This window comes from Raoultella sp. (genome assembly GCF_039594335.1).
In the GTDB taxonomy this organism is placed as follows: Bacteria; Pseudomonadota; Gammaproteobacteria; order Enterobacterales; family Enterobacteriaceae; genus Klebsiella.
The window spans coordinates 1-45272 of record NZ_JBCNNS010000026.1 but is presented as its reverse complement, the minus strand read 5'-3'; the positions used below and the strand labels follow the sequence as shown (position 1 = coordinate 45272).

Below are 45272 nucleotides of genomic sequence, written 5' to 3'. Positions count from 1 at the left end.
ATGATGACCAGCTTTATCTGGCAATAAATGATATCGACCACACGAAGACCAAAGCGATGTCGCCGCAGACGAACGGCATCTGCGAACGGTTCCACCGGACGATATTGCAGGAGTTTTATCAGGTAGCATTCCGCAAAAAACTGTATGGCGAACTTGATACATTACAGTCGGCTCTTGATGAATGGCTGGTTCACTATAATAATGAGCGAACCCATCAGGGGAAAATGTGCTGTGGCCGGACGCCAGTGGAAACGTTACTTGATGGAAAACACATCTGGGCTGAGAAAAATTTAAGCCAGATGTAATCTGACAGACACCTGTATAAATAACCGGTAACTGTCAGATCAGGTCTGAGCTAATACAACTACTGCTCCACGCCAGCGCGTGCTCTGGTGGGTTAAGACGCTAGCGAAAGCTCAGACTTTCCTGCGTGCTGCGCCAGCCATTTGCCGATCTGCGCCTGCTGCTGCTCATTCAGCCACATCCCCTGTTTTGTCCGGCGCCAGATGGCATCCTCAAGAGTGCGTACCCACTCATGTTCCACCAGGTATTTCAGCTCTGCTTCATAGAACTCATGGCCAAAATGTTCACCCAGATCCGCTATCGATGCCGCCTCGGCGAGGATCAGCTCACTGTTGCTGCCGTAGGTACGGGCATAGTGACGCGCCATCGATTCGCTGATATATGAGAACCGGCGGCGCAGTTTAGCCGCGTAATCGTCGCGGTCACCATCGATATCACCGCCGGGTAGCACGGCCGTTTTGGTCCAGGCCGGGCCGATGCCTTTGTAGTAGGGCGTCAGTTTTTCCAGCGCGTGCTCGGCCAGTTTGCGATAGGTCGTCAGCTTGCCGCCAAATACCGACAACAGCGGCGCCTGACCCTGTTCGTCATGGATATCCAGGGTGTAGTCGCGGGTAATCGCCTGCGGTGAATCGGACTCGTCGTCGCACAGCGGACGGACGCCGGAGTAGGTCCAGACGATATCGTCGCGGGACAGTGTCTTTTTAAAGTGCGCGTTATAAGCGTTCAGCAGGTAGCTGATCTCGTTGTCATCGATCTTCACTTTCTGCGGATCGCCGTTGTACTCAACATCAGTGGTGCCAATGATCGAGAACTCATCCATCCACGGGATCACGAACACAATACGTTTGTCTTCATTTTGCAGAATGTAGGCCTGTTTCTGAGTGTGGACGCGCGGCACCACAATGTGGCTGCCTTTAATCAGGCGAATGCCGTACGGCGAGCGCAGATGTATCCCCTCGTCAAAGAAGTGTTTGACCCACGGGCCGGTAGCATTGACCAGACCACGGGCCTGCCAGATGAATTTCTCGCCGCTATCGATATCTTCTGCCTCGACAATCCACAGGCCGTTTTCGCGTTTCGCCGAAATAGCCCGGGTACGGGTCCGGACTTCGCCACCTTTGCGGACCACCATCTGTGCGTTAGCCAATACCAGACGTGCATCGTCAACCCAGCAGTCAGAATATTCGAAACCGCGCACTATTTCAGGTTTTAATACCGATTCTGCGCCAAATCGCAAACTGGTCGAGCCGGGTAAGCTGGTGCGTTTCCCCAGATGATCGTACATAAACAGACCGATACGGATCATCCAGGCCGGGCGCAGGTGCGGGCGATGTGGCAAGCGAAAACGCATGGGAAAAGCGAGGTGCGGCGCCATTTTTAACAGCACTTCGCGTTCGGCCAGCGCTTCGCTGACCAGGCGGAATTCATAGTGTTCAAGGTAGCGCAGCCCGCCGTGAATCAGCTTCGAACTGGCGCTGGAAGTGGCACAGGCGAGATCGCGTGCTTCCAGCATCAGTACGGATAAACCACGCCCGGCGGCGTCTGCCGCGATACCGGCACCATTGATGCCTCCCCCTATCACAATCAGATCTTTGGTTTCCACGTTCGCTACCTCTGGCACTTTCGTTTAAGCTCATAAATGTTCGTTATCGATCAATATAGCAAACAAACGCGCCATTGGTAACATCAAAAAAACATTTCAGAGTGATGCGTGTAACATATTGGCGTTTATTTCCCGTCTGACGGTAAACTAGACAGTAGAATCATGGCCGGTTATCTGCCAGCAATATCATTTCGCTATATAGAGAAAGAGCACATGGACCACTTTGAATGTATCAATGTTGAAGAAGCGCACCAGAAACTGCATCAGGCAAAGGCGGTGCTGGTGGATATCCGCGATCCGCAGAGTTTTGCGATGGGGCATACGCCGGGTGCGTTTCATCTGACCAACGATACGCTGGGCGCGTTCATGCGCGATAACGACGTTGACACCGCGGTGATGGTGATGTGCTACCACGGCAATAGCAGTAAAGGTGCCGCGCAGTACCTGTTACAACAGGGCTATGACAAGGTTTACAGCGTGGATGGTGGGTTCGATGCGTGGCATCGTCATTTCCCTGCGGAAGTAGAACATGGTGCGCTTTAAGCGTAAGCACGCCATTCCGTTATTTCAGTCCTGCTTCGGATGTCATGGCTGCGGATGCGTTGTTCAGGGATGCCCAGGGCGCGCCACTCCTGCAACTCGTATATACTAGCCCCTTTGTGTGGAATAAGCGATCCGTTGTATGTTAATGATTACTTCTTTTGCTAACCCGCGTGTGGCCCAGGCGTTTGTCGACTACATGGCGACGCAGGGCATTATCCTGACCATTCAGCAGCATGATCAGAGCGATGTCTGGCTGGCCGATGAGAGTCAGGCCGGACGGGTGCAGGCTGAACTGGTTCGCTTTCTGGAAAACCCCGCCGATCCGCGTTATCTGGCGGCCAGCTGGCAATCCGGGCACACCAACAGCGGTTTGCGCTATCAGCGTTTCCCTTTCTTTGCCACCCTGCGTCACAACGCCGGGCCGTTTACGTGGGCCATTTTATGTGCCTGCATCCTGGTCTTTGTGCTGCAAAATATCCTCGGCGATCAGCCGGTCATGCTGCTGCTGGCCTGGCCTTATGATCCGTCACTGAAATTTGAAGTCTGGCGCTACTTTAGTCATGCATTCATGCACTTCTCGCTGATGCATATCCTGTTTAACCTGCTATGGTGGTGGTACCTCGGTGGGGCGGTGGAGAAACGCATCGGCACGGGTAAGCTGGTGGTCATTACCGTCATTAGCGCCTTGTTTAGCGGGTTTATCCAGCACCAGTTTAGCGGCCCCTGGTTTGGGGGATTATCCGGCGTTGTATATGCGCTGATGGGCTATGTCTGGCTGCGCGGAGAGCGGGATCCGCAAAGCGGCATCTATTTGCAGCGTGGCTTGATACTCTTTTCTTTGGTGTGGTTAATTGCTGGATGGTTTGATGTTTTTGGCATGTCGATTGCGAACGGTGCGCATGTGGCAGGTCTCGTGACCGGGCTGGCGATGGCGTTTGTCGATACGCAACATGCGCGAAAGCAAACATAGGGCCGCCTGACCCGGCTCTCTACAACGGTAGCGCCTTTATGCGAGTCTTATAATCCCAGGGATATTTCATGAAACAAACACAACGTCATGACGCCATTATCGAGCTGGTAAAAAAACAGGGATATGTCAGCACGGAAGAGCTGGTTGAGCAGTTTGCTGTCAGCCCGCAGACCATCCGTCGTGACCTGAACGATCTCGCCGAACAAAAAATGATCCTGCGCCACCACGGCGGAGCCGCGCTGCCTTCCAGTTCGGTCAATACCTCCTGGCACGACAGAAAGGCCACCCAGACGCAGGAAAAAGAGCGAATTGCCCGCAAGGTGGCCAGCCAGATCCCGGATGGCGCAACGTTGTTTATCGATATCGGCACTACGCCGGAAGCGGTTGCACATGCGCTGCTGGAACATAACGATCTGCGTATCGTCACCAACAACCTGAACGTGGCCACCACGCTGATGGTGAAAGAGGATTTCCGCATTATTCTGGCGGGCGGCGAGTTGCGCAGCCGGGATGGCGGCATTATCGGCGAAGCGACGCTGGACTTTATCTCCCAGTTTCGTCTTGATTTCGGCATTCTCGGTATCAGCGGCGTAGACAGCGATGGTTCGCTGCTGGAGTTTGATTACCATGAAGTGCGCACCAAACGCGCGATTATTGAAAACTCTCGCCACGTGATGTTGGTGGTGGATCACTCAAAATTTGGCCGTAATGCGATGGTGAATATGGGCAGCATCAGCATGGTCGATGCGGTCTACACTGATGTGATGCCGCCGGCAGGCATACTGAAGGTGATTACGGACAACAACCTTCAGCTGGAACTGTGCTAAACGGCGTTAAACGCCGTATCCCATCATTTTAAGCAACCGCTGGGCGTGCTGTACTGCATCCTGGCGGTGTGCGACTCCCAACTTCTGATACAGATTACGAATGTGGGTTTTAATGGTCGTGGCCGCCACGTCCAGCTCGCCGGCAATCTGTTCGTTGCTGTAACCGGAATAGATCAGCCCCAGTACCTGCCATTCACGCTGGGTCAGCGGGCTGGTGCGAATCAGCTCCGGGACTTCCGGATGACTCAGAAGCCGTTCGACAAAGCCCTCATCGAAGTGGGCAAACTTATGGCGATGGTGCTGGTTAATATCGCGCAGGATGCGCTGGGCGCGATGCTGTTCTAGCTCCGGTAGCGTATTGAGCTGAATAAGCTGTCGCAGCTGCTGCGCCATGGCTTCGCCTTCAATCACAAAGTGGCTGATAAACCCAGTGCGGTTGGCGAGTGCGAGCGCCTCCAGCAGGACTTTCTGTGCTTCGCTTTTGCGTCCCGCCTGCCAGTAAAGTTGGTTGAGCAGCAGCAGGTTGCGGTTAATATCGCTCATCAGGCGCAGCGAGCGGGCATTGTCGTTTAACTCTTCCAGCACCATTTCCGCCGAGTCAAAATCACCCAGCAGAATTTGCGCCCGGGCAATGTTGCGCCACTGGCTTTGCAGGAAGTGATTATTGGCGAATTCCGGTTTCGGCGTCAGACGCAACCAGTTGGTGGCCGCGGTTTTATCGCCGACCATCTGCCAGTAGAGCACCCGGACTTTATCGGCATTCGATACCCAGTCGCTATGATAGTGACCGTTGCCGAGCAGGTTTTCCAGGCGATTGAGGTGGCTGCGCGCGTTATCCAGATCGCCGCGTGCCAGCGAGCACTGTACCATCAAGGCCAGGCACTGAAGCTGCTGCTGCGGCTGATAGCTTGACAGGACATCCATACCATTACGTGCGGACGCTTCCGCCTCGTCCAGACGCGCCCAGGCCCATAGCAGCTGTGAACGAATACGTAGCAGGAATTCATGCATCGGCAGTTGCTCAAGATGCTGCTCGCGGATAAGCTGGAACGCTTTCTCCTGAACTTCCCAGGCGGCCTGCAGGAAGCCCTGAGCAAAGAGAATTTCGCTTTGCTGGATCATGCTCCACAGCGCGTAGTGCCAGATGTCATGGCGGCGGGACATCTGCTCTGTCTGCTGCATGACCGCCAGAGATTTACTTAACTGACCTTTACAATGCAGCACTTCACCGTGGACCGATGTGGCAACAATTCGGCTGTAATAGCTGGCCAATGGCAGCTCTTCTAATGCGACCATCGCCAGACGCTCGGCCTCTTCCTGATCGCCCGCGTTAATGGCGACCTGTGCACGCAGGGCGTTGAAATCGCCATGCATCGCGGTATCCATTTTCATGTTCATCTCCTGCTCGGCGCGAGCCAGCAGGGTGTTGACTTCGCTGTAACGGTGCTGGCTTTGCATCAGCCAGGCCTGCAGCAGAATCAGACGCGGATTTTCCAGCAGGTTTGTCCACGGCAGCGCCGCCAGCGATTGTTCGAGCAGCCCCAGTTCACTGTGATTAAACATGCCCCAGGCGTGATTCAATAAAATATCACGCAGCATTTTCGCATCACTGGCCGCCAGCGCATGATGAATGGCTTCGCTCGGGAAGTCCAGCGCCATCCAGCCTTCGGCGGCAGAGCGGTGAATTTCAGGTAATTCAGTTGCCAGTTCCCACTGGCAGCGCTGGCGCAGAAAATTGCCAAACAGGGGGTGATAGCGGAACCATTCGCCTGAGTCGTCCATCCGCTGTATGAACAGGCCCTGACGTTCAATCTCTTCTAACTGCATTTGCCCATTTTCTTCCCCGGTCACGCGAACGATGAGCGCATCGTTCATTGAGCGCAGCAGGGCGCTTTTCAGCAAAACATTACGCGTACGCGCGTCGACATTATCCAGTACCTCATCCACCAGATAATCAGAGAGATGACTGGCATTAATACCGGCAAGACGACGGGCGGAGTGGTGGGCGGAGGAGTTATTCTGGCGGGCTGAAAGAGCAATAAGCTGAAGCGCTGTGGCCCAGCCAGCAACGTCGTCGCACAGCCTGCTGCTGTCTTCAGCTTCAATCGGCGAGGCCAGACGGCAGTCGAAAAAGAGTTTTGCTTCCTGATGGGTAAACGCCAGTTGCTGGCTGCCAATTTCCAGCAGTTGATCGCGCACGCGCAGGTTAGCAATGCCGAGTTGCGGCAGGTTGCGCGAGAGCACCACCAGAGTCATATTCTCCGGCTGATGACGGAGGAAGAAGCGCATCGCATCGTGAATCATCGGATTGTTGATCAGATGATAATCATCAATCACCAGATACAGCGGGCGATGCCAGCCGGCGAGCTCAATAAACAGCTGCGCAAAAAGCGAGGGCAGGCTGGCATACTGGCGCTTCTGTACCAGCGTTTCGCTGGCCACACAGTGGCCGCCGGTAGCCTGCTGAACAGACGCGATCAGATAGCTGGCAAAACGCTCCTGTTGGTTGTCGCCTTCATCCAGCGAAAACCAGCCAAGTTCATTTTTCCCCGCTGCCCACTGAGAGATGAGCGTTGTCTTGCCGTACCCAGCGGGGCTGGTGACCAACACGAGACGGTAATTGTTCGCGCCGGAAAGTTTAGCCAGCAATCGCTCGCGAACCACGGTGTGTTCAAGACGGACTGGGCGACTTAATTTAGACGGAATCAACATAGTTAATCATTTCGCTGTGCAAGGGAGGATTTGCGATTTTTTTTGCGCTTCGTAATTAATGACTATTAAGGTCGACGATAATGAAAATTATTGCAAGTTATGTCCGGGGTTTATGCTCTTGAATTTGCACCAGGTCACAAATTCCCAATTAAAATCCTGCCGTTGTAAAACCGGTACCAGCGTGCGTGGTTGCTGGGTTTTCTCCGATCCAGGTACAGATAAAATAGCATCCGTTCCATTTTTTGTAGTTGTATGTTTTTATTCAATTAACTTCAGGTCGATCTTATAAATAATCATTTTGTCGGATTTGTGTGATGAGACGGGATTATTTTTTACACAATGCTTATTTTTATTTTGTGATAATTGCGGAATGGTGTTTTATCGAACGTTTTGTCTCGGCCTGTAACAAAATTTCTTCTGATGGTGAAGAACAACATAGTGTTCCTGTACGGTGAATTTTTCAGCATATTTCTGACGGAGAGCTACCGTTATAGTGGCCACGATCACACTTTTTGCTCATCCCTGCTGCTCCTCCCTGCCTAATCCCTGTCGGGATGAGGACGTTGCTTCAGGAGGTCGGCACACTAACGCTAACGTTTTAGTAAAGGACCCGGATTTCTTATGTCACAGACTTCTTTTAATAAAGATCAGTTTCAGGCTGCACTGACCCGTCAGTGGCAGCACTTTGGCTTACAGTCCGCTTCTGAGATGACTCAGCGTCAGTGGTGGCACGCCGTAAGCGGTGCGCTTGCCGAGCTGTTAGCCGCTCAACCGGTGGCGAAACCCGTCAAAGGGCAGCGTCACGTCAACTACATCTCTATGGAGTTTTTGATCGGTCGTCTGACCGGCAATAACCTGTTGAATCTGGGTTGGTATCAAGGGGTAAGCGATGAGCTGAAAGCCCATGATATTCATCTGACCGATCTGCTGGAAGAAGAGATCGATCCGGGCCTCGGCAACGGCGGCCTGGGCCGTCTGGCAGCATGTTTCCTCGACTCCATGGCGACCGTTGACCAGTCGGCGACCGGCTATGGTCTGAATTATCAGTACGGCCTGTTCCGCCAGTCTTTCGAAGATGGCCAGCAGATCGAAGCGCCGGATGACTGGGGGCGTAGCCGCTATCCGTGGTTCCGTCATAACGAACAGCTGGATGTGCAGGTTGGGATCGGCGGTAAGGTCAGCAAAAGCGGCGCCTGGGAACCGGCGTTGGTGATTACCGGTCAGGCCTGGGATCTGCCGGTGCTGGGGTATCGCAATAACGTGGCGCAGCCGCTGCGTCTGTGGCAGGCGACTCATGCTCATCCGTTTAACCTGACCAAATTTAACAATGGCGATTTCCTACGCGCAGAGCAACAGGGCATCGATGCGGAAAAACTGACTAAAGTGCTTTACCCGAACGATAACCATCAGGCAGGGAAAAAGCTGCGCTTAATGCAGCAATACTTCCAGTGCGCTTGTTCGGTTGCCGATATTCTGCGTCGCCACCATCTTGCGGGTCGTAAGCTGGCGGAACTGGCGGATTACGAAGTGATCCAGCTCAATGACACCCACCCGACCATCGCGATTCCTGAGCTGCTGCGCGTACTGATCGATGAACACCAACTGAGCTGGGATGACGCCTGGGCCATTACCAGCAAAACCTTCGCCTATACCAACCACACGCTGATGCCTGAAGCGCTGGAGTGCTGGGACGAGAAACTGGTGAAAGCGCTGCTGCCACGTCATATGCAGATAATCAAAGAGATTAACGACAGGTTTAAAACGTTGGTCGAGAAAACCTGGCCTGGCGATAAGTTGGTGTGGGCGAAGCTGGCGGTGGTGCATGACAAGCAGGTACGGATGGCGAACATGTGCGTGGTCAGCGGCTTTGCGGTCAACGGCGTTGCCGCGCTGCACTCCGATCTGGTGGTCAAGGATCTGTTCCCGGAATATCACCAGCTGTGGCCGAATAAATTCCATAACGTCACCAACGGTATTACCCCACGCCGCTGGATTAAACAGTGCAACCCGGAACTGGCCGCACTGCTGGATAAGACGCTGAAGAGAGAGTGGGTTAACGACCTCGATCAACTGATCCATCTGGAGAAATACGCTGACGATGCGGCGTTCCGCCAGACCTGGCGTGAAATTAAGCTGGCTAACAAAGTTCGCCTGGCGGCGTTTGTTCAGGCGCGTACCGGCATCGAGATCAACCCGCAGGCGATTTTCGATATCCAGATTAAGCGTCTGCACGAGTACAAGCGTCAGCATCTCAATCTGCTGAACATTCTGGCGCAGTACAAAGAGATCCGCGAAAACCCGCAGGCGGACCGCGTACCGCGCGTGTTCTTGTTCGGGGCGAAAGCCGCACCGGGCTACTACCTGGCGAAAAATATCATTTTTGCTATCAACAAGGTGGCGCAAGCGGTGAATCACGATCCGCTGGTAGGCGACAAGCTGAAAGTGGTCTTCCTGCCGGATTACTGCGTCTCTGCGGCGGAAATGCTGATTCCAGCGGCGGATGTCTCGGAACAGATCTCCACCGCGGGGAAAGAAGCCTCCGGTACCGGCAATATGAAGCTGGCGCTGAACGGTGCGCTGACCGTCGGGACCCTGGACGGAGCGAACGTTGAAATCGCCGAACAGGTCGGTGAAGAGAATATCTTTATCTTCGGTAACACCGTTGAAGAAGTTAAGGCGCTGAAAGCGAAAGGGTACGACCCGCTGAAATGGCGTAAAAAGGACAAGCTGCTGGATGCAGTCCTGAAAGAGCTGGAAAGCGGCAAGTATAGTGACGGCGACAAGCATGCTTTCGACCAGATGCTGCACAGCTTGCTGAAAGGTGGCGACCCGTATCTGGTGTTGGCGGACTTCGACGCGTATGTGGCTGCGCAAAAGCGGGTGGATGAGTTGTACCGTGACCAGGACGCCTGGACCCGCGCGGCGATTCTGAATAGCGCGCGCTGCGGCATGTTCAGCTCCGATCGCTCAATTCGCGACTATCAACAACGTATCTGGCAGGCAAAACGCTAAGGACAGGCCTATGGAGACTAAACGCCTTGATAACGCCGCGCTGGCGGCGGGAATAAGTCCTGACTACATCAATGCGCACGGTAAGCCGCAGTCGATTGCTGCGGCGACTAAACAACGCCTGCTGGATGCGATGCATCGTACAACAACCGCCACGAAAGTGGCGGTTGACCCGCTGCCGCCGGTGCAGGTTTTCACACACGGCAAGAAAATGTCGCTGCCGGTCGCCGGTCGCGGGGAATACCAGTGGATCCTCACCACCGAAGTGGGCAAACAGTATCAAGGCAAAGTGCGTGGAGGGGAGACCCTTCCGCTGCCGGCCAGACTGCCGGAAGGGTATCATTCGCTGACCCTGACTCAGGATGGCGAGCGCTGGCATTGTCGGGCGATTGTGACCCCGATACGTTGCTATGAACCACAAGCTCTGAAAGAGGGTAAAAAACTGTGGGGCGCCTGCGTACAGCTTTATACGCTGCGCTCGGAGAACAACTGGGGAATCGGTGATTTTGGCGATTTACGTGCGATGTTGCCGGAAATTTCCCGGCGCGGCGGCGCCTTTATCGGCCTTAACCCGATTCATGCACTCTATCCGGCAAATCCGGAGAGTGCCAGTCCCTACAGCCCATCCTCACGGCGCTGGCTGAACGTTATCTATATCGACGTTAACGCGGTCGATGATTTTCGTCAGAGCAAAGAGGCGCAGGCCTGGTGGCAATCGCCGGAGACACAGCGGGCATTACAGGCCGCACGTCAAACCGACAATGTGGATTATTGTGCCGTGACCACGTTGAAAATGACCGCGCTGCGCATGGCCTGGAAGCGATTTTCCGCCCGCCACGATGACGCGATGACGGCGTTTCGTCAGTTCGTGCTTCGGGAAGGCGAAAGTCTGTACTGGCAGGCGACGTATGATGCCCTGCACGCCTGGCAGATACAGCAAGATCCGCTCCGTTGGGGCTGGCCTGCCTGGCCAAAAGCGTATCAGGATATCAACAGCCCGGAAGTGAAAGCGTTCTGTACCGGACAGGCCGATGAGGTGAGTTTCTACCTCTGGCTGCAGTGGCTGGCGTATTCCCAGTTCGCAGAATGCTGGCACACCAGCCAGCACGACGCGATGCCGATTGGCCTGTACCGCGATCTGGCGGTGGGCGTGGCGGAAGGCGGCGCGGAAACCTGGTGTGACCGCGAGCTGTATTGTCTGAAAGCCTCCGTTGGGGCGCCGCCGGACATTCTTGGCCCGCTGGGGCAAAACTGGGGCTTGCCGCCGATGGATCCGCATATCATCGTTGCCCGTGCCTATGAGCCGTTCATTGCGCTGCTGCGCGCCAACATGCAAAACTGCGGTGCATTGCGCATCGACCACGTGATGTCGGTTCTGCGTTTGTGGTGGATTCCGTATGGTGAAACCGCCGACCACGGCGCCTATGTGCAGTATCCGGTTGATGATCTGCTGTCGATTATGGCGTTGGAGAGTCAGCGTCACCGCTGTATGGTGATTGGCGAAGATCTGGGTACCGTACCGGTGGAGATAGTCGGCAAGTTGCGTAAGAGCGGCGTCTATTCCTACAAAGTGCTCTATTTCGAAAACGACCATGAGAAGACGTTCCGCGCACCGCAGACGTATCCGCAACAATCAATGGCAGTGGCGACGACGCATGATCTGCCGACGCTACGTGGCTACTGGGAAAGCGGAGACCTGACGCTGGGTAAATCGCTAGGTCTGTACCCTGATGAAGGGGTTTTGCGTGGCCTGTATCAGGATCGTGAATTGGCGAAACAGGGGCTGCTGGATGCGCTGCATCAGTATGGCTGCCTGCCAAAGCGCGCCGGGCATAATGCCTCGCTGATGGCGATGACGTCGACCCTCAATCGCGGTATGCAGCGTTACATTGCGGACAGCAACAGCGCATTGTTGGGGCTACAGCCGGAAGACTGGCTGGACATGGCCACCCCGGTCAATATCCCGGGAACCAGCACCGAATATCCGAACTGGCGGCGTAAGCTGTCCACAACCCTTGAGCAGATGTTTGCTAATGAGCGGGTGAATAAGCTGATTAAGGATCTGGATAAGCGGCGCAAAGCTGTCGCTAAGAAGAAGTAGTTCCACCGCGTCCCCGGTGACGCGATGTAAAAAGGTTAACAAAAAGGCCGGGTCGCAGCGGACCCGGCCTTTCTTATGCAGATGTCTGGCTTACACCACCATCCCCAGCAGCAGACAGCCAACCAGGCCGCACACTGAGATAATGGTTTCCAGCACCGACCACGACTTAATGGTTTCTCCGATGGTCAGGTTGAAGTATTCCTTAAACAGCCAGAAGCCCGGATCGTTAACGTGAGAGAAAATAACGCTGCCGGAGCCGACGGCAATAACCATCAGTTCCGGGCTGACGCCGGTGGTGGCAATCAGCGGTGCGGCAATCCCGCCAGCGGTGATGGCGGCAACGGTCGCGGAGCCGAGCGCAATACGCAGTACCGCCGCGATAGACCAGGCCATAAACAGCGGAGACATGTTGGATTCGTGCATGATCGAGGCGATGTATTTATCCATGCCGCTATCGACCAGCACCTGCTTGAAGGCGCCACCGCCGCCGATGATCAACAGCATCATGGCGATAATTTTGATAGACGAAGTCAGCGTGTCGTTGATCTGTTCCATCGAACGCCCACGGTTCAGGCCGAAGGTGAACAGAGCGATGAGGACCGCAATCAGGGTCGCCATGACCGGGTCGCCGAAGAACTCGGCAATTGGCAGGAAGGCGTGGCCTTTCGGCAGGATCATCTCGGCAATGGCACGCATCGCCATCAGGATCACCGGTACCAGTGAGGTCCAGACGCTGACGCCAAAGCCCGGCATCTCTTCTTCGGTAAAGGTTTTCGGGTTGTGCAGTCCTTCCGGAATCGGCTTATCGATGCCTTTCAGGAAGCGAGCAAAAACCGGACCGGCAAGGATAACCGTCGGGATAGCCAGAATCGTACCGTACAGCAGGGTTTTGCCCATATCGGCGTGGAAGATAGTGGCAATCGCCGTTGGGCCCGGGTGCGGAGGTAGAAAACCGTGAGTCACAGAGAGCGCGGCCGCCATGGGAACGCCGACGTACAGCAGCGGGATGCGGGCAGATGCGGCAATGGTGAACACCAACGGTAGCATCAGCACAAAGCCCACTTCGTAGAACAGCGCGAAGCCGACGGTAAAACCGGTCAGCACGACTGCCCACTGGATGTGTTTTTTACCGAACTTAGCAATTAAGGTCGTGGCAATTCGCTGAGCGCCGCCGCAATCCGCCAGCAGCTTACCGAGCATAGCGCCAAAGCCCATGATTAGTGCGAGACTGCCGAGAGTTCCCCCAACGCCGTTTTTAATGGATACGATGACTTTATCCAGAGGCATACCTTGCATAAGTCCGACGGCGAGTGCCACCAGAACCAGAGCGATGAAGCCGTTCATTTTGAAACGGATCATCAGCAGCAATAACAGGGCAACCCCGATAGCAACGATGACTAATGGCATAATTTACCTGGCCTTTCATTTGTTATGGGTAACGTCAAATTTCAGTTTATTCCGTTTGCTCCGCCTCGGCCGGCAAACGTTACGGCGCCATAAAATCGACTATCACTCCTGTAAGAAAGGATAGCTGGCTATTTTTATAGCAGCGGTGCCTGAAAGAGATGATACGGGTAACATATGCGGATTGAAAATCACCCGACGAGGTAAAATTTTAAATATGAGACTTAAGTCATACTCTTTCCCGGGTTTTTGCCGGGCGGGCAGGGGGAAATGTTGTGCGGTAACATCGGCAGGGGCAGCCCGGCAGGGGAAATGCCACCGGGCTTAACATCGGGAAGATGAAGCGTGCTTAGTAGTAAGAGTGTTCGCCACGCTGGTGCTCGGTCAAATCGCGCACGCCTTTCAGCTCAGGGAATTCGTTCAGCAACTGTTTCTCGATCCCTTCTTTCAGGGTGACATCGACCATCGAGCAGCCGTTACAGCCGCCGCCGAACTGCAGGATAGCCAGGCCGTCTTCGGTGATTTCCATCAGCGTGACGCGTCCGCCATGGCCGGCCAGCTGCGGGTTAATCTGTGATTGCAGCAAGTATTCAACGCGTTCCATCAGCGGAGCATCGTCGGAAACTTTGCGCATCTTGGCGTTCGGTGCTTTCAGCGTCAGCTGAGAGCCAAGCTGATCGGTGACGAAGTCAATCTCAGCGTCTTCCAGATACGGCGCACTGAGTTCGTCGACATACGCCGTCAGCTGCTCAAACTTCAGCGCCGTGTCGGTGTCTTCCACCGCATCCGGTGGGCAGTAGGAAACGCCGCACTCAGCGTTTGGGGTGCCGGGATTGATCACAAATACACGAATTTGTGTCCCTTCTTCCTGATTTACCAGCAATTTGGCAAAGTGCGCTTGTGCAGCATCGGAAATACGGATCATAGCGTTGGCCTAATAGTTGACTATTTTACTGGGTTATAATACGCCCATCAGCAAGGGTCTACAAGGTACGGCATATACACCATACCTGAACTGTCGCGGCGCCGTTTCGCAAAAGCAGGCGGGATATTTCAGCGACGGTGCTTCCGGTGGTGACGACATCATCCACAATGGCGATATGGAGGCCGTGCACCGATATTTCAAGCTGAAAGGCATTTTTCAGGTTCTGTTTGCGCAAGCGGGCAGAGAGGTGGTGTTGGGTCGCAGTACGTCGGTTACGACGTAAAGCATCATGGTGCCAGGCGCACTGCAGCCAGTGCGCCAACGGTCGGCATAGCAGGTCACTTTGATTGAAGCCTCGTCGCCACTGGCGCCGCTGCCACAGCGGGACACTGACGAGACGGTCTGGTTGGGGAAATCCTTCTCTCTGGCGAACGCGTAACAGCAGTAGACGCGCCAGCGCTGGCGCCAGTTCCGGGCGATGAGAAAACTTAAGTTGATGTATCAAACCGCTCAGCGGCGGCCGGTAATCATTGACCGTGACCAGCCGGTGCCACGGCGGCGGATTCTGCAGGCAGCGACCGCAGGGGAGTTTGCTGGCCGCTGCAGGCAGGCCGCACCGCGGGCAAAGCGAATGGGGAAGTGCCAGAGAGGTGGCGCAGCGGGAGCAGATTCCCCAGCTGGCGATCGCCACCGGCATTTGGCATAGCCAGCATAAGCTGTGTACTGTTAGCATATTTCACCTCGTAATGGTGGAGAGAGAACAGTAACTGATGAACGACATCTGGTGGCAAACCGTGGGGGAAGGAAATTGTCATCTTGTGCTCCTGCACGGATGGGGACTGAATGCCGGGGTATGGGATTGCGTGACGCCGGAACTGGCCTCGCACTTTACGCTGCATCTGGTTGACCTGCCGGGCTATGGTCGTAGCAGCGGCTTTGGCGCCCTGTCGTTGGAAGAGATGGCGCAGCAGGTACTGAGCCAGGCCCCGGAACAGGCTATCTGGCTGGGCTGGAGCCTGGGTGGGTTGGTGGCCAGTCAGATTGCTTTGTGTCATCCCGAGCGTGTCCAGGCGCTGGTCACCGTGGCTTCTTCACCCTGTTTTGGCGCCGATGGCGACTGGCCCGGAATCAAAGCAGAGGTGCTGAGTGGATTTCAGCAGCAGTTGAGTGAAGATTTCCAGCGTACCGTAGAGCGGTTTCTGGCGCTGCAAACGATGGGGACGGAAAGCGCTCGCCAGGATGCCCGGGCGTTGAAAAGTACCGTGCTGTCGTTGCCGATGCCGTCCTCAGAAGTGTTGAACGGCGGGCTGGAGATCCTGAAAACGGCCGATTTACGCCAACCGCTGACTGCATTCGCGCAGCCATTCCTGCGGCTGTATGGCCGACTGGATGGTCTGGTACCGCGGAAAATTGTCCCGGTTCTGGATGCATTATGGCCGCAGAGTGAATCTGTGGTCTTTGAAAAAGCGGCCCATGCACCGTTTATCTCGCACCCGCAGGCGTTCTGTGAGCCACTGGTGGCGTTGAAAAATCGTCTGCACAATTATTTTTAGCAGGCTGTGGCAAAAATCCCGACCATAGCAATACTTAGGTTGTCACGGGGGGGAAGGCCTTTTTGTCGCCCCCGGGGCCTATAAAAACAACCTTATGGAGAGTTGAGGCTATGAAAATAATTACAGGTATTGTTGCATCTCTGGTGATTGGCTCCCTGTCTTTTGGCGCGTTTGCAGCGAAAGAGATTCAAAAAGATGAAGTGGCATCAATGAAGCTGACGAAAATCGGCAGCATTACGACTTCAAAAACGACTTCACCGATGGATGCAAAGCGCGATCTGTCGAAGAAGGCGGATGAGCTGGGCGGCAAGTATTTTGTAGTGATTGCCGGTTCGAAAAATGAGAAAACCGTTCACGCTAACGCCGACGTCTACAAATAAGCAAAAGCGGGTCTCAGGACCCGCTTTGGTTTTAGTGCTCAAGGGGCTTAGCCCTGGAGTTATCAGCGCAGTGCCCACCACTCCCGCAAGCAGGCTTTCCCCTCAGGGCAATTTTTGCAGCTACCGGACAAACAGCCGTCCGCGTCTTCCTTCATGCGCACGGCTTTCCCCATGTCTTCCAGACGACTCAGCATGGCATCGACCAGCGCCTGCGGAGCATGCAGGCGAGCGCTGAGCTGTGCCGCCTCCATCCGTCCCTGCAGGGCCAGCATATTGCGTACTTCAATCAACGACACCATGATAACTCCTTAGTGACAGTCACCTGCTGGACTCTGGCAGCAGGATGACGGCGTTTTACGCGTGGCCAGCAGGGAGACGTCGACCCGGCTACGGGATCGGCGTAACAGGCCAAAGACCAAGACGTTGAACAGCACTACCGACAGGATACACACCAGACTGTAGCGCGGATGCTGGCTGAAACTCACAGTCTGGTAGTACAGCGTGGAGAGCGAGTAGGCGATGTTCAGCCCCCACAGGATGGAGAATGACATCCAGCCACGGCTAGATTCGCGAGCGATAGCCCCCATTACCGAGATGCACGGGATATAGAGCAGAACGAAAATCAGGTAGCTGTAGGCGGCCGCTGCGCTGCCGAATTTGCTGCCCATAACGCCCATGGCGCCGGTTTCCATTTCACCATCGCCTTTGCTGGCTTCGATAGGGTTAGCCAGGACGCTCAGGCTGAAGGTGTTTTTCAGGCTCTGCCAGGTTTCATCCAGTGCGGCCAGCAGTTCGTCGCCGAGGTGGAATTCCTGCGGATTAAAGGCTTTATTCTGAATATCTTCGGCAGTGTAGAGCGTGTTTAGCGTCCCGACGACCACCTCTTTCGCCATGGCGCCGGTAAACAGTCCGACGGTGGCCTGCCAGTTATCTCCATGCACGCCAATCGGTTTAAAAATCGGCGTAATAATACGGCTGACGGAGGCCAGCGCCGAATCGTTAATGTTATCCACCAGCTTGCCGTTGAGCGAGAAGCTGTTCAGGGCGCTAAGGAAAATACTGACGATGACGATAACTTTACCCGCGCGCAGCACAAAGCCTTTCAGTCTCTGCCAGGTCTGGAGGACCAGACTTTTGATATGCGGGACGTGGTAGACCGGCAGTTCCATCACGAACGGCGATGCTTCGCCGCGCATAATGGTGTGTTTGAGCATCAGGCCGGTCAGGATAGCCATCACGATACCGAGCAGATACAGCGAGAAGACCGCCAGCGCGCCATTCTGACCAAAGAACGCGGCGGCGAAAACCGCGAAGATCGCCAGGCGCGCGCCGCAGGACATAAACGGCGCCATCATGATGGTCATCAGACGTTCGCGCGGCGCATCCAGTGTGCGCGCGCCCATGACCGACGGCACGTTGCAGCCGAAGCCGACAATCAGCGGAACAAAAGATTTCCCTGGTAGCCCCAGCGCCTGCATCAAGCGGTCCATGACGAAGGCCGCTCGCGCCATATAGCCGGAATCTTCAAGGAAGGAGAGGAACAGATACATCATGCCTATTTGCGGTACCAGCGGCAGCACGGTGTTGATACCGCCGCCCAGCCCTTGGGCAAGGAAAACGGTTAGCCAGTCCGGGAAATGCAGGGTATAACCCAGCCACTGAATACCGTGAATAAAGATAGCCACGGAGCCGGCGTCAAAGATGGGTTGTAACGCGCCGCCGATGTTGATCGCCAGCAGAAACATCAGGTACATGACAAATAAGAAGATGGGCAGCCCCAGCACGCGGCTCAGGATGATTTTGTCCATCGCGGTGGTGAAACGACTTGGCTCAGCGGTGAGCGTGTTGCTGACGGCATCGCAGATGGCGGCAATGCTCTGATAGCGGGCATCCGCGATATGCAGTGCCGGATCGTCAATTTCCGCGCTCAGATTCGCCAGGGCATCGTTGAGCTTATGCGCAGCGTTCCCGGCGTACTCGCGGCTGTAAATATCACCCTCCAGCATCTGCAAACCCAGCCAACAGCGTTGACGCTGCGGGATCTCCGGCACCATCTCCTGAGCCAGTTTTTCGGCTTCGCGCAGCAGCGGCTGCGGGTAATGCACCAGTTCAAGCGACGTATTTTGCTGGCGGCGATCGACGGCCATTTTTAACGCTTCGATGCCGCGCCCGCGAGTAGAGACCAGCGGAATCACCGGGCAACCCAGTCTGGCCGCCAACGCGTCAACGTCAATACGGATTTTTTGCTTCTCGGCAATATCCAGCATATTCAACGCAACGATGCAGGGGATGCCCAGCTCCAGTAATTGCAGCGTCAGATAGAGGTTGCGTTCCAGATTTGAGGCGTCGACCACGTTAATCAGCATGTCGGCGTCGCCGCTGAGGATATAGTGGCAGGCGATCTGCTCATCTAAAGAGGTCTGTGAAGAGATCGTCGTTAACGAATAGGTGCCGGGGAGGTCCACCAGGGTGACCTGGTAGTCAGTGGTGGTAAAGGCCCCTTCTTTGCGCTCGACGGTGACCCCGGCCCAGTTGCCGACGCGCTGACGAGCACCGGTAAGCTGATTAAATAATGTTGTCTTGCCGGAGTTCGGATTACCAATTAAACCAAGAGTTAGCTTTTTCATATTTCAGACTCTGAGTACCGGACCAGGTGTTATCGTGCAACCGCTTCCAGTTCTATTAAATCGAGATCTTTTTTGCGTAATACCAGGTTTACGCGCCGGGTTTCGATATGCACCGGATCGCCAAGTGGTGCGACGCGGACCACATTAAAAGAGGATCCTGGCAGCATTCCAAGGGATAACAGTTTCTGACGATAAGCCGGACTAATATCGCGAGAGAAACCCGTGATTTTCCACGCACTATCAGGAGTGAATTGCATAAGGCCTACCTGTAATCGCTAACTGAACGAGAGTTTACCGTGTGCGGTCATCGCACAGCACCTGGGGCATAGCCAACGGAGAAAAATAAAGACCTACTGAAAATGATGATAATGATAATAGTTTTTATCATCAATACATAAAGGGTTTAATAATTGACATTTGCCGGAAATATGCTGCTTTTTTGATATGGCGCAAGGTCTGCACTGTAGCGATAAATAACGGTAATATTTATTTTGTCATTGAATGTTCAATTAAGGTTTCATTGGTTAACAAAATGAAACTTTAATAGATAACTTATTTACTCGCCTTTATTCGCCGTCGTGAATCAAGTTGCGCAGTATACCGATATTGGGTCAGAGAACAGGGCGGAAAAACGGCCCCTGCAATGAGGGGCCGGGAAGGATTAGCGTTTTTTACCCATGGCTGCAGCCAGCGCGTCCATCATGGCGCTGTTGCCACCTGACTGCACTTCACGGCCGCGCGGTTTTGCCGCCTTTGCCGCCGGGCGATTGCCCTGCGCACGATCGTTACCGCCGCCGCGTCGGGCGTTACTCTCGCCCGGCTGCTCGTCCAGACGCATGGTCAGCGCGATACGTTTACGCTGTAGGTCGACCTCCATCACTTTAACCTGCACGATGTCGCCAGCTTTGACTACGGTATGCGGATCGTCGACGAATTTATTCGACAGCGACGAAATATGCACCAGGCCATCCTGGTGAACGCCGATGTCGACAAAGGCGCCAAAATTAGTGACGTTGGTGACCGCACCTTCAAGGACCATGCCTGGCAGCAGGTCGTTCATGGTTTCCACGCCATCGGCGAACTTCGCGGTTTTAAATTCCGGACGCGGGTCGCGACCGGGCTTTTCCAGCTCTTTGATAATGTCGGTGACGGTTGGCACACCGAATTTCTCATCGGTGAAGTCGGCCGCTTTCAGACTGCGTAATTCGCTGCTGTTGCCCATCAGATCGTTTAACGCCTGCCGGGTCGCGGCCAGAATACGCTCAACGATCGGGTAGGCTTCCGGGTGAACGGTGGAGGCATCCAGCGGGTTGTCGCCGTGGTTAATACGCAGGAACCCGGCGCACTGCTCGAAGGCTTTGGGACCGAGGCGGCTGACTTTCAGCAGTTGCTGACGGTTCTGGAACTGGCCGTTTTCATCACGCCAGGCGACGATATTCTGCGCCATCATCCGCGTCAGGCCCGCCACGCGGGTGAGCAGCGGCACGGAAGCGGTGTTCAGATCCACGCCGACGGCGTTAACACAGTCTTCGACCACCGCATCCAGCTTACGTGCCAGCTGTGACTGGCTGACGTCGTGCTGGTACTGGCCCACACCGATGGATTTCGGATCGATTTTAACCAGTTCGGCCAGCGGATCCTGCAGACGGCGGGCGATTGACACGGCGCCGCGCAGAGAAACATCGAGGTCCGGGAACTCCAGAGCTGCCAGTTCGGAAGCCGAATAGACGGAAGCCCCGGCTTCGCTGACGATCACTTTCTGCGCGGTGACTTTCGGAAACTGTTGCTGGACATCGAGGAAGAAGCGCTCGGTTTCACGGGAGGCGGTGCCGTTCCCGATAGCGACCAGCTCAACGTTGTGCTTTTCACACAGTGCGGCGACGACTATCGCCGCTTTGGCGGCCTGTCCGGTGTGTGGATAGATGGTGTCCGTGGCGACCAGTTTACCGGTGCCATCTACCACGGCGACTTTTACACCGGTGCGCAGACCCGGATCGAGGCCCATGGTGGCGCGCAATCCGGCGGGGGCGGCCATCAGCAAATCGTGCAGGTTACGGGCAAACACGTTGATGGCTTCATCTTCGGCGCGTTCGCGCACGGTGCCCATCAGCTCGGTTTCCAGATGCATCAGCACCTTAATGCGCCACGTCCAGCTGACAACCCCTTTGCGCCAGCTGTCGGCGGCGGCGTTGTTCAGCCGTAAACCGAGATGGTCGCTAATAATCTGTTCGCAGTGGCTCTCTTTCGGCGGCTCGTCAAACTGCGGGTCGGCATTCAGGGCCAACTGCAGGATGCCTTCGTTACGGCCGCGGAACATGGCGAGTGCGCGATGCGAAGGGACGGTAGCGACAGGTTCATGGTGATCGAAGTAGTCGCGGAATTTTGCCCCTTCCTCTTCTTTCCCGCTCACCACCGTGGCAACCAGGTGCGCATTCTTCCACAGGTAGTCGCGCACCTTCGCCAGCAGCGCGGCGTCTTCAGCAAAACGCTCCATCAGGATATAACGCGCGCCATCCAGTGCGGCTTTGGTATCGGCGACGCCTTTATCGGCATCAACAAACTTCGCGGCTTCTGTTTCCGGGTCGTGGGACGGCTCGTTCCAGAGCAGGTCCGCCAGCGGCTGCAACCCGGCTTCAATGGCGATTTGCCCACGGGTGCGGCGCTTCGGTTTATAGGGCAGATAAAGGTCTTCGAGCTCGGTTTTGCTCAGCGTGGTGGTAATCGCTTTTTCCAGCGCATCGGTCAGCTTGCCCTGTTCGCCGATCGATTTGAGGATGGATTGACGGCGGTCTTCCAGTTCACGCAGATAACCGAGCCGGGTTTCCAGATTACGCAGCTGCGTGTCATCCAGACCGCCGGTGACTTCTTTACGATAGCGTGCGATAAACGGCACGGTGTTCCCTTCATCAAGCAGGCGAACGGCAGCTTCTACCTGTTCAGACCTGGCCTGAAGTTCACCCGCAATAATGCGGCAGAGCGAATCATTCATCATGTCTTTTTCATCTTGTGGATCGAAAATCAAGGGATAGTTATACGGACTGACACAGCAAAATGCCAGTCGCGGTACCCGGCTCTCAGATTGTTCCGGGCGCGTTATTTCACATATTCGATATTGTTTACGTACCAACTGGCTTCGCCGGCGGGCGTGTTAACCACCGCCAGGTCGCCGACCTCTTTTTTCAGCAGCGCGCGGGCCATCGGCGAGTCGATAGAGATGTAGTCTTTACGTCCGAAAATTTCATCATAACCGACGATGCGAAAGCGTTTGATGTCGCCATCATCGTTTTCGATTTCAACCCACGCGCCGAAAAACACTTTGCCCTCTTGCTGCGGGGAGTAATCGACGATCTTCAGATTTTCCAGAGATTTGGTCAGATAGCGTACCCGGCGGTCGATTTCGCGCAGACGCTTTTTGTTGTACTGGTAATCGGCATTTTCGCTACGGTCACCGAGGCTGGCCGCCCAGGTCACTTTTTTGGTGACCTCAGGACGCTCTTCACGCCACAAATAGTCCATTTCTTTTTTAAGTTTTTCATACCCTTCACGGGTGATCAGCGGCGTCTTCATTTATCGTTCTACCTTCTGATTGTCGGACACTGTGCGCAACGATGTGCGGTTGCGCACAATTCGCAGCACGTAATAATACCGACAGGATAAATAATGTGTCTTATGATTAAATGTATACTTAAGCTGCTGTTAAATATGCTTTGTAACAATTTAGCCTGGAATATATACCAGATTTAGCTGGTCGGCGACCCGGGCTTTTTTGAGAATACGCACTGACAATTGCAGTGAACCTTTGGGAGTATAAACAATGCAAGAGAATTATAAGATTCTGGTTGTCGACGACGACATGCGCCTGCGTGCGCTGCTCGAACGTTATCTGACCGAGCAAGGCTTCCAGGTTCGAAGCGTCGCCAACGCTGAACAAATGGATCGTCTGTTGACTCGTGAGTCCTTCCACCTGATGGTGCTGGATTTGATGTTGCCGGGCGAAGATGGCCTCTCCATTTGCCGTCGCCTGCGTAGCCAAAGCAACCCGATGCCGATCATCATGGTAACGGCGAAAGGGGAAGAGGTTGACCGTATTGTCGGTCTCGAAATCGGTGCGGACGACTATATTCCAAAACCGTTCAACCCGCGTGAACTGCTGGCCCGTATTCGCGCTGTGCTGCGTCGTCAGGCCAATGAGCTGCCGGGTGCGCCGTCGCAGGAAGAGGCGGTCATCGCCTTTGGTAAATTCAAGCTGAATCTCGGCACTCGCGAGATGTTCCGCGAAGATGAACCAATGCCGCTTACCAGCGGTGAATTTGCGGTACTGAAAGCGCTGGTGAGTCATCCGCGTGAGCCGCTCTCCCGCGATAAACTGATGAACCTTGCTCGCGGTCGCGAATACTCGGCGATGGAGCGTTCCATCGATGTCCAAATCTCCCGTCTGCGCCGCATGGTTGAAGAGGATCCGGCACATCCGCGCTACATCCAGACCGTGTGGGGGCTTGGCTACGTCTTCGTACCGGACGGCTCTAAGGCATGAAACGCGTGCGCTTTTCGCCGCGAAGCTCGTTTGCTCGCACCCTGTTGTTGATTGTCACCTTGCTGTTTGTCAGCCTGGTGACCACCTACCTGGTGGTGCTGAATTTTGCGATTCTACCGAGCCTCCAGCAGTTTAATAAGGTGCTGGCATACGAAGTGCGTATGCTGATGACCGATAAACTGCAGCTGGAGGATGGCACCCAGCTGGTGGTACCGCCGGCGTTTCGCCGCGAAATTTATCGCGAGCTGGGCATTTCGCTCTATTCCAATGAAGCGGCGGAAGATGCTGGTCTGCGCTGGGCGCAGCATTATGAGTTTTTAAGCCAGCAGATGGCGCACCAGCTGGGTGGGCCAACCGAAGTGCGGGTTGAGGTTAACAAAAGCTCCCCCGTGGTGTGGTTGAAAACCTGGCTGTCGCCCAATATTTGGGTGCGCGTACCGCTGACGGAAATCCATCAGGGCGACTTCTCGCCGCTGTTCCGCTATACCCTCGCGATTATGTTACTGGCGATTGGTGGCGCCTGGCTGTTTATCCGTATTCAGAACCGGCCGTTGGTCGATCTTGAACATGCGGCGTTGCAGGTCGGGCGGGGCATCATTCCGCCGCCGTTGCGGGAATACGGTGCATCCGAGGTGCGTTCGGTCACCCGGGCCTTTAACCACATGGCCGCAGGCGTAAAACAGCTGGCAGACGATCGTACACTGTTAATGGCTGGCGTCAGCCACGATCTGCGTACGCCGCTGACACGTATTCGCCTGGCGACAGAGATGATGGGGGAAGAGGACGGTTACCTTGCTGAGTCGATCAACAAAGACATCGAAGAGTGTAACGCCATCATCGAGCAGTTTATTGATTACCTGCGTACGGGTCAGGAGATGCCGATGGAGCTGGCGGACCTGAACTCCGTGCTGGGTGAGGTTATTGCGGCGGAAAGCGGTTACGAACGTGAAATTGCAACGGAGCTGCAGGCCGGCGAGATTCTGCTGCGTATTCATCCGCTGTCCATTAAGCGTGCGCTGGCCAATATGGTGGTTAACGCCGCGCGTTATGGCAACGGCTGGATTAAGGTCAGCAGCGGTAGTGAAGCAAGCAGCGCCTGGTTCCAGGTTGAGGATGATGGTCCGGGGATTAAGCCGGAACAACGCGAGTATCTGTTCCAGCCATTTGTTCGTGGCGATAGCGCCCGCAGCACCAGCGGTACCGGATTGGGGCTGGCGATTGTGCAGCGTATTATCGATAACCATAACGGTCGCCTGGAGATTGGCTCCAGCGAGCGGGGCGGGCTGTTAATTCGCGCCTGGCTGCCGGTTCCGGTTCAACGTGCGTTAATGCCAACGAAGCAAAGCAAAGAGAGTTAAGCGGCCGCTGGCAGCCGTCTGAATCGCGCAAGTCGGCGTGGCGAGCATAAAAAAAGCCGGGCATTGCCCGGCTTGTTCTTTATGGCTACACGGTCAGCGTTTCGGGCCAGCAGCGACCAGCGCGGCGCCCGCTGGCGTATCGGTGTACTTCTCGAAGTTCTCTACGAACAGCTTCGCTAGCTGGTCGGCTTTCTCCTGCCACTGCTCTGGCGAACCATAGGTGTTGCGCGGGTCGAGGATGTGTGTATCGACACCTGGCAGTGAGGTTGGGATCTGCAAATCGAACATCGGCAGCGTGAAGGTTTCCGCATTGTCCAGCGACCCGTCTAGAATGGCGTCGATAATGGCACGGGTATCTTTAATTGAGATCCGTTTGCCGGTGCCATTCCAGCCGGTATTGACCAGATAAGCCTGCGCACCGGATGCCTGCATGCGTTTCACCAGAACTTCCGCATACTGCGTCGGATGCAGCGACAGGAACGCGGCGCCGAAGCAGGCGGAGAAGGTTGGCGTCGGTTCAGTGACGCCACGCTCGGTGCCGGCCAGTTTAGCGGTAAAGCCAGAGAGGAAGTGATACTGGGTCTGGTCTGCCGTCAGGCGAGATACCGGCGGCAGTACACCGAAAGCATCCGCAGTCAGGAAGATAACTTTGGTGGCATGGCCCGCTTTCGAGATCGGCTTAACGATATTTTCGATATGATCGATCGGGTAGGAGACGCGGGTGTTCTCGGTTTTCGAACCATCGTCGAAATCAATCGTGCCGTCCGCGCGAACCATCACGTTTTCCAGCAGCGCATCACGACGAATCGCGTGATAGATGTCTGGCTCTGCGGCTTCGGAGAGTTTAATGGTCTTGGCATAGCAGCCGCCTTCGAAGTTGAAGACGCCATCGTCATCCCAGCCGTGCTCGTCATCGCCAATCAGGCGGCGTTTCGGATCGGTGGAAAGGGTGGTTTTACCGGTGCCGGAGAGGCCAAAGAAGACCGCCACGTCGCCTTTCTCACCTACGTTAGCGGAACAGTGCATCGATGCGATTCCCTGCAGCGGCAGCAGGTAGTTCATGATCGAGAACATCCCTTTCTTCATTTCGCCACCGTACCAGGTGCCGCCAATCAGCTGGATCCGCTCGGTCAGGTTGAAGGCTACGAAGTTTTCAGAGTTGAGTCCCTGCTCCTTCCACTGCGGGTTGGTGCATTTGGCGCCGTTCATGACGATGAAATCCGGCTTAAAGTTGGCCAGTTCTTCATCGTTTGGGCGAATAAACATGTTCTTGACGAAGTGTGCCTGCCAGGCCACTTCGGTAATGAAGCGCACGCTCAGACGCGTATCGGCATTGGCGCCACAGAACGCATCGACGATGAACAGACGCTTACTGGAAAGCTGATGAGTGACCAGATCTTTCAGGTGCTGCCAGGTTTCCTGAGAGAGCGGTTTATTGTCGTTTTTACCGTTGCCTTTATCAGACCACCACACGGTATCGCGGGTTGTATCGTCACGAACGATATATTTATCTTTCGGCGAACGACCGGTAAAAATACCGGTATCGACGGCAATCGCTCCCAGATTGGTTAGTACGCCACGCTCATACCCTTCCAGTGTGGGATCGAGTTCTTCCTGATACAACGTATCGAAGCTGGGGTTGTGGACGATATCCTGGACGTCATTGATACCATAAGCCTTGAGATCCTGCGGGGTTAAACCATTATTAACGCGCATGTCACTGCTCCTTAGCCAATAATATATACTGCTTTAAATTGTAGGGGTTATTTCGGGGTATAGACCGCGACCAGGCTCATAGATTTACGTATCTCGACAAACGCCTTACTTACGAAAAACACGGTGACTCCTGTCACGAAATATGCGTGATTATCTCAGGAAATTGGCCGTTGGGGGGCATCGATGTTTCTTATTGGTTAAAAAGTAATTAAAAAAACTGCCAAAATGTGAAGGTAATCGCTTTCCTGAAAGAAAATTACGTAACTCTTTCAGTGAAAATCGATTCATCACGCGAGGAAATGTTTGACGACAGGTGCGGCGGAGGCAGAAAACCTCTGCCGCGAGCTCTGACGGACAGGATTATCAGTGAACCTGCGGGTCGGCCGGAGACGCATTATTGCGGATCTCGGCGATATCCATGGCGTTGAAGAGGTAATGATTGCCGCAGTAATCGCAGTGCATATCAATTTCGCCTTCGTCAGCGAGAATGCTGTCGATCTCTTCATCCGGCAGCGTTTTCAGCGCCCCGGCGCAGCGTTCGCGGGAACAGGTACATTTAAATTCCACATTCTGCGGATCGTACACGGTCACTTCTTCTTCGTGATACAGGCGCCACAGGACGTCAGTAGCTGAGAGGGTGAACAATTCCTCGGCTTTGATGGTCTCCGTTAGCGTTGCCAGATGTTCGAAATCATTGGCCTGCGTCTCTTGTGCCGGCATGACCTGAAGCAGCATGCCGCCCGCCATCGGTTTCCCTTCATGTTCGCCGGTGCGAATGAAAAGGCGCGTTGGCAACTGTTCAGAGCGCTGGAAATAATCTTCGAGGCAAGCCGCCAGGGTGTCACCTTCCAGACCGACCACGCCCTGATAGCGCTCGCCTTCATGCGGAGAGATGGTGATGACCAGATACCCGTTACCAACCAGCGTCTTCAGGTCTGCATCTTCCGGAATGTCGCCCTGAGTGCGCGCTACGCCGCGCAGCTGCTGTTGATTTGTGCCGTTAATCACCGCCAGAGACAGAGGACCATCGCCCTGCAACTGCACGGTGATATCGCCAGCAAACTTCAGCGTTGCGGTCAGCAGGCTGGTGGCAACGAGCAGCTCTGCCAGCACGGTTTTGACCGGCTGCGGATAGCTGTGGTTCGCCAGAATCTGTTCCAGGGTTTCCGAGACGGTAACCAGTTCGCCGCGTACGGCATAGTTTTCAAACAGATAACGATGTAATTGATCGTGTTGAGTCATAATGGTCTCTCTTGCTGGTAACAGCGGTGCCTACAGGTATAGGCGATTACTCACTGTCACCGTGTTTAAATCTCATCAGGTCGCGGCGTTCTTTCTTGTCCGGACGTCTGTCGGGATGCGGCATGGTGAGCGCGTTCATTTTGCGCGCCAGCGCCATTTTCTCGCGTTTCTCGATGCTTTCTGCCGTCTCTTCATACAACGCAACGGCTTCACTGGCAGGTCGGCGCTGTTCCGTTATCCCTTTGACCAGCAGGGTACGTTCATCGTTGCCCTGGCGTAGCGTCAGGGTGGCGCCCTGCTCAACGACTTTACCCGGCTTGCTGCGTTGTCCGTTGTAATGCACCTTGCCGCCTTCAATCATCTCGCGCGCCAGCGCACGGGTTTTATAAATGCGGGCTGCCCAAAGCCATTTGTCCAGCCTGACGGCTTCGACGGGCTTCTCTTTCATGGCCTCTCCTGTAGGGTCAGCGAAGGGATCAGGCGCCGGTAGTCGTTCAGCCCCGGGTGACGGGCATAGCTTTTTTCCGCCAGTCCGGAATCCGGATTCGTGACCCCCAGGCAGTAGCGAATACCAAACTGAGCCGCAGCATCGAGAATCGCCTCGCTATCGTCAACAAAGAGCGTTTTGCGCGCATCGAAGCCGGTCTCTTCCGCTACCGCACGCCACAGACGCTGATCTTCTTTCGGATAACCAAATGTGTGGGTAGAAAGTAATAAATCAAGGTGTGCGTCGAGACCGGTATGTTCAAGCTTTACCGCCAGATTGTGTGGATGGGCGTTGGTCAGCAGGATGCGCCGCTTGCCGCTGGCCTTGAGCGCATCAAGGAACGGGACGGTATCATCGCGCAGGGTCGCTTTGGGTCCCTGCTCGCTGGTCATCGCACGAATATCCAAATTCAGGCGCTCACTCCAGTAGTCCAGACAGTACCAGTTTAGCGTATGCTGCACCGTGTGATACTCCTGGTGCATCGCCTCTTTGGCCTCCTGCAGGCTGAGCCCACGTGCCGTCCCCCAGGTCTCCGGCACCAGCTTTTGCCAAAAATAGTTGTCGAAGGCGAGGTCGAGCAGGGTGCCATCCATATCCAGCAGAACGGTATCAACCTCCTGCCAGGCGATATCAAAATGCATGGTGAGTCTCCAGCGAGGGGAAATGCGCGACAGGGTATCACACCCCGCCGCGCAGGGAATTACTCTTGATGTTCCGGCGAGGGGATGAGTACCGGATTCAGGCAGCTTTCGTAGTATTTCTGAATATCTTCCATTCTCTGGCGATGACGCTGGTAGCGACGAATCGCCAGGATCCCGTGCCAGGACATGCAGCCCAACATGGTCAGCAGAAGCAGTGTCGTCCCCAGATAACGCCACAGGCCTGAACGGTCTGGAATACGATGCAGGTTAATGTGCTGCGTGCCATTGGCATCGGTATAGAGATTGGTAACAATCCCCTCGGCGTGGAACGGCGTATGCATCAGCATTCGGGCCAGCCGCTGCAATTCGCCCCACTGTTCAGGCGGCGGATAGTCATACAGGCTGGTGGTCGGCCACGGCTGATTCACCAGATCGCTGCCTTCATCACTGACAATCAGGAAACCGCCGGGAGCCGGACTGTTAAGGGCCTGCGCCGCGCGCGAGGTCTCACGAATGACAAATGGTGCTGTTGAGGTGGTCACCAGATTTTCCAGCGACTCGGCGCTGACCGGGCGCAGCAGAACGTTGACGCCATCCAGTTTGCCCGAGTTGGCACGTTTGGTCAGCGCTTCCCAGTTACGCGTATTACCCAGGTTAACCAGCGCGTTTTTCAAACGGGTACATTCATCTTTTGCCGCGCACAGGTTGTTGGTTTTAATGACGATATCGCCAAAATCATCCAGCAGCACCATGCCTGATTTCTGAATCGCCGAGCGCAGCGCGGGGCTGACGCGCGAATCATCGTCCGGATCGGGATGGAGCTGGCGCTGCACGGACTGCATCAGCGCGGTGGCTTTGCTGACGACGTCCGACTCCGGGAGCGGCAGGGGGGGCGCGTCATTCCAGATGATCTGCGAGCAATCAAATGGCATAAACGGCGAGTTCTCTTTTGCCGTCCAGGTATCCGGCGAGTGGATATTGCAGGTTCCGGTACCTTTCAATTGCAGCGTATCGCCAATACGAACCTGTGATTTCTCCAGTTGGGCAACGGTCGTCGCTTCAACGGTTTGCGCCCCTTTCAGCCACGAAAGCGTAAACTTAAACGGCATATTCAACGGCACGCTGGCCCACAGCATCATCACCACCAGCAGTGCGCCGATGGCGATAATGGTGCTACGCAGCCAGTACTGAAGTGGGAAGTGTTTCACTTCATCGTGCAGCGACAGGAAGCGCCCCTGGCGCACGACGTGACGACTGAGGTAGATATCGATATCCGTCTGCTGGCCGAGATCCTGGGCAATCCAGGGTTGCCAGTGACGCGGATAGATCAGATCGATAATTCCCAGGGAGATATTATTAATATGCTCCTGGTCATTTTCGCCAAACAGACCCCAGCGTTTGGGCATCCCGCGCAGGCAGTGAATCTCCCGAAGCGCCGCTTTACGCGGCGGCCCATAGATCCCCCACAAACCTGCCGCCAGTAACAGCAGCCCGCCGACCAGTAGCCATGGAGTAAAAACATAGGGGCTTATCAGGCTGAAGTAAAACAGCAGGAACGAGGTGACGATAAAGATCGCTTCCCGCAGTCCATCCGGCCGGCTGAGCGCGAATTCCTCCGCCGTTTCCTGACGGATGCTCAACAGCTCGATCTGCTCGCTCTCTTCCCCGCGGATTGACGCCTGGGTTGACGATACCCGTTCAAGGGCGTAACCGCGCCTCTCCTGCGGGTAGTCGCTGAGCGCGTGGCCATTGAGGGCAATGACCAGCGGCAGGCTGTCGGTGGGAATCAGCTCAACGCTATTTTCGTCATTGATATACTGCTCCCAGAAGGGCGGTAGATGCACCTCCACCGAGTCGAGGAAGTAGCGCCATTTGTTTGGGTCATCGGTGGTAATGCCATAGCGCGTAATGGCACGGGTCACCGTGAAGACGGTATCGCTTTGCTGGGTGAGAGACAGTACATCAGGGGAAACGCTTGCTCCCGATGCCGGCATCTGTCGGGCATGGTTGAGTTCTTCAAGGTACTTTTCCACCGCGCGGCGCTCTTGCTCAGAAAGCTTGCGGGTGACGGCATCGCTAAAAGCATGCAGGAGGGGGAGGCGGCGACGCCTGGCACGCGATCGATACCACCACCCGATAAGCAATGCGCAGATTAGCAGAGCTGTGAAAGAAATCAGAAAGGTGCCCATGCCCATCCCATCGTAGTTATTCTTTTCTTACAGGTGTCTTTAGTTGCTTAACACTTTTGCGTGAACCTGCAGTGTGCTCTCGGCAGATATCGTATGTATACGGGAAAATTTATTGTGCGATACAGCAGCATACAAGCTTATCAAAATCGTTAAAATCCAGGAATCAGTAAATTCTCAAAAACATTTCAACCTATTGACTTTTTTATCTTTCTGATTTCGATGTTTTGAGAGTGGAAGTTGCAACTATGTAAATAAGTGGCGAATTGAATTGCCGAAACCGTGCTGTGTATCGCACAATGACTTCTGGAATCACAGCATAGATCGATAACAATGAGCAAATCATTACAAAAACCCACCATTCTCAATGTTGAAACAGTAGCGCGTTCGCGTCTTTTTAACGTTGAAAGCGTGGACCTGGAGTTCAGCAACGGCGTGCGTCGCGTTTATGAACGCATGCGCCCTTCGACGCGTGAAGCCGTGATGATTGTACCGATTGTCGATGACCATCTCATTCTGATTCGTGAATATGCCGTTGGCACCGAATCTTATGAGCTTGGGTTTTCTAAAGGGCTGATTGATCCGGGTGAAACCGTCATGGAAGCCGCGAACCGTGAACTGAAAGAAGAGGTCGGTTTCGGCGCTAATAAGCTGACGTTTCTGAAAAAACTGAGCATGGCACCGTCCTATTTCTCCAGCAAGATGAATATCCTGGTGGCAGAAGATCTGTACCCGGAGTCGCTGCCTGGCGATGAGCCGGAACCTTTACCGCAGGTTCGCTGGCCGCTGTCACAGTTAATGACACTGCTGGATGAAGAAGATTTTAATGAAGCGCGCAATGTCAGCGCCCTGTTTTTGGTCCGTGAGTGGCTACGAGTTCAGGGACGCTTGTAGACAGCCCGGCGCCTTGTCAAAGACCACTTTCCATCCGGCCTGCAACCATGGCCTGCAAACAGAAGCAGAAAAAAAGCGCCCGCAGGCGCTTTTTTTGTCAGAACAGTTCGTGGGTTTCACCGCCACCGTCGGTGATCGTGGTCCCCACTTCATGCACCGCCTGATGGGTCGGCTGTGTGCCATCAATGAAGTACTCGGGGCGGCTGTTGCCGCCGCTCGCCAACTGGCCGGTGCTGCGGTCGATATTGACCGTTACTACGCCAGGCGGCGGGGTTAATGGCTCTTCAGGTACGCCTTCCAGCACGTGTTTCATAAAATCATCCCAGGCTGGCTGGGCGCTTTTTGCTCCCCCCTCATAGCCGGAGATCTGATCTTTAATCGCGCCGGATGCGGTGGTCCGCCCCAGATCGCGGCGGTGATCGTCAAAACCAATCCATACCGACGTCACGACACCCGGACCGTAACCGGAGAACCACGCATCTTTTGAGCTGTTGGTGGTCCCGGTTTTACCACCGATATCGTGGCGCTGCAGATCGCGACCGGCACGCCAGCCGGTACCCATCCAGCCCGGTTCGCCAAAGATGTTACTGTTCAGAGCGCTTTTAATCAGGAATGACAGTGGCGTGCTGATCACATGCGGCGCGTATTCCGCAGAGCCGGTTTGTGCAACCAGTGCCTGGTTAACCTGTTCAAGCTCTGGCTGCGGCGGCACCGCGGCGTTCTGCGGTGTTGCAGAGGTCGCGACATCTTCGACATCTTTATTTTCCAGCACGTCAGATTTCGGTGTATCGCCGTAAATAACCGGCAGGTTGCACTGTGGACAGGCAACTTTAGGCCGTTCTTCAAAGATCACACCGCCCTGATCGGTCTCAATTTTACTGATAAAGAATGGTGTTATCAGGAAGCCGCCGTTGGCCATCACCGAATACCCCCGCGCAACCTGCATTGGCGTAAAGGACGCGGATCCCAGCGCCAGCGACTCGGTATGTACGATATTCCCTGCCGGGAAACCGAAACGCTGTAAATATTCTGCCGCGTAATCAACGCCCATGGCGCGCATGGCGCGAACCATCACGACGTTCTTCGATTGCCCCAGTCCCTGACGCAGGCGAATAGGGCCAGCGTACTGCGGCGGGGAGTTTTTCGGCTGCCAGTCGGAACCTGCACCGGCGTCCCAACGGGAAATCGGAACATCGTTAAGCATACTGGCCAGCGTCAGGCCTTTATCCATCGCTGCAGTGTAGAGGAACGGCTTAATGTTTGAGCCCACCTGGCGCAGGGCCTGGGTTGCGCGGTTGAATTTACTTTGATTGAAGTCGAACCCGCCGACCAGGGCGATAATGGCGCCGTTCTGCGGGTTAATCGAAACCAGCGCCGAGTTCACATCCGGTACCTGCGACAACCACCAGCTGTCGCCGACATGACGGACCCAAATTTGCTGCCCGGACTGCAGGACATCGGTGACTTTCCGCGGTGTCGCCCCTTGCAGGGTATCGGAGATAAAGCGGCGCGCCCAGCGGACGCCCTCAATATTCAGCGTGACGGACGTTCCATTACTTAATAGCGCGCGCGCTTCCTGTGGATTTGCCGAGGTAATCACCGCCGGGGCAAGCGGCCCGTAACCGGGCTGGTTTTTCAGCGACGCGAGGATTTTTGTGTGATCCCAGGGCGTTTCGCCCACTTTCCACAGTACATTGGCCGGGCCGCGGTAGCCGTGGCGCATATCGTAATCCAGCACGTTATTGCGGACGGCCTGCTGAGCAGACTGCTGGTTTTTACGCGTGATGGTGGTGTAAACGCGGTAGCCATCTTCATACGCCTGTTCGCCATAGCGGTTGACCATCTCCTGGCGGACCATTTCACTGAGATACGGCGCGGAGAAGGCGATTTCCGGTGCGTGGTAGCGGGCGTCAATGGCTTCGCTGCGCGCCTGATCGTATTGCGTCTGCGTGATATAACCTTCGCTCAGCATACGGGCCAGAACAACGTTACGACGCGCGGTTGCGCGGTCAATGGAATAGAGCGGATTAAACGTCGATGGTGCTTTAGGCAGGCCAGCGATAACAGCCATTTCGCTCAGACTAAGCTGGTCGAGAGATTTACCAAAGTAAACCTGCGCCGCCGCGCCGACGCCATAGGCGCGGTAACCGAGATAGATTTTATTCAGGTACAGCTCAAGGATTTCGTCTTTATTCAGCAGCTGCTCGATACGAATCGCCAGGAAGGCTTCTTTGATCTTACGCATCAGCGTCTTCTCTGGACTCAGGAAGAAGTTACGCGCTAACTGCTGGGTAATCGTACTGGCCCCCTGTGAGGCATGGCCTGAGAACATGGCGACGCTGGCTGCACGAAAAATACCGACCGGATCGACGCCGTGATGTTCATAGAAACGACTATCTTCGGTGGCAATAAACGCTTTAATCAGCTCGGGCGGCATGTTCTGCAACGTGACGGGAATACGGCGTTTCTCGCCATACTGCGCAATAAGCTCACCATCCGCGCTATAGACCTGCATCGGGATCTGCAAACGCACATCCTTCAAGGTCGCGACGTCAGGGAGTTGCGGCTCAATATATTTGTAGAGGCCAAAAACCGAGCCTGCTCCCAGCAGTACGCAACAGACTGCAAGGATCAATAGATACTTTACGAACTTCACCGGAGATTTCCCATTAAGTTTAATTTGGGCAGTTTATAAACAAACGCGCGGTAGTATAAAGGCAAGCCTGGTGCATTGATAGAGTCGAGCCGCAATGGCGGACAAGGAGATCGTAAGCATGGCTTTCAGCAACTGGCGAATCGGGATGCATATTCAGCAGGACGCGATAGTGCTGGTCGCATTGCGCTACGCGCGTTCCCGCTGGGCATTATGCCGCTGGTGGGATATCGAACTGGCGCCCGGCATCGTGCGACAGGGCATGGTGGTTGACGTGGCTGCGCTGGCTGAACGGTTGCAGAGCTGGCGGCGGGAACTGCCATTGCAACATCAGGTCAGCATTGCGTTTCCGGCCAGCCGAACGCTACAAAAACAGCTACCGCGTCCGCAGCTGTCTCTTAGCGACAGGGAGCGCGCAACCTGGATAGCCAGCGTGATGGCACAACAGCTGGAGATGCCCGCCGCCTCGCTATGCGTCGATTATTCTGCCGCGCCGGCAAAGAATGCGTGGCGGGTGACGGCAGCACCGCGCCTGGATATCGATGTTTTGCGTCAGCTCTCTGCCCGCCTGAAGCTGGGCATCGCGGGAATTGTACCGGATGCCAGCGCGCTGGCGGCATTCCTCCCCTGGCTACCGTCCGGTTCGCAAGGTCTGGCGTGGCGTCATGATCATCATTGGCTGTGGGCAACGCGGGAGAACTGGGGCAGTTTACCGTGCACTGAAGCCTCGTCGTTTTCACAACTCTCCCTGTTGATCGATACCAAATCACTCCAGCGCTGCTCCACGCATTCTGGCGATGAGACCTCTTTTGATCCCTGGTGCGTTATTCATCGCCTGCAGCCTCCGCTGCCGGACTGCGGAGAGCGCTTTGCCGTGGCGATTGGGCTGGCGTTAGGAGGGCGGTAACGATGACGACGGTGGTGAATTTTTTGCCATGGCGTGAAGCGCTTCGCCGCCAGCGATTGCGTGTCGCGCTGCTGTACGCGGTGGGGTTTCTACTGACTTTACTGACGGTTGCTCAGGTTCACCGGGCTGAGCGTCACGCAGTTGAGACACTGGCTGCGGTGAGGACCGCGGCTGAAAATCAGCTCTGTTCCGTGCTCCGGCAGCGCGAAAGCCGGATGCAGGAGCGGCAGCAGCAAGCAGAGCACTTGCGCCTGCGACAGCAAAGAAGGGCATTGACCGAGGCCTGGCAACCCCGATTACGGGCAATCGCCGCGCAATTACCGGAGCAGGCCTGGTTGACCCGGCTGGAATATCAGCGCGATACCCTGATGTTGAGCGGCCTGGCGCTGAATCTTAATGCCGTAGCGGGGCTGGAAAAAGCGCTGAGCACGGTTGCCGGGTTCAAACCTGCCAAAGCCGGTGAAACACGCCGCGGTGAACAGGGGCGCTGGCAGTTTCGTTTTTCCCTGAGCGTGGGGCACACTGATGCAGGCACTCATTGAACGAGGAATGACGGCATTTTTTTCTCCGCTTGGCGTGCGGCTCGCACTCCCCATTGTTCTGGGGTTGACCGTGGTGATTTTTTTGTGCCTGCCGGCTTCGCCTCCACCGCCAGAAACCGACGGACATCTCCGTCTTCGCCAGCAGTGGCTTCGGTTAATGCCGCTACAGAAAGCCTTGCAAAATGCCCCCCCGGAGGAGCGAAAGCGATTGCTGTTCTCCCCAATTGCACTGCCGGTATCAGGCGCCATGCTGGTGGCCTGGCGCCCGTCGGGGCGCGGCGGTGAGCTGCTGCTGGAGGCCAACTGGCAGGCGGTCCCCCAGCTGTTTTCCTGGCTGGCGGAGTGCGGAATGCGTGTAACGGGTTTTTCGCTGCGTCCAGAAAAAGAGGCGCTCATGATGACGCTACAGCTGGAGGCTGAAGATGTGGGGTAAGGAGTGGCGCCTGCTGTGGCTGCTTCTGCTTCCGCTTCTATTGCTGGCTGGCGATCGCGATCCGTTTCTGCCTCCGGAGGATCGCTGCCAGACGGCACAGTTGGCGCAATGGCGCTATGGCGGCGCGGTCGGTCATCCGCAATATTGGGTGGGCTATTTACTGGACCATCGTAGCCAATGGCGCCGGGTACGAAAAGATGACGTTTTGCCGGGGGGCCGGCGAATCCAATTGCTGACGGCGGAGCGGGTTGAAATCACAACAGGACCTGGATGTGAACCTGCGCATTGGGAATGGTTGCGGGAAAAAGGAGCAAAGCATGATGCGATGGATAAGCCTGCTGTTTCTGCTGTTGTCAGCGATAGCGGCGGCAAAGAATGAGAACGCCGTGTCGCTGGTGGTTGATGATGTGCCGGTTGCCCAGGTGCTGCAAACGCTGGCCGAGATGCAGCAAAAAAATCTGGTTGTGGCGCCTGACGTCAGCGGTACGGTGTCGCTTCATCTGAAAAACGTTCCCTGGCAGCAGGCATTGCGCGCCGTTATTGATAGCGCCGGGCTGATGTATAACCAGCAGGGCACAGTACTGCATGTGCATACGCAGGCCTGGCAAAATACGCGGCAGGCGCAACAAGTGGCGGCGCGCGCGAAGAAATTGCAGAATCTGCCTTTGCAAAGGCAGAGCGTGATGCTGCAGCATGCTGACGCGAGCGAGCTGGCAAAGGCCGGGGATAAGTTGCTCAGCGCCCGGGGAAGCATGACGGTGGATAAACGCACTAATCGTCTGTTCATTTACGATGATGCCTCGCATCTGTCGGCGCTGGTTGCGTGGGCTAAGGAGATGGATCTGCCGGTCGGTCAGGTCGAGCTGGCGGCACATATTGTCTCGATGAGTGAAACCAGCCTGCGTGAACTGGGGGTAAAATGGAGCATGGCCGAAGCCAGCAGCGCGCCGAGCTCCGGTAAGCTGACGACCTTAAGTAGCCATCAGGCGGTGAATGGCGCCAGTACCCGTCTGGGGTTTAATGTCGGCCGCCTGAGCGGGCGATTGCTGGAGCTGGAGCTTTCGGCGCTGGAGCAAAAACAGCAGGTAGAAATCATCGCCAGCCCGCGTTTGCTGGCTTCTCATATGCAACCCGCCAGTATCAAACAGGGGAGTGAAATCCCCTATCAGGTCTCCAGCGGGGAAAGTGGTGCAACGTCAATTGAGTTTAAAGAGGCGGTACTGGGAATGGAAGTCACGCCAACGGTTCTGCAACAGAATCGCGTGCGCCTGAAACTGCGCATTACTGAGAATACGCCTGGTCAGATGCTGAAACAGGAAAATGGTGAAGCGTTGGCTATCGATAAGCAGGAAATTGAGACGCAGGTTGAAGTTAAAAGTGGCGAAACGCTCGCTCTGGGCGGAATATTTTCGCAAAAAAAGAAATCTGCCCGCGACAGCGTTCCGCTACTGGGTGACATCCCGCTGCTCGGTCAGCTGTTTCGTCGCGACGGTAAAGATAACGAACGGCGTGAACTGGTGGTCTTCATTACCCCACGAATTCTGGCAGTGCATTAAGCGGTTTTTCTTGCTAAACACGTTTCAGGTGTTTGACGTGAGGACGGATTTAGCATACAAGGGGTACCGATTTGAGAGTCGGGTTCGGCATCAATCCTCCCTTTTTGTCCGGTGATTTATCCACAAGATCATTCAGGATGCGTCGAGGCGGTAAGCTGGTTTATCTCCAGAAACATAGATAACTATGCACCTGGAGGCGGATAAGTGCAGCCGATGGCGAGGTAGTTTGAATAATGACGAGTATATTCAGTTGCCAAACCTGCCTGAGTATTGAGATAATTTTTAGTCTGACTCTCGCTCTATTGCATATGAGGTTTCAGTTCATGTCCTGCTGCGCTGGGTATTCGCGAAGCGGGTTTACCATTAACGAATAGTCTTAGTAGTACCGAAAAAATGGCAGAGAAACGCAATATCTTTCTGGTTGGGCCTATGGGTGCCGGCAAAAGCACTATTGGGCGCCAGTTAGCCCAACAGCTCAATATGGAATTTTACGATTCTGATCAAGAGATTGAGAAACGCACTGGCGCAGATGTGGGCTGGGTTTTCGATGTCGAAGGTGAAGACGGCTTCCGCGACCGTGAAGAAAAGATCATCAATGAGTTGACGGAAAAACAGGGAATCGTGCTGGCGACTGGCGGCGGCTCTGTGAAATCCCGTGAAACGCGTAACCGTCTCTCCGCCCGCGGCGTGGTGGTGTACCTGGAAACAACGATCGAAAAGCAGCTTGCCCGTACGCAGCGCGATAAAAAGCGTCCTCTATTACAAGTTGAAGCGCCGCCTCGCGAAGTTCTTGAAGCGTTGGCCGACGAACGCAACCCACTGTATGAAGAGATTGCTGACGTCACTATCCGTACCGACGATCAGAGCGCAAAAGTAGTGGCAAACCAGATTATTCATATGCTGGAAAGCAATTGATTCTGGCTTAATAAAGAGCGTCAGAGTAAAAAGCAACTGAGGTGGACGTCGCGTTATGGAGAGGCTTACTGTAACCCTCGGGGAACGTAGTTACCCGATTACCATCGCGGCTGGTTTGTTTAACGATCCAGCTTCCTTCCAGCCACTGAAATCAGGCGACCAGGTTATGCTGGTTACCAATGAAACGCTGGCGCCGCTTTATCTGGAGAACGTTCGCTCTGTACTGGAGCAGGCGGGGGTTAAGGTAGATAGCGTCATTCTACCCGACGGCGAGCAGTACAAAAGCCTGGCAGTGATGGACTCCGTCTTTACCGCTTTACTGCAAAAACCGCACGGTCGTGACACCACTCTGGTGGCGCTCGGCGGCGGCGTGGTCGGTGATTTAACCGGCTTTGCCGCGGCTAGCTATCAGCGCGGCGTGCGTTTTATCCAGATTCCTACCACCCTGCTGTCGCAGGTGGACTCTTCGGTCGGCGGCAAGACGGCCGTCAATCACCCTCTTGGTAAAAACATGATTGGTGCCTTCTGGCAGCCGGTTTCCGTGGTCGTCGATCTCAACTGTCTTAAGACGTTGCCGGCCCGTGAACTCTCTTCCGGACTGGCCGAGGTGATCAAATACGGCATTATCCTCGACGGTGAATTCTTCAGCTGGCTGGAAAGTCACATCGATGCGCTGATGGCGCTTGATGAGAAGGCGATGGCGTACTGTATTCGTCGTTGTTGTGAGCTGAAAGCCGAAGTTGTCGCAGCCGACGAGCGCGAAACCGGGTTACGTGCTTTACTCAATCTTGGACATACTTTTGGTCATGCCATTGAAGCCGAAATGGGCTACGGTAACTGGTTACACGGCGAAGCCGTTGCTGCCGGAATGGTGATGGCTGCGCATACGTCCGAGCGATTAGGTCAGTTCAGCGCTCAGGATACACAACGTATCGTGACGCTGCTGCAGCGTGCGGGCTTGCCGGTACGTGGGCCGCAGGAGATGACTGCGCAGGCGTATCTGCCCCACATGATGCGTGATAAAAAGGTGCTGGCAGGCGAAATGCGGCTGGTGCTACCGCTGGCAATAGGGAAAAGCGAAGTTCGCGGCGGAGTGTCGCATGATGTAGTTCTTGGCGCGATTGCTGATACTCAGTTAGCGCAACAATAAGAAGGTCTAGCCGCGTCCGCGCGGCGTTATCATTTCAGGTGACATGCAATAGTCGTGAGCATAAGCCTTTTAGTGGGGTGTTAAATGGATGAATTAAAACCAGAAGATGATCTGAAAGCCGATCGCAGAGATCGTCGTACTGGTCGTTCCCGTCAATCTTCCGAGCGCGATAGCGATCCGCAGATCAATTTTGATGATGTCGATCTTGATGCGGACGACAGCCGTCCGATGCGCGCCAGCAAAGCACGCCGTGAGCGCGATGAAGAAGAGTATGAAGCGGACGTAGAGTCTGAAGAAGACGAAGAGTCAGATGAGCCGCAGGTTGAGCGTCGTCCGCGTAAGCGTAAGAAAGCGCCCGCGAAGCCAGCCTCCCGCCAGTATATTATGATGGGGTTGGGGATTCTTGTGCTGCTGCTGCTGATCGCAGGCATTGGCTCCGCACTGAAGTCGCCGTCCTCTTCCAGTGAACAAACCGCGTCAGGCGAGAAGAGCATTAATCTGTCAGGCGATCAGTCTGAAAATGGACAGTCTGGCAATGGCCAACCTGCCGCTCAGGGCCAGACAACGGCAAACAACTCGCAGCAAGATGTTTCTCTGCCGCCGATCGCCTCTAACCCGACTCAGGGCCAGACTGCCGCTGAGCCGCAGGGACAGCAGCGTGTCGTAGTTCAGGGCGATCTGAATAATGCCTTGACTCAGCAACAGGGTCAGATTGACAGCGTCGTAGCAAACTCCACGCTGCCAACTGAACCGGCGACCGTTGCTCCTGTCCGAAATGGCGCCGCTCCGCGCCAGGCAACAACTGAACGTCAGACTGCCGCCGCACAGCGTCCGGTAGAGCGTAAGCATACGGTGATTGAGCCGAAACCAGTGGCGAAATCGGCGGTTGAAGAGAAACCGGTTCAGCCTAAACATGTCGAAAGTACCGCAACCGCTACGTCGGTGAAAGCGCCTGTCGCTCAGCAGAGCAAAGCTGTTGCCACCGCACAGACGACTAAGTCAGCTCCGACGACAACCGTGACCGCACCTGCGGCTAACGCTGCTGCGACTGCCGGGGGGAAAACCACGGGCGATGTCAGCTCGATGAAAGCGGCGCCGTCTGGTAACTACACTCTGCAACTCAGCAGCTCCTCCAACTACAACAACCTGAATAGCTGGGCGAAGAAAGAGAAGCTGGATAAATATGTCGTCTACGAGACCACGCGTAACGGTCAGCCATGGTATGTACTGGTCAGCGGTATCTATGCTTCGAAAGATGAAGCGAAGCGTGCTGTCGCCACCCTGCCAGCGGATGTGCAGGCGAAAAACCCGTGGGCGAAACCGTTGCATCAGGTTCAGGCTGATCTGAAGTAAGTGCGGTGTTGTCTTAAGCGCAGGGTGCTGTCGGAGCTTTCTCCACAGCCGGAGAATGTGGTAATTAGTTAGGCAGCATGAAAAAGAATCGCGCTTTTCTGAAATGGGCAGGGGGGAAATACCCCCTGCTTGACGATATTAAAAAACACTTGCCGCAAGGCGATTGTCTGATTGAACCCTTTGTTGGTGCAGGGTCGGTATTTCTTAATACCGACTTTTCTCGTTATATTCTGGCGGACATCAACAGCGATCTGATCGGTCTTTACAACATCGTTAAATTGCAGACGGATGAGTATGTTGCGGCGGCGCGTGACATGTTTACGCCCGAGAATAACGCGGCAGAGCCGTACTATCAGTTCCGTACTGAATTCAACCAAAGTCAGGATCCGCTGCGCCGTGCGGTGCTGTTCCTGTATCTGAACCGCCATGGTTACAATGGCCTGTGTCGTTATAATCTGCGCGGCGAATTTAACGTACCGTTCGGCCGTTATAAGAAGCCCTACTTCCCGGAAGCTGAGCTGTATCATTTTGCCCAGAAGGCGCAGAATGCGTACTTCTACTGCGAGTCGTATGCCGATAGCATGGCGCGCGCGGACGGTGCTTCTGTGGTCTATTGCGATCCTCCGTATGCGCCATTGTCGTCTACCGCCAATTTTACGGCCTATCATACGAACAGCTTTAACGCCGAGCAGCAGGCCCATCTGGCGCAGCTGGCGGAGAACCTACTGGAGCAGCGGGTTCCGGTTCTGATTTCCAACCACGATACGGCGCTCACGCGCGAATGGTATCGTCAGGCTAAACTGCATGTCGTCAAAGTTCGACGCAGTATCAGCAGCAACGGTGGTACACGAAAGAAGGTGGACGAGCTTCTGGCTCTTTACCGTCCGCCCAAGACTAAATAATTTCAAGGAGATGCGGATGAAGCAGTATTTGATTGCCCCTTCAATTCTGTCGGCTGATTTTGCCCGCCTGGGTGAAGATACCGCCAAAGCACTGGCTGCAGGAGCGGACGTTGTGCATTTTGACGTGATGGACAACCACTACGTGCCGAATCTGACCATCGGCCCTATGGTGCTGAAAGCACTACGTAACTATGGCATCACCGCCCCGATCGACGTGCACCTGATGGTGAAACCGGTCGATCGCATCATCCCTGATTTCGCCGCGGCGGGCGCCAGCATCATTACCTTTCACCCGGAAGCCTCTGAGCACGTCGATCGCAGCCTGCAGCTCATCAAAGAACATGGCTGTAAAGCGGGTCTGGTGTTTAACCCGGCCACGTCGCTGAGCTACCTTGACTATGTGATGGATAAGCTGGACGTTATCCTGCTGATGTCCGTCAACCCGGGTTTCGGCGGCCAGTCCTTTATCCCCCAGACTCTGGATAAACTGCGTGAAGTGCGTCAGCGCATCGATGCGTCGGGTTATGACATTCGTCTGGAAGTCGACGGCGGCGTGAAGGTCAGCAATATTGCGGATATTGCGGCGGCAGGCGCAGATATGTTTGTTGCCGGTTCAGCGATTTTCGATCGTCCGGACTACAAGGAGGTTATTGATCAAATGCGTAGTGAATTAGCAAAGGTTAGTCATGGATAAATTACACTCTATTCGCGGTATCGCCTTTGACCTTGACGGCACGCTGGTCGACAGCGCGCCGGGTTTGACCGCTGCGGTTGATAGCGCGCTCTATGCGCTGGAGCTGCCGATGGCGGGTGAGGCACGCGTCGTCACCTGGATCGGCAACGGAGCGGATGTCCTGATGGAGCGGGCCCTGAGCTGGGCGCGTCAGGAGCGCGCAACTCAGCGTGCAGCAGTGGGGAAACCTTCCGTCGATCATGGCGATATTCCACAGGCAGAGCAGTTGAAGGTGCTGCGTAAGCTCTTCGATCGTTACTATGCTGAAGCGGCGGAAGAGGGCAGTTTTCTGTTCCCTGCGGTGGCTGATACACTCGACGCACTGCATCAGAAAGGCCTGCCATTGGCGCTGGTGACCAACAAGCCGACGCCGTTCGTTGCGCCAATTCTGGAAGCGTTGGATATCGCGAAATATTTTACGGTCGTCATCGGCGGCGATGATGTGAAAAATAAAAAACCACATCCGGATCCGCTGTTGCTTGTGGCGCAGAAGCTGGGGCTGGCGCCTGCTGAGTTGCTGTTCGTTGGTGATTCACGTAATGATATTCAGGCGGCTAAAGCCGCTGGCTGCAGCTCCATCGGGCTGACCTACGGGTATAACTACGGCGAGTCGATTGCGCTCAGTGAACCGGACTACATCTTCGACCAATTTAATGAACTCTTGCCCGCTCTCGGGCTACCGTACAGTGAAACTCAGGAATTGAAAAATGACTAAGCCCATCGTTTTTAGTGGCGCACAGCCCTCAGGTGAATTGACCATTGGCAACTATATGGGTGCGCTGCGTCAGTGGGTGAGCATGCAGGATGATTATCATTGCATCTACTGCATCGTAGATTTGCATGCCATCACCGCGCGTCAGGATCCAGAGAAACTGCGTAAAGCGACGCTGGATACTCTGGCGCTTTACCTGGCATGTGGTATCGATCCTGAGAAAAGCACCATCTTCGTTCAGTCGCATGTGCCGGAGCACGCTCAGCTGGGCTGGGCGCTGAACTGTTACACCTATTTCGGTGAACTGAGTCGTATGACCCAGTTCAAAGACAAATCGGCGCGTTATTCGGAAAACATTAACGCCGGTCTGTTCGACTATCCGGTGCTGATGGCTGCGGACATTCTGCTGTATCAGACCAACCAGGTTCCGGTTGGCGAAGATCAGAAACAGCACCTGGAGCTGAGCCGCGATATCGCTCAGCGCTTCAACGCCCTTTACGGTGAGGTGTTTAAAGTGCCTGAGCCGTTTATTCCTGCATCCGGCGCCCGTGTGATGTCCCTGCTTGAGCCGACAAAGAAAATGTCCAAGTCAGACGACAACCGCAATAACGTGATCGGCCTGCTGGAAGACCCGAAATCGGTAGTGAAAAAGATCAAGCGCGCCGTGACTGACTCTGATGAGCCGCCGGTTGTCCGCTACGACCAGCAGAATAAAGCCGGTGTCTCCAACCTGCTGGATATTCTTTCCGGCGTTACCGGTCAGAGCATCGCGGAGCTGGAGCAGCATTTCGAAGGCAAAATGTATGGTCACCTGAAAGGCGAAGTCGCGGATGCAGTATCCGGTATGCTGCTTGAGCTGCAGGAGCGGTATAACCGCTTCCGTAACGACGAAGCGCTCCTCAATCAGGTGATGAAAGACGGGGCTGAAAAAGCCAGCGCGCATGCGTCGCAAACGCTGAAAGCGGTCTATGAGGCCATTGGTTTTGTGGCTAAGCCGTAAGCGATAGCCGGGCGAGAAACAGCAAAGGGCGGGTAATTCCGCCCTTTTGTATTTCAAGCGTATGTGAGGTTTTCCGCTCAGTTTCTCGGCGTTCGCGGGACTGACCGGGTAACGTCAGTATCAGTGATGTGAGAACCAGTTCAGTTTGTTGCGCAGGCTGACCACGCGGCCAACGATAATCAGCGCCGGGCTGGCCATCTGCTGCGCCAGAACATCCAGCTGATCTAAGGTGCCGGCGACCACTTTTTGGCTGATCACCGTGCCGTTCTCAACGATAGCCGCGGGCATATCCGCCGCCATGCCGTGAGCAATCAGGTTCTCTCTGATAGCAGAGGCCTGGTTTAGTCCCATATAAAACACCAGTGTCTGTTTCTCTATCGCCAGGTTTTCCCAATCCAGCT

40 protein-coding genes are annotated in these 45272 nt (G+C 55.1%); 23 read left to right on the top strand and 17 right to left on the bottom strand.

What is annotated here, in order from left to right; genetic code table 11:
* The coding region (locus ACZAHD_RS06930) for an integrase core domain-containing protein (RefSeq protein WP_462456120.1) at window positions 1-305 on the top strand (305 nt) is incomplete at its 5' end.
* A gap of 92 nt (window positions 306-397) precedes the next feature.
* Here the strand turns inward: ACZAHD_RS06930 and glpD are convergent.
* The gene (gene glpD / locus ACZAHD_RS06925; protein ID WP_462456119.1) at window positions 398-1906 is read right to left on the bottom strand and encodes a glycerol-3-phosphate dehydrogenase; all 1509 of its coding nucleotides are present in this window, start codon (window positions 1904-1906) and stop codon (window positions 398-400) included.
* 213 nt (window positions 1907-2119) lie between these two features.
* Here glpD and glpE point away from each other — a divergent pair, with 213 nt between their 5' ends.
* The 3 genes from glpE to ACZAHD_RS06910 all read left to right on the top strand — a co-directional run bounded on the left by glpE (window position 2120) and on the right by ACZAHD_RS06910 (window position 4246).
* Complete coding sequence (gene glpE, locus ACZAHD_RS06920) at window positions 2120-2449, top strand: thiosulfate sulfurtransferase GlpE (RefSeq protein ID WP_015585604.1); 330 nt, start codon at window positions 2120-2122, stop codon at window positions 2447-2449.
* A gap of 139 nt (window positions 2450-2588) precedes the next feature.
* Window positions 2589-3419: a rhomboid family intramembrane serine protease GlpG gene (gene glpG / locus ACZAHD_RS06915; protein ID WP_462456118.1), complete on the top strand. Its 831-nt coding sequence runs from the start codon at window positions 2589-2591 to the stop codon at window positions 3417-3419.
* Between the two features lie 68 nt (window positions 3420-3487).
* Window positions 3488-4246 (top strand): DeoR/GlpR family transcriptional regulator, encoded by a 759-nt coding sequence (locus tag ACZAHD_RS06910; RefSeq protein WP_462456117.1) that lies wholly within the window; start codon window positions 3488-3490, stop codon window positions 4244-4246.
* A gap of 6 nt (window positions 4247-4252) precedes the next feature.
* Here the strand turns inward: ACZAHD_RS06910 and malT are convergent, their stop codons facing one another.
* Window positions 4253-6958 carry an HTH-type transcriptional regulator MalT gene (malT, locus tag ACZAHD_RS06905; protein ID WP_462456116.1) on the bottom strand — a complete coding sequence of 902 codons (2706 nt, stop codon included), beginning with the start codon at window positions 6956-6958 and terminating at the stop codon, window positions 4253-4255.
* A gap of 621 nt (window positions 6959-7579) precedes the next feature.
* On the opposite strand from malT, the gene malP reads away from it, so the two are divergent.
* Together malP and malQ are read left to right on the top strand one after the other, a co-directional pair.
* Window positions 7580-9970, top strand: coding sequence for a maltodextrin phosphorylase (gene malP / locus ACZAHD_RS06900; RefSeq protein WP_462456115.1), 2391 nt, complete (start codon window positions 7580-7582; stop codon window positions 9968-9970).
* A gap of 10 nt (window positions 9971-9980) precedes the next feature.
* Entirely contained in the window at window positions 9981-12068 is a 2088-nt protein-coding gene (malQ, locus tag ACZAHD_RS06895; protein ID WP_462456114.1) for a 4-alpha-glucanotransferase, read from the top strand.
* A gap of 90 nt (window positions 12069-12158) precedes the next feature.
* Here the strand turns inward: malQ and gntT are convergent, their stop codons facing one another.
* From gntT to gntX, 3 genes are all read right to left on the bottom strand, one after another.
* Window positions 12159-13475 (bottom strand): gluconate transporter, encoded by a 1317-nt coding sequence (gene gntT, locus ACZAHD_RS06890; protein WP_462456113.1) that lies wholly within the window; start codon window positions 13473-13475, stop codon window positions 12159-12161.
* A gap of 346 nt (window positions 13476-13821) precedes the next feature.
* Complete coding sequence (nfuA, locus tag ACZAHD_RS06885; protein WP_032690439.1) at window positions 13822-14397, bottom strand: Fe-S biogenesis protein NfuA; 576 nt, start codon at window positions 14395-14397, stop codon at window positions 13822-13824.
* A gap of 58 nt (window positions 14398-14455) precedes the next feature.
* Window positions 14456-15130, bottom strand: a complete 675-nt coding sequence (gene gntX, locus ACZAHD_RS06880; RefSeq protein WP_462456112.1) for a DNA utilization protein GntX — start codon at window positions 15128-15130, stop codon at window positions 14456-14458.
* Window positions 15131-15167: 37 nt separating this feature from the next.
* Here gntX and bioH point away from each other — a divergent pair, with 37 nt between their 5' ends.
* Both bioH and ACZAHD_RS06870 read left to right on the top strand, forming a co-directional pair.
* Window positions 15168-15950, top strand: coding sequence for a pimeloyl-ACP methyl ester esterase BioH (gene bioH / locus ACZAHD_RS06875; protein WP_462456111.1), 783 nt, complete (start codon window positions 15168-15170; stop codon window positions 15948-15950).
* A gap of 110 nt (window positions 15951-16060) precedes the next feature.
* Entirely contained in the window at window positions 16061-16330 is a 270-nt protein-coding gene (locus ACZAHD_RS06870) for a YdgH/BhsA/McbA-like domain containing protein (RefSeq protein ID WP_462456110.1), read from the top strand.
* A 62-nt stretch (window positions 16331-16392) separates the two neighbouring features.
* Here ACZAHD_RS06870 and feoC read toward each other — a convergent pair whose 3' ends face one another.
* From feoC to greB, 5 genes are all read right to left on the bottom strand, one after another.
* Window positions 16393-16629: a [Fe-S]-dependent transcriptional repressor FeoC gene (feoC, locus tag ACZAHD_RS06865; RefSeq protein WP_462456109.1), complete on the bottom strand. Its 237-nt coding sequence runs from the start codon at window positions 16627-16629 to the stop codon at window positions 16393-16395.
* 9 nt (window positions 16630-16638) lie between these two features.
* A complete protein-coding gene (gene feoB / locus ACZAHD_RS06860) occupies window positions 16639-18957 on the bottom strand; it encodes a Fe(2+) transporter permease subunit FeoB (protein WP_462456108.1) in 2319 nt (772 codons plus the stop codon).
* A 29-nt stretch (window positions 18958-18986) separates the two neighbouring features.
* Entirely contained in the window at window positions 18987-19214 is a 228-nt protein-coding gene (gene feoA, locus ACZAHD_RS06855) for a ferrous iron transporter A (RefSeq protein WP_462456107.1), read from the bottom strand.
* A gap of 404 nt (window positions 19215-19618) precedes the next feature.
* On the bottom strand, window positions 19619-21949 hold the full coding sequence (locus tag ACZAHD_RS06850) for a Tex family protein (protein WP_462456106.1): 2331 nt from the start codon (window positions 21947-21949) through the stop codon (window positions 19619-19621).
* Between the two features lie 101 nt (window positions 21950-22050).
* Window positions 22051-22524 (bottom strand): transcription elongation factor GreB, encoded by a 474-nt coding sequence (greB, locus tag ACZAHD_RS06845; RefSeq protein WP_462456105.1) that lies wholly within the window; start codon window positions 22522-22524, stop codon window positions 22051-22053.
* Window positions 22525-22771: 247 nt separating this feature from the next.
* Between greB and ompR the strand changes: the two genes are divergently transcribed.
* Both ompR and envZ read left to right on the top strand, forming a co-directional pair.
* Window positions 22772-23491, top strand: a complete 720-nt coding sequence (gene ompR / locus ACZAHD_RS06840; protein WP_001157751.1) for an osmolarity response regulator transcription factor OmpR — start codon at window positions 22772-22774, stop codon at window positions 23489-23491.
* On the top strand, window positions 23488-24849 hold the full coding sequence (gene envZ / locus ACZAHD_RS06835; protein ID WP_462456104.1) for a two-component system sensor histidine kinase EnvZ: 1362 nt from the start codon (window positions 23488-23490) through the stop codon (window positions 24847-24849). The genes ompR and envZ overlap by 4 nt, the downstream gene beginning before the upstream one ends.
* 93 nt (window positions 24850-24942) lie before the next feature.
* Here envZ and pckA read toward each other — a convergent pair whose 3' ends face one another.
* From pckA to ACZAHD_RS06810, 5 genes are all read right to left on the bottom strand, one after another.
* Window positions 24943-26565 (bottom strand): phosphoenolpyruvate carboxykinase (ATP), encoded by a 1623-nt coding sequence (pckA, locus tag ACZAHD_RS06830; RefSeq protein WP_462456103.1) that lies wholly within the window; start codon window positions 26563-26565, stop codon window positions 24943-24945.
* A 363-nt stretch (window positions 26566-26928) separates the two neighbouring features.
* A complete protein-coding gene (gene hslO / locus ACZAHD_RS06825) occupies window positions 26929-27807 on the bottom strand; it encodes an Hsp33 family molecular chaperone HslO (RefSeq protein ID WP_462456102.1) in 879 nt (292 codons plus the stop codon).
* A 46-nt stretch (window positions 27808-27853) separates the two neighbouring features.
* Window positions 27854-28255 carry a ribosome-associated heat shock protein Hsp15 gene (gene hslR / locus ACZAHD_RS06820; RefSeq protein WP_032690449.1) on the bottom strand — a complete coding sequence of 134 codons (402 nt, stop codon included), beginning with the start codon at window positions 28253-28255 and terminating at the stop codon, window positions 27854-27856.
* Entirely contained in the window at window positions 28252-28935 is a 684-nt protein-coding gene (gene yrfG, locus ACZAHD_RS06815; protein ID WP_462456101.1) for a GMP/IMP nucleotidase, read from the bottom strand. Before yrfG ends, hslR begins: the two co-directional genes overlap by 4 nt.
* 59 nt (window positions 28936-28994) lie before the next feature.
* Window positions 28995-31124 (bottom strand): intracellular growth attenuator family protein, encoded by a 2130-nt coding sequence (locus ACZAHD_RS06810; protein ID WP_462456100.1) that lies wholly within the window; start codon window positions 31122-31124, stop codon window positions 28995-28997.
* Between the two features lie 330 nt (window positions 31125-31454).
* Between ACZAHD_RS06810 and nudE the strand changes: the two genes are divergently transcribed.
* Window positions 31455-32015, top strand: coding sequence for an ADP compounds hydrolase NudE (nudE, locus tag ACZAHD_RS06805; RefSeq protein ID WP_462456099.1), 561 nt, complete (start codon window positions 31455-31457; stop codon window positions 32013-32015).
* Between the two features lie 97 nt (window positions 32016-32112).
* On the opposite strand, the gene mrcA is transcribed toward nudE, so the two are convergent.
* Window positions 32113-34671 (bottom strand): peptidoglycan glycosyltransferase/peptidoglycan DD-transpeptidase MrcA, encoded by a 2559-nt coding sequence (gene mrcA / locus ACZAHD_RS06800; RefSeq protein ID WP_462456098.1) that lies wholly within the window; start codon window positions 34669-34671, stop codon window positions 32113-32115.
* Between the two features lie 118 nt (window positions 34672-34789).
* Here mrcA and ACZAHD_RS06795 point away from each other — a divergent pair, with 118 nt between their 5' ends.
* The 12 genes from ACZAHD_RS06795 to trpS all read left to right on the top strand — a co-directional run bounded on the left by ACZAHD_RS06795 (window position 34790) and on the right by trpS (window position 44871).
* Window positions 34790-35575, top strand: a complete 786-nt coding sequence (locus ACZAHD_RS06795; RefSeq protein ID WP_462456097.1) for a type IV pilus biogenesis protein PilM — start codon at window positions 34790-34792, stop codon at window positions 35573-35575.
* A 2-nt stretch (window positions 35576-35577) separates the two neighbouring features.
* Complete coding sequence (locus ACZAHD_RS06790; RefSeq protein ID WP_462456096.1) at window positions 35578-36117, top strand: PilN domain-containing protein; 540 nt, start codon at window positions 35578-35580, stop codon at window positions 36115-36117.
* Entirely contained in the window at window positions 36101-36550 is a 450-nt protein-coding gene (locus ACZAHD_RS06785) for a HofO family protein (RefSeq protein WP_462456095.1), read from the top strand. Before ACZAHD_RS06790 ends, ACZAHD_RS06785 begins: the two co-directional genes overlap by 17 nt.
* Window positions 36540-36929, top strand: a complete 390-nt coding sequence (locus ACZAHD_RS06780; protein WP_462456094.1) for a HofP DNA utilization family protein — start codon at window positions 36540-36542, stop codon at window positions 36927-36929. Before ACZAHD_RS06785 ends, ACZAHD_RS06780 begins: the two co-directional genes overlap by 11 nt.
* Complete coding sequence (gene hofQ / locus ACZAHD_RS06775; protein WP_462456093.1) at window positions 36868-38106, top strand: DNA uptake porin HofQ; 1239 nt, start codon at window positions 36868-36870, stop codon at window positions 38104-38106. Before ACZAHD_RS06780 ends, hofQ begins: the two co-directional genes overlap by 62 nt.
* Window positions 38107-38499: 393 nt before the next feature.
* Window positions 38500-39021 carry a shikimate kinase AroK gene (gene aroK / locus ACZAHD_RS06770; protein WP_004868452.1) on the top strand — a complete coding sequence of 174 codons (522 nt, stop codon included), beginning with the start codon at window positions 38500-38502 and terminating at the stop codon, window positions 39019-39021.
* 55 nt (window positions 39022-39076) lie between these two features.
* Window positions 39077-40171, top strand: a complete 1095-nt coding sequence (gene aroB, locus ACZAHD_RS06765; RefSeq protein ID WP_462456092.1) for a 3-dehydroquinate synthase — start codon at window positions 39077-39079, stop codon at window positions 40169-40171.
* A gap of 84 nt (window positions 40172-40255) precedes the next feature.
* Complete coding sequence (gene damX / locus ACZAHD_RS06760; RefSeq protein ID WP_462456091.1) at window positions 40256-41524, top strand: cell division protein DamX; 1269 nt, start codon at window positions 40256-40258, stop codon at window positions 41522-41524.
* A gap of 77 nt (window positions 41525-41601) precedes the next feature.
* Window positions 41602-42426, top strand: coding sequence for an adenine-specific DNA-methyltransferase (gene dam, locus ACZAHD_RS06755; RefSeq protein WP_462456090.1), 825 nt, complete (start codon window positions 41602-41604; stop codon window positions 42424-42426).
* 16 nt (window positions 42427-42442) lie between these two features.
* Window positions 42443-43120, top strand: coding sequence for a ribulose-phosphate 3-epimerase (gene rpe, locus ACZAHD_RS06750; protein ID WP_100684425.1), 678 nt, complete (start codon window positions 42443-42445; stop codon window positions 43118-43120).
* A complete protein-coding gene (gph, locus tag ACZAHD_RS06745) occupies window positions 43113-43874 on the top strand; it encodes a phosphoglycolate phosphatase (RefSeq protein ID WP_462456089.1) in 762 nt (253 codons plus the stop codon). The genes rpe and gph overlap by 8 nt, the downstream gene beginning before the upstream one ends.
* Window positions 43867-44871: a tryptophan--tRNA ligase gene (trpS, locus tag ACZAHD_RS06740; protein WP_462456088.1), complete on the top strand. Its 1005-nt coding sequence runs from the start codon at window positions 43867-43869 to the stop codon at window positions 44869-44871. The genes gph and trpS overlap by 8 nt, the downstream gene beginning before the upstream one ends.
* A gap of 120 nt (window positions 44872-44991) precedes the next feature.
* Here trpS and ACZAHD_RS06735 read toward each other — a convergent pair.
* A partial coding sequence (locus ACZAHD_RS06735) for an SAM-dependent methyltransferase (protein WP_462456087.1) occupies window positions 44992-45272 on the bottom strand: 281 nt, incomplete at its 5' end.

What these genes read in the sequence shown, in the direction of transcription:
- glpE (WP_015585604.1), top strand. Translation starts at nt 2,120, where the DNA reads ATGGACCACTTTGAATGTATCAATGTTGAAGAAGCGCACCAGAAACTG.
- glpG (WP_462456118.1), top strand. Translation starts at nt 2,589, where the DNA reads ATGTTAATGATTACTTCTTTTGCTAACCCGCGTGTGGCCCAGGCGTTT.
- ACZAHD_RS06910 (WP_462456117.1), top strand. Translation starts at nt 3,488, where the DNA reads ATGAAACAAACACAACGTCATGACGCCATTATCGAGCTGGTAAAAAAA.
- malT (WP_462456116.1), bottom strand. Translation starts at nt 6,958, where the DNA reads ATGTTGATTCCGTCTAAATTAAGTCGCCCAGTCCGTCTTGAACACACC.
- malP (WP_462456115.1), top strand. Translation starts at nt 7,580, where the DNA reads ATGTCACAGACTTCTTTTAATAAAGATCAGTTTCAGGCTGCACTGACC.
- malQ (WP_462456114.1), top strand. Translation starts at nt 9,981, where the DNA reads ATGGAGACTAAACGCCTTGATAACGCCGCGCTGGCGGCGGGAATAAGT.
- gntT (WP_462456113.1), bottom strand. Translation starts at nt 13,475, where the DNA reads ATGCCATTAGTCATCGTTGCTATCGGGGTTGCCCTGTTATTGCTGCTG.
- nfuA (WP_032690439.1), bottom strand. Translation starts at nt 14,397, where the DNA reads ATGATCCGTATTTCCGATGCTGCACAAGCGCACTTTGCCAAATTGCTG.
- gntX (WP_462456112.1), bottom strand. Translation starts at nt 15,130, where the DNA reads ATGCTAACAGTACACAGCTTATGCTGGCTATGCCAAATGCCGGTGGCG.
- bioH (WP_462456111.1), top strand. Translation starts at nt 15,168, where the DNA reads ATGAACGACATCTGGTGGCAAACCGTGGGGGAAGGAAATTGTCATCTT.
- ACZAHD_RS06870 (WP_462456110.1), top strand. Translation starts at nt 16,061, where the DNA reads ATGAAAATAATTACAGGTATTGTTGCATCTCTGGTGATTGGCTCCCTG.
- feoC (WP_462456109.1), bottom strand. Translation starts at nt 16,629, where the DNA reads ATGGTGTCGTTGATTGAAGTACGCAATATGCTGGCCCTGCAGGGACGG.
- feoB (WP_462456108.1), bottom strand. Translation starts at nt 18,957, where the DNA reads ATGAAAAAGCTAACTCTTGGTTTAATTGGTAATCCGAACTCCGGCAAG.
- feoA (WP_462456107.1), bottom strand. Translation starts at nt 19,214, where the DNA reads ATGCAATTCACTCCTGATAGTGCGTGGAAAATCACGGGTTTCTCTCGC.
- ACZAHD_RS06850 (WP_462456106.1), bottom strand. Translation starts at nt 21,949, where the DNA reads ATGATGAATGATTCGCTCTGCCGCATTATTGCGGGTGAACTTCAGGCC.
- greB (WP_462456105.1), bottom strand. Translation starts at nt 22,524, where the DNA reads ATGAAGACGCCGCTGATCACCCGTGAAGGGTATGAAAAACTTAAAAAA.
- ompR (WP_001157751.1), top strand. Translation starts at nt 22,772, where the DNA reads ATGCAAGAGAATTATAAGATTCTGGTTGTCGACGACGACATGCGCCTG.
- envZ (WP_462456104.1), top strand. Translation starts at nt 23,488, where the DNA reads ATGAAACGCGTGCGCTTTTCGCCGCGAAGCTCGTTTGCTCGCACCCTG.
- pckA (WP_462456103.1), bottom strand. Translation starts at nt 26,565, where the DNA reads ATGCGCGTTAATAATGGTTTAACCCCGCAGGATCTCAAGGCTTATGGT.
- hslO (WP_462456102.1), bottom strand. Translation starts at nt 27,807, where the DNA reads ATGACTCAACACGATCAATTACATCGTTATCTGTTTGAAAACTATGCC.
- hslR (WP_032690449.1), bottom strand. Translation starts at nt 28,255, where the DNA reads ATGAAAGAGAAGCCCGTCGAAGCCGTCAGGCTGGACAAATGGCTTTGG.
- yrfG (WP_462456101.1), bottom strand. Translation starts at nt 28,935, where the DNA reads ATGCATTTTGATATCGCCTGGCAGGAGGTTGATACCGTTCTGCTGGAT.
- ACZAHD_RS06810 (WP_462456100.1), bottom strand. Translation starts at nt 31,124, where the DNA reads ATGGGCACCTTTCTGATTTCTTTCACAGCTCTGCTAATCTGCGCATTG.
- nudE (WP_462456099.1), top strand. Translation starts at nt 31,455, where the DNA reads ATGAGCAAATCATTACAAAAACCCACCATTCTCAATGTTGAAACAGTA.
- ACZAHD_RS06795 (WP_462456097.1), top strand. Translation starts at nt 34,790, where the DNA reads ATGGCTTTCAGCAACTGGCGAATCGGGATGCATATTCAGCAGGACGCG.
- ACZAHD_RS06790 (WP_462456096.1), top strand. Translation starts at nt 35,578, where the DNA reads ATGACGACGGTGGTGAATTTTTTGCCATGGCGTGAAGCGCTTCGCCGC.
- ACZAHD_RS06785 (WP_462456095.1), top strand. Translation starts at nt 36,101, where the DNA reads ATGCAGGCACTCATTGAACGAGGAATGACGGCATTTTTTTCTCCGCTT.
- ACZAHD_RS06780 (WP_462456094.1), top strand. Translation starts at nt 36,540, where the DNA reads ATGTGGGGTAAGGAGTGGCGCCTGCTGTGGCTGCTTCTGCTTCCGCTT.
- hofQ (WP_462456093.1), top strand. Translation starts at nt 36,868, where the DNA reads ATGATGCGATGGATAAGCCTGCTGTTTCTGCTGTTGTCAGCGATAGCG.
- aroK (WP_004868452.1), top strand. Translation starts at nt 38,500, where the DNA reads ATGGCAGAGAAACGCAATATCTTTCTGGTTGGGCCTATGGGTGCCGGC.
- aroB (WP_462456092.1), top strand. Translation starts at nt 39,077, where the DNA reads ATGGAGAGGCTTACTGTAACCCTCGGGGAACGTAGTTACCCGATTACC.
- damX (WP_462456091.1), top strand. Translation starts at nt 40,256, where the DNA reads ATGGATGAATTAAAACCAGAAGATGATCTGAAAGCCGATCGCAGAGAT.
- dam (WP_462456090.1), top strand. Translation starts at nt 41,602, where the DNA reads ATGAAAAAGAATCGCGCTTTTCTGAAATGGGCAGGGGGGAAATACCCC.
- rpe (WP_100684425.1), top strand. Translation starts at nt 42,443, where the DNA reads ATGAAGCAGTATTTGATTGCCCCTTCAATTCTGTCGGCTGATTTTGCC.
- gph (WP_462456089.1), top strand. Translation starts at nt 43,113, where the DNA reads ATGGATAAATTACACTCTATTCGCGGTATCGCCTTTGACCTTGACGGC.
- trpS (WP_462456088.1), top strand. Translation starts at nt 43,867, where the DNA reads ATGACTAAGCCCATCGTTTTTAGTGGCGCACAGCCCTCAGGTGAATTG.